The following is a 57671-nucleotide window of genomic DNA, read 5'->3' as shown; positions in this document are numbered from 1 at the left end:
ACCGCTGCCCCACCCCGCTGGGCCGTCGTCGTGACGGAGGTCCTCGCGCCGGGCTACACGGTCGTGGCTCTCGTCCTGGCCGCGGCCCTGTACGCGTCGCCCGGTCTGGCCGGCGCGCGCTACGTGGTGCTCGCGGTCCTGCTCTGCGGCGGGCTGCCCTACCTGTTCGTCCACGGGCTCGCGCGGGCCGAGGTCCTGGAGTCCCGTCACGTGCGCCCCCGGGCCCAGCGCCTAGTGGTCTTCGCGGGGCTCCTCGTCATCGAGGTCACGGCGATCCTCGTCCTGCACCTCGCGGGAGCACCTCCCCTGCTCCCCCGGCTCCTCGCGGCCTACCTCGCGGGGATCGTCGCGATCGCCCTGGTCACCCCGTTCGTGCGCGCCTCGGTGCACACCGCCGTGTTCTCGGTCGCCGCGGGCGTCTCCACGGCCCTGTCCTGGTGGCTGGCGGCCGCGCTCCTGGCCGTCGCGGTCGTCGTCGGGCTCTCCCGCCTCGCGGTGAACGACCACTCCCGCCGCGAGGTCGTGACGGGACTCGTGCTCGGCGCCTCGGTGGGTGCCGCGGCCGCCGCGGCTCTCCTCGGCTGACGTCCGGCGCGGCACCGGCGACAGACACGCCTGAGCATGCCCGTCCGGACAGGTACCGGACCTCACGCGGCGAGCCGATATCCCTTGACCTTCCCCGTACTGCGCGCGATCCTCGATCCATGCCGACGACGCCCCTCCTCGTGCCGCTGCCCGCTGCGACCACGCGACCAGCGGGCAGGCAGCAGGAGCTCCGGCCCCGGCGACCTCGCCCGGTGCCATGACGAGCGCACTGCTCGCCGGGCTCGTCGCGGGCTACGCGATCGCCATCCCGGTGGGCGCGATCGCCGTCTACCTCGTGACGCTCACCGCCCGCACACGTTTCGCGGTCGGGGCGGCCGCGGGCCTCGGCACCGCGACGGCCGACGGCATCTACGCGACGGTCGCGGTCGTCGCGGGGGCCGTCGTCGCCCCGCTCGTCGCAGCCGTCCGCACGCCGCTGACCTGGGCGTCGGTCGCAGTCCTCGCCTTCCTCGCGTGGCGCACGTTCCGCCCCGCGCTCCAGCGCGTCCTGCCCGACGGCGCCACGCCCCGTCCGGCGACCGCCGACACCACTCCCGTGCGGGCCTACGCGACGCTGCTCGGCCTCACCCTGGTCAACCCTGCGACCGTGATCTACTTCGCCGTCCTCGTGGCCGGTGGCGCGCTGAGCCCCGACGCGACGGGCGCGGAGCGAGCGGTCTTCGTGCTCGCGGCGTTCGTCGCATCCGCGAGCTGGCAGATGCTCGTCGCCGGTGGTGGCGCGGTGCTCGGGCGCGCCCTCACGAACGACACCGGCCAGCGCGTCACCGCTGCCGTGGGTGGCCTGGTGATCCTCGCGCTCGCGGTGCACCTGGCGCTCGGGGCCTGACGCGAGGGCGTCGGGCCCCGACAAGGTCCGCCGGAGCGAACGTCCGGACCGCAGCCCGGAAGTACTGCTCTGCGCGCTCGCGCGCCTCGCCCCGCGAGCACTGCGCTTCTTCGAGACCTCGCGTCCCGCCGTGCGCGAGCTCGAGCTCCTCGGTCACGAACCGGCCGATCGCGGCACCGGCCGGTCCCGTCCCCATCTCGCGGGTCACGGCCTTGAGCGCGACGAGCTCGCCGACGGCATCCTGCACGGTCGACGAGGCCTCCCCCTGCGCGAGCAGGGTGAGCAGGTCGAGGGGTGGGCTCGCGTCCGGGTGGACCCGCAGCCACCGCAGCACCGCGGCGGGCCGCAACGCGTAGAAGACCTTCTTGAGGGAGACGTCACCGCCCTCCCACCGGTCGCGCTGCCGACTGCCGAGGTACGCGTAGTGCCGGACCAGGGCTCCACGGTCGACGACGTCGGAGGCGAGCGCCCGCAGACCGTCGCGGAAGTCCTCGTCGCCGCGATACACGATCCCCGACTCCAACCACTCGACGATCGTCGCGTTCCCCTTCACCAGGAGCTGCACCGCCTTGACGAGGTCCCAGCCGTTGACGTCGAGGACCGCGTCGAGCGGGGTCTCCAGGACGTCGCGGCGCGGCCACGGCCCGAGGTAGTCCTCGGGAGCGCGGACGTACACGAACCGGCAGTCGTAGTCGCTGTCGGGCGACGGGAAGCCCCACGCCCTGCTCCCGCTCTCGACCGCCCACGGGATCGCGACGCGCTCGGTCACGGTGAGGGTCTCGAGGCGGTCGTCGATCGAGGCGACCACCGAGGGGTCGAGAGACGAGGGGAGGAAGCGCATCCCGGGAGACTAGCCGCTGCGCGCGCCGGCTCCCCAGGCAATTCTCGGGGGCCTTGTCGGTCGGTCCTGCCGGTGGAGCATCGCCCGAGCATGCCCTCCTTCCGCAACGACGAGGCCCCGGTGGCCGGTCGCGCGAGGAGCGCAGCCGGCCACCGGGGCCGTCGTCGAACTGTCAGCGCGGATCAGACGTCCGTGCTGTCACCGATCCGGTGCACGAGGATCGAGTTCGTCGTGCCGGGCTGGCCCACCGGGGCGCCCGAGACGACGACCACGAGGTCGCCGACCTCGGCGAGGCCGTTGGCCTGCAGGGTCGTGTCGACCTGGCCGACCATCGCGTCGGTGTTCGCCACCTCGGGCACCTGGTACGACTGGGTGCCCCACGTGAGCGACAGGACGTTGCGCACGTGCTCGCGCGGCGTGAACGCGAGCAGCGGGATCGACGAGCGCAGACGCGACATGCGTCGCGCCGAGTCGCCCGACTGCGTGAAGGTCGCGAGGTACTTCGCACCCAGGACCTCACCGATCTCGGCAGCGGCACGCGTGATGGCGCCACCGCGCGTGTGCGGGGTCGAGCCGAGCGGCGCCATGCGCTCACGGCCGGCTTCCTCGGTCGCCTCGATGATGCGGGCCATGGTCTCGACCGTCAGGATCGGGAAGTCGCCCACGCTCGTCTCGCCCGAGAGCATGACGGCGTCGGCCCCGTCGAGGACCGCGTTGGCGCAGTCCGACGCCTCGGCGCGCGTGGGGCGCGGCGAGTTCGTCATCGACTCGAGCACCTGCGTCGCCACGATGACCGGCTTGGCGTTGCGACGAGCCAGCTCGACGATGCGCTTCTGCACGAGCGGGACCTGCTCGAGCGGGAGCTCGACCGCGAGGTCACCACGGGCGACCATGACGCCGTCGAACGCGTCGATGATCTCCGCGAGGTTCTCGACGGCCTGCGGCTTCTCGATCTTGGCGATGACGGGGACCGAGCGGCCCTCCTCGTCCATGATCGTCTTGACGTCGTCGAAGTCGGCCGCAGAACGGACGAACGACAGCGCGATGATGTCCGCACCGAGGCGGAGCGCCCAGCGCAGGTCGTCGCGGTCCTTCTCGGACAGCGCCGGCACGGAGACCGCGACACCCGGCAGGTTCAGACCCTTGTTGTTGGAGACCGGTCCGGCCACCTCGACACGGGTGACGACCTGGGGGCCCTCGACCGCGGTGACGCGGACGAGCACCTTGCCGTCGTCGATCAGGATCGGGTCGCCGACGCGCGCGTCCCCGGGCAGACCCTTGTGGGTCGTGGAGACGAGCTCCTTGGTGCCCACGACGTCCTCGGTCGTGATCGTGAAGGTGTCGCCCTCGTTGAGCCAGTGCTTCTCGTCGCCGCCGAAGCGACCCAGGCGGATCTTGGGCCCCTGGAGGTCGACGAGCACAGCCACGGAACGGCCCGATGCCGTCGCGGCCTCGCGCACGCCGTGGTAGACGGCCTCGTGCTCCTCGGCACTGCCGTGGCTGCGGTTGATCCGCGCCACGTCCATCCCGGCGTCGACGAGCGCCCGGAGCTGTTCCTTCGACTCGGTCGCGGGTCCGATGGTGCAAACGATCTTTGCTCTGCGCATTTCTCCAGCCTCGTTGTTCCTTCGTGTCCGGCGGAACCGGACCGCCTCGGGCCCCTGCCTGGGCCCCGTCTCCACCCCGGACGTCCTCGCGGACGCCGGGGCGCGTCTCACACTCTTGTCATGCTCTCAGCGACACGGTCGATGCGCGCACCGGGGCAGGGAGCTCGGTGCGTCCCTGCAGGTACGCGTCGGCCGACGCGGCCGCGGCACGACCCTCGGCGATGGCCCACACGATGAGCGACTGCCCGCGTCCCGCGTCACCGGCGACGAACACGCCGGGAACGGTGGTCGCGAAGTCGTCGCCGCGTGCGACCAGGCCACGAGCCGTGAGCCCGATCTCCGACTGCGCCGAGAGCGTCTGGGTCTCCGGTCCCGTGAAGCCCATGGCCACGAGCACGAGATCGGCAGGGATCTCCTTCTCGGTGCCGGCCTTCGGGACGCGACGCCCGTCCGGGAGGTACTCGGTCTCGGCGACGCGCAGGGCGCGTACCCGACCGTCCTCGCCCGCCAGGAAGTCGACCGTCGACGCCAGGTAGGCCCGCTCGCCGCCCTCCTCGTGCGAGGAGGAGACCTCGAAGAGGATCGGGTCGGTCGGCCAGGGCTGCGTCGCCGAACGCTCGAGCGGCGGCCTCTTGCCGATCGCGAGCGTCGTGACGCTCGCCGCCCCCTGCCGGAGCGAGGTGCCCAGGCAGTCGGAGCCGGTGTCGCCGCCACCGATGACGATCACGTTCTTGCCCGTCGCGAGGATCTGGTCCTCGACCACGCCGCCCGCGACCACCGTGTTGGCCTGGTGCAGGAACTCCATGGCGAAGTGCACGCCGGGGAGGTCGTTGCCCGGGACCTGCAGGGCACGCGGGACCGTCGCGCCGGTCGCGAGGACCACGGCGTCGAAGCGACGTCGCAGCTCGTCCCAGGTGATGTCCACGCCGATCTCGACGCCCGGGCGGAATCGGGTGCCCTCGGCCTCCATCTGCGCCAGGCGACGGTCGATGTGCAGCTTCTCGAGCTTGAAGTCCGGGATGCCGAACCGCAGCAGACCGCCGATCGCCGCGTCACGCTCGTAGACGACGACCGTGTGACCGGCACGGGTGAGCTGCTGGGCCGCGGCCAGACCCGCGGGCCCCGAACCGACGACCGCGACCGTCGACCCCGTCAGACGCTGCGGCACCTGCGGCGTGACCAGCCCGCGGGCGAACGCCTCGTCGATGATCGAGACCTCGACGTTCTTGATGGTCACGGCCGGCTGGTTGATGCCGAGCACGCAGCTCGACTCGCACGGCGCCGGGCACACACGTCCCGTGAACTCCGGGAAGTTGTTGGTCTCGTGCAGCCGTTCGCTGGCCTCGGCCCACTGGTCGCGCCAGACCAGGTCGTTCCACTCGGGGATGAGGTTCCCGAGGGGGCAGCCCTGGTGGCAGAACGGGATGCCGCAGTCCATGCAGCGGCCCGCCTGCTCCTTGAGGAACGGCTGCCCCTCGACCAGGTGCTCGTGCACGTCGCGCCAGTCGCGCAGCCGGACCTCGACCGGACGGTTGGGCGGGAGCTCGCGCTCCCGCACCTTCAGGAATCCACGGGGATCAGCCACGAGCCACCTCCAAGATCTGGTCCCACACGCCGGGAGCGGCGGGGTCGAGCCCGTCGAGCTCGGCCTGCGCGAGCGCCTTGCGCACACGGGCGAACTCGGCGGGCAGGATGCGCGTGAAGCGAGCACGCGCAGCGTCGAAGTCCTCGAGCAGCTCGGCCGCGACCGTCGAGCCCGTCTCCTCCAGGTGCGTGCGGACCAGGCCCTCGACGAGAGCCGCGTCCGCGTCGTCGAGCGGGTCGAGCAGGAGCTCGCCCGTCGCGACCGCAGCGGTGTTCATGGCCGCGGGCCGCAGGTCCAGCACGTAGGCCGTCCCTCCAGACATGCCCGCGCCGAGGTTGCGTCCGGTCGGGCCGAGGATCAGCACCGCACCACCGGTCATGTACTCGAGCCCGTGGTCGCCCACCCCCTCGACGACGAGCGTCGCCCCGGAGTTGCGGACCGCGAAGCGCTCGCCCACGAGCCCGCGCAGGAGGATCTGCCCGGACGTCGCGCCGTAGCCGATGACGTTGCCCGCCACGACGTTGCTCGACCCCGTGAGGACTGCCGAGCGGTCCGGACGGACGATGATGCGTCCACCCGAGAGGCCCTTGCCCACGTAGTCGTTCGCGTCGCCGAAGAGACGCAGCGTGATGCCGCGGGGCAGGAACGCCCCCATGGACTGACCGGCGGACCCCGTGAGGGAGACGTCGATCGTGTCGTCGGCCAGCCCCTCGCCGCGGTACCGCTTGGTCACCTCGTGACCGAGCATGGTGCCCACGGTGCGGTTGACGTTGCGGATCGGCAGGGCGATCCGGACCGGCTCGCGGTTCTCCAGGGCGTCGGCGGCCAGCGTGATGAGCTGGTTGTCGAGCGCCTTGTCGAGGCCGTGGTCCTGGGTCGTCGTGTTGCGCAGCGACGAGCCCTCGAGCGGCTGAGGCTTCTCGAGCACGGGCGCGAGGTCGAGACCCTGCGCCTTCCAGTGCTCGATCGCCTGCCGGGTGTCGAGCGCCTCGACGTGGCCCACGGCCTCCTCGATCGACCGGAACCCCAGGCGTGCCAGGTGCTCGCGCACCTCCTCGGCGATGAACTCGAAGAAGTTCACGACGAACTCGGGCTTGCCCGTGAAGCGTGCCCGCAGCTCGGGGTTCTGGGTGGCGACGCCCACCGGACAGGTGTCCAGGTGGCACACGCGCATCATGACGCAGCCGGAGACGACCATGGGAGCGGTCGCGAAGCCGAACTCCTCGGCACCGAGCAGCGCACCGACGACCACGTCGCGGCCCGTCTTCATCTGCCCGTCGACCTGCACCACGATGCGGTCGCGCAGGTTGTTCAGCACGAGCGTCTGCTGGGTCTCGGCCAGGCCGAGCTCCCACGGGGTGCCCGCGTGCTTGAGCGAGGTCAACGGGCTCGCGCCCGTGCCGCCGTCGTGCCCCGAGATGAGGACGACGTCCGCGTGCGCCTTGGACACACCGGTCGCGACCGTCCCCACGCCGAACTCGCTCACGAGCTTGACGTGCACACGAGCCGACGGGTTCGCGTTCTTGGCGTCGTGGATGAGCTGCGCCAGGTCCTCGATCGAGTAGATGTCGTGGTGCGGCGGCGGCGAGATGAGCCCGACGCCCGGCGTCGAGTGCCGGGTCCGGGCGATCCACGGGTAGACCTTGTGCCCGGGCAGCTGACCGCCCTCGCCGGGCTTGGCACCCTGGGCGAGCTTGATCTGGATGTCGTCCGCCGCGGTGAGGTACTCCGACGTGACGCCGAACCGGCCCGAGGCGATCTGCTTGACCTTCGAGCGACGCTCCGGGTCGTACAGACGCTCCGGCTCCTCGCCGCCCTCGCCCGTGTTCGAGCGACCACCCAGGCGGTTCATGGCGATGGCCAGGGTCTCGTGCGTCTCGGCCGAGATCGAGCCGTACGACATGGCGCCCGTGTTGAAGCGCTTGACGATCTCGCTGACCGGCTCGACCTCGTCGATCGAGATCTCCGGGCGCTGACCGTCCTTGAACTCCAGGAGCCCGCGCAGCGTCATGAGACGCGTCGACTGGTCGTCGACGCGCTGCGTGTACTGGCGGAAGATGTCGTACCGGCGCTCACGCGTCGCGTGCTGCAGCCGGAAGACCGTCTCCGGGTCGAACAGGTGCTCCTCGCCGTCACGGCGCCACTGGTACTCGCCGCCCGTGGTGAGACGGACGTGCGCCTGATGGTTGCCCGAGGCCGGGTAGGCCTCGGCGTGACGGGCCGCGACCTCGGCCGCGAGCACGTCGAGACCGATGCCTCCCAGACGGCTCGTGGTGCCTGCGAAGTAGTCCGCGACGAGCTCGTGCGACAGACCGAGCGCCTCGAAGACCTGTGCCCCGCGGTACGAGGAGATGGTCGAGATGCCCATCTTGCTCATGACCTTCAGGACGCCCTTGCCGAGCGCCTTGATGAGGTTCTTGACCGCCTTCTCCGGCTCGACCGTGACGAACCCGGACTTGGCGAGGTCCTCGACGGACTCCATCGCGAGGTACGGGTTGACCGCCGCGGCGCCGTAGCCGATGAGGAGCGCCACGTGGTGCACCTCCCGGACGTCCCCGGCCTCCACGACGAGCGAGACCTGGGTACGGGTGTGCCTGCGCAGCAGGTGGTGGTGCACCGCGCTCGACAGGAGCAGCGACGGGATGGGCGCGAGCTCCTGGTTGGAGTCGCGGTCGGAGAGCACGATGAAGCTCGCGCCGTCGGCGACGTGGGCGTCGACCTCGGCGAAGATCTCCTCGAGCCGCGCGTGCAGAGCCTCTCCCCCGCCGCTGACGGGGTAGAGCCCCTTGACCGTGACAGCCCGGAAGATGCCCTCGAGGCCCGGGTCGCGGTCGACGCGCAGGATCTTCGCGAGCTCGTCGTTGTCCAGCACCGGGAAGGGCAGGATCAGCTTGCGCGCGTGCAGCGGGCTGTCGTCCAGGAGGTTCGGCTCAGGACCGATCGCACCGCCGATCGACGTGACCAGCTCCTCGCGGATCGCGTCGAGCGGCGGGTTGGTCACCTGCGCGAACATCTGCGTGAAGTAGTCGAACAAGAGGCGAGGACGGCTGGACAGCACCGCGATGGGCGTGTCCGTCCCCATCGCGCCGAGCGGCTCGGCACCCGTGCTCGCCATGGGGGTCAGCAGGATCCGCAGCTCTTCCTCGGTGTACCCGAAGGCGCGCTGACGACGCTGGACCGAGGCGGGGCTGTGCGCCACGTGCTCGCGCTCGGGCAGGTTCTCGAGGTAGACCGAGTTCTCGGCGACCCACTGCGCGTAGGGGCGCTGGGCGGCGAGCTGGCCCTTGACCTCCTCGTCCTCGATGATCCGGCCCTGGCCGGTGTCGACGAGGAACATGCGCCCCGGCTCGAGGCGCCCCTTGCGGACGATCGTGGCCGGGTCGAGGTCCAGGACGCCGGCCTCGGAGGCCAGGACGACGAGGCCGTCCTCGGTCACCCAGTAGCGCCCCGGGCGCAGCCCGTTGCGGTCCAGCACGGCACCGATGAGGGTCCCGTCGGTGAAGTTGAGGCAGGCGGGCCCGTCCCACGGCTCCATGAGCGTGGAGTGGTACTCGTAGAAGGCCCGGCGGTCCGGGTCCATCTCGGCGTGGTTCTCCCAGGCCTCGGGCGCCATCATGAGGACGGCGTGAGGCAGGGAACGGCCCGAGAGGTGCAGGAGCTCGAGCACCTCGTCGAAGCTCGCCGAGTCGCTCGACCCCTCGGAGCACACGGGCAGCAGCGGGGCGAGGTCGCCCAGCTTGTCGCTCGCGAGCATGCCCTGACGCGCGGCCATCCAGTTGCGGTTGCCGCGCACCGTGTTGATCTCGCCGTTGTGCGCGATCATGCGGAACGGCTGCGCGAGCGGCCAGGACGGGAACGTGTTGGTCGAGAAGCGCGAGTGGACGAGCGCGAGCTCGCTCGCGTAGCGCGGGTCCGAGAGGTCCGGGAAGAACGGCTCGAGCTGCGCGACGGTCAGCATGCCCTTGTAGGTGAGCGTGCGGGACGACAACGAGGCGAAGAACAGACCGAGCTCGTGCTCGGCGCGCTTGCGCAGGCGATAGGTGCGCCGGTCCAGGTCGAGCCCGGACAGCTCCCGCGTCAGGTCCGCCACGACGAGCTGGCGGAACGTCGGCATGGAGGCCCGCGCGCTCGGCCCCACGAGGTCGGCGGTCACGGGGACGTCGCGCCACGCGAGGACGACGAGTCGTTCCTCGGCCGCGATGGCCTCGACCTGTCGCACGACCTCGGCGGCGGCCTCCGCGTCCTGGGGAAGGAAGGCCATGCCGATCGCGTAGTGCCCGGCCGGCGGGAGGTCCACGTCGACCACGTCCCGCACGAAGGCGTCGGGGATCTGGGTCAGGATGCCTGCCCCGTCTCCGCTGTTCTCCTCGGCGCCGACGGCGCCGCGGTGGTCCAGGTTGAGCAGGGCCGTGAGCCCCGCGTCAACGATGTCGCGTCCGGGTGTGCCGCGGAGCGTCGCCACGAAGGCGACGCCGCACGCGTCGTGCTCGGCCACAGGGTCATACAGGCCCTGTGCCGAAGGCGCAGCAGCCCGGTGCAGCGGCGTGGTCATCAACACCGTCCTCACAGGCGCCCGGCCATGGGCCGGGCTTTGATCCAACTTGGGGGATTGTGGGACTTCATCGGCCCAACGGACATGACTGAACCATCTGGACGGTTGTCCAGCGGGTTCGCCTATGAAAAGACGGGTGCCTCAGTGACCTGGGTCGGGTCGGCCAGCACCTGCCTGCTCGGGCTCCGCAGCATCGAGCGATACTGTCTCTTCGCGCCCTGGGTGTCGGCGCCCGATAACGATAAACGCTATCAACGCACCGACTCCGACCAGGATGGAGGTCCAGACGTTCAGTCGGAGGCCGAGCACCAGCTCGGCCGTGTCGATGCGAAGCATCTCGATCCACACGCGGCCAAGCGTGTAGAAGAGAACGTACAGCCAGAATACCCGACCATGACCCAACCTGAAGCGACGGTCGAGGTAGATGAGCAGGAACGCCGCAGCGACGTTCCACAGGAGCTCGTAGAGGAACGTCGGGTGGAACAGCGTCCCGGACTCGTAGCCTGCCGGGAGGTACTGGTCGGAGATCTGCAGACCCCACGGGAGCGTGGTCGCGCTGCCGAACAGCTCCTGGTTGAACCAGTTGCCGAGCCGGCCGATCGCCTGGGCGAGCAGCAGCCCTGGTGCGAGCGCGTCGGCGAACGCCGCGAAGCTCACCTTCTGGCGCCGGCAGCCGATGTAGGCACCGACCGCGCCGAGCGCGATGGCCCCCCAGATCCCGAGGCCGCCGTCCCAGATCCGCAGCGCCTTGAGCGGGTCGCCGTCCGGTCCCCAGTACGGGTCCGGCGTCGAGATGACGTGGTAGAGGCGCCCGCCGACGATCCCGAACGGCACGGCCCAGAAGGCGATCTCCAGGACGTCGTCGGGGTCGCCGCCGCGCTCGGCCCACCGCTTGCGGGTGAGCCACACCGCGACGGCGATACCGGCGAGGATCGCGAGCGCGTAGGCGCGCAGCGGGAAGGGCCCCAGGTACCAGGTGTGCTGGGACGGGCTGGGGATCGAGGCGACCAGCGGCCCGACGGCGGACACGAGCCCGTTCATGACGTCACCTTCCCGGAGGTCTCGTCGCTCGACCGAGCGGAGCGGACACCGCGCGCGAGGTCGCGAGCGACCTCGCGCACCTTCTCGAGCCGCTCCTCCCAGGGCTCGTCGCCCAGGAGCGGGCGGACGAACGCGGAACCGACGATCACGCCGTCGGCGTAGCGACCGACCTGCGCGGCCTGCGCACCGGTCGAGACGCCGAGACCGACGCACACGTGCTCGCCGCCCGCTGCCCGCGTCGCCGCGACCAGCTCCTCGGCCTTGCTGCCGACCTCGGACCGGACCCCGGTCACGCCCATGGTCGAGGCCGCGTAGACGAAGCCGCGCGAGGCGGCAGCCGTGAGGCGCAGGCGCTCGGGGGTCGAGCTCGGGGCGACGAGGAAGACCTTGTCGAGACCGTGCGCGTCCGCGGCTGCGATCCACTCCCCCGCCTCGTCCGGGATGAGGTCTGCCGTGATGAGCCCGGCGCCACCGGCCGCGGCCAGGTCGCGTGCGAAGCTCTCCACGCCGTAGCGCAGCACCGGGTTCCAGTAGGTCATGACCAGGACCGGCACGCCCAGCGCAGCCACGGCCTGGACGGCCGTGAAGACGTCGCGGACGCGCGTGCCGGCCTCGAGCGAGTGCTCGACCGCCCGCTGGATGACGGGACCGTCCATGACGGGGTCCGTGTAGGGCAGGCCGAGCTCGATGATGTCGACGCCGGACTCGACGAGCGCCTTCGCGACCTCCACCGTCCCCTCGACGCTCGGGTAGCCCACGGGCAGGTAGCCGATGAGGGCAGCGCGCCCCTGGGCGGACAGCTCCTCGATCAGCGCCGCGGTGCGATGGGGCGCCTGGACGCCTCCGACGGTCGCGCTCACAAGCTGCTCCCTTCGCCGTCGACCACGGTGTCCGCGTCGATCAGGTCGAACCACCGTGCCGCCGTCGCGACGTCCTTGTCCCCGCGCCCGGAGAGGTTCACCAGGATCACGGTGTCCTCCTTGCCCGCGGCCCGTGCCTCACGGCCGATCCGCAGCGCACCGGCGAGCGCGTGCGCCGACTCGATGGCCGGGATGATCCCCTCGGTACGGCACAGGAGCCGGAAGGCCTCCATGGCCTCGACGTCCGAGACGGGCTCGTAGGTCGCTCGGCCCAGGTCGTGCAGCCACGAGTGGGCCGGGCCCACGCTCGGGTAGTCCAGCCCGGCCGAGATCGAGTGGCTGGGCAGGGTCTGCCCGTCCTCGTCCTGGAGCAGGTAGGACCGGGCACCGTGGAGCACCCCGGGGGCGCCCCCGCTGAACCGGGCCGCGTGCTTGCCCGTCGAGACGCCCTCTCCTCCGGCCTCGAAGCCGTAGAGCGCCACGTCCTTGTCGTCGAGGAACGCGTTGAACAGGCCGAGCGCGTTCGACCCGCCGCCCACGCACGCCGCGAGGGCGTCGGGAAGCCGCCCGATCCGGTCGAGGATCTGAGCGCGCGCCTCCTCGCCGATGATCCGGTGGAAGTCGCGGACCATCTCCGGGAACGGGTGAGGGCCGGTCACGGTCCCCAGCAGGTAGTGCGTCGAGTCGACGTTCGCGACCCAGTCGCGCAGCGCCTCGTTGATCGCGTCCTTGAGCGTGCGCGAACCGATGGTCACCGGGACCACCGTCGCGCCGAGGAGCCGCATGCGCGCGACGTTGAGCGCCTGGCGCTCGGTGTCCTCCTCGCCCATGTAGACCACGCACTCGAGGTCCATGAGTGCGGCGGCCGTGGCCGTGGCGACACCGTGCTGCCCGGCCCCCGTCTCGGCGATCACGCGCTTCTTGCCCATGCGCTTGACCAGCAGGGCCTGCCCGAGCACGTTGTTGATCTTGTGCGAGCCGGTGTGGTTGAGGTCCTCACGCTTGAGGAACACCCGCGCTCCCCCGGCGTGCTCCGCGAAGCGGGGCACCTCCGTCAGGGGGTTGGGGCGGCCCGTGTACTCGCGGTGGAGCCGGGCGAGCTCGTCCTGGAACGTCGGGTCGACGACCGCCTTGCGGTACTCGGCCTCGAGCTCGTCGAGCGCGGCGATCAGCGCTTCCGGGACGAACCGTCCGCCGAAGTCCCCGAAGTACGGGCCCTGCTGGTTCTGCAGGGAAGGTGTTGCGTCGGGCACGCGGCCTGACCTCCTCGGTGCGGGATCTACGTTGTCTGGGGTGGGATCAAGGCCGGACGGACCACAGGGACGGGTGCGAGCCCGCCGCCACGAGGTCGGCGACCGAGGCGCGCGGAGCGTCGTCCGTGACCAGGGCCTCGCCGACGAGGACGGCGTGCGCCCCCGACCGTGCGTAGTCCATCACGTCGTGCGGTCCGCGGACACCCGACTCGGCGATCCGGACCAGCTCGTCCGGGATGGCCGGGGCCAGTCGTGCGAACGTGGTCCGGTCGACCTCGAGCGTCTTGAGGTCGCGCGCGTTGACCCCGATCACCCGGGCACCCGCGTCGATCGCGCGCGTGACCTCGTCGAGCGTGTGCACCTCGACGAGAGCCGTCATGCCGAGCGAGTGGACCCGCTCGACGAGCGACGTCAGCACCGTCTGCTCGAGGGCCGCGACGATCAGCAGGACGAGGTCCGCGCCGTGGGCCCGAGCCTCCCAGACCTGGTACGGGGTCACGACGAAGTCCTTGCGCAGGACGGGGATGTCCACCTTCGCACGGACCGCGTCGAGGTCCGCGAGGCTGCCGTTGAAGCGGCGCTGCTCGGTCAGCACCGAGATGACGGCCGCGCCGCCCTTCTCGTACTCCGAGGCGAGCGAGGCCGGGTCCGCGATGGCCGCCAGGTTCCCCTTGCTGGGGCTCGACCGCTTGACCTCGGCGATGACAGCGACAGCGTCCTCGGCCTTGAGGCGGCTGACGCAGTCGAGGGCGCCGGGCGCGCGGGCGGCGCGCTCCTTCAGCTCGTCCAGGGTGGTCTTCGCCTGGCGCTCCGCAAGATCCTCGCGGACTCCCGCGACGATGTCCTCCAGAACCGTCATGTGATATCTCCCCGTGCTCGTCGTCGACTCCGTGCCAGCTCAGGTACGCGGGTCCGCTGCCGCGACCGTGACGAGTCGTCTGCAGCGTCTCTCCGCGAACCATTGACAGGGAGATACCTGCCATCGTAGGGCCGCCCGAGAGTGACCAGGGACACGTGTCACCCCGCGAGATGCGCGCCAGACCCTTGACGACCTGTCAGGACGGCCCGAGGAACGGCACCATCGCGGGGATGTTCCGCGCGACGCCGAAGCCCACCAGGACCACCAGGGCGACCACGCCCGCCCACGCGGGCACCGCTCGGGCACGGGTACCGGTCCAGGCTCGACGCAGCCACAGGACCCAGGCCACGACGAGGAACGGCACGACGACCACCCACAGGGGGTTCATGGCCCAGGCCCCGGCGATGTCGCCCGTCGCGAGGTCGTGGGTGGCCCGCAGCCCCCCGCACGCGGGGCAGGCCCAGCCCGTGAGCGCCAGGAGGGGGCACAGCGGATAGCCGCCCTCGTGCGGGTCCACGAGCGCGAGGACGAGGGTCGCCCCCGCGACGACGCCGCCGGCGACGAGCGGCGCTACGCCGGCTCGCCACCGGCCGACGGGCACGGCAGACGTCCCCGCGGGCTCACCGCCCACGGGGCCCGCCGCTCGCGGCTCAGCCGTAGTACCCCTCCTGGAAGCCGGCCTGGAAGTCGGGCGAGGCGACGATCGCGATCACGAGGATCAGGCCGAGGACCGAGAGCACGATCCCGACCCAGCCGAGGATCACTCCGGCGAGCGCGAGACCACCGTTGTTGGCCTCGCCCGCCGCCACGGCCCGCTTGGCCTTGCTCCCGACGATGACCGCAGGGATCCCGGTGAAGAATCCGCAGGACAGGACGATCGACGCGATGCCCAGCACGAAAGCCCAGATCCCCAGGTCGTTGCGGGGGAAGTACCCGTAGGCACCGCCGGGTACCGGCGCGGCGCCGTACGGCGTGGCGCCGTAGGGCGGCTGACCAGGTGCACCGTACGGCTGCTGCGGGGCAGCGTAGGGCGGCTGCTGCGCGGGCGCACCGTACTGCGGGTACCCGCTGTCCGGCGTGCCGGGCGCCGGGGCGCCGTAGGGAGACGGGCTCTGCTGCGGGTAGCCCGGGTACGCGGGAGGTACCGGGCCCTGCTGGCCCGTTCCCTCAGGCTCCTCGCCGGCGGGACGGTACGGGTCCGTCGGAGGGGTGGGGGGATAGCTCATGGGACGTCTGCTCTCTGCTGGGAAGGCCGGGTCACGCCCGGGTCTACCGGTGGTACGGCACGCGCCCCGCACCCCGGGGGGGTGCGCGGCGCGCGGCGACGGTCCGGGCTCTCGCCCGGGCGACGTCAGCTCTGAGCGGCCTTCGGCTGGCCGTAGCCCATGTTGCGCAGGACCAGGCCGCCGACGAGCGCGAGCGCGACGACACCCATACCGACCCAGAACATCCACACGGCGGCGATCGCCACGGCGACCCCGGCGACGACCGCACCGACGATGATGCCGATCATGGTGAACCACGCCGCCACGGTGTGACCGTGGTTCGTGGGAGGTGCCGACGGCGGCAGGTAGGAGATCTCGGTGGTCTGCGGCGTCTTCTCGGCCATGGGGGTGTGCCTTTCGTCAAGATGTGCGTCCAGCCTATCGGACGCCGGTCGGTCTGTTCGTGCGGACGGGAGGTGATGCTCAGCGGTCTGTGGGGTCCTCGCCGCGGGTCAACGAGTCCCACGTCTCCTGCTCGTCGGGCTCGTCGGCCGGTGCCACCTCGGTGCGCCCTGCCGCCTGGGCCGCCGAGGCCGTCGTCGCGGGGCTCGAGGGGGTGCCCGTCCCGGCCGCGACGGCGGACGCCGCGGGTCCGTCGACGGGCGTCCCGGCGTCGGGCCGGACGATCTCGTGGCGCGCGGACACGCGCCCCCACGTGGGCGAGGAGACCGCGGCCCACACGGCCGCGAGGACCACGAGGACGCCGACCGCCAGTGCCACCGCGGGCCAGGGCGTGAGCGTCACGGCGCTCGTCATCTCGGTGACGCCGGTCGCCTCGGCGACCGCCGACGTCGCTGCGGGCACGGGGTCGCGCAGGATCGCGGCGGCCGACGCGCTCACGACGACGCCGCTCGCTGCGGCCACGACCAGGACGACCCAGCGCCCGACCCGGCCCACGAGTCCCAGCGCCAGGGCGGCGGCCACGACGACCAGGGCCCCCGCGCCCACTCCCGGCGCCGCCGTGGTCCCGGTGACGTGCACCTGGACGTCGGCGTCGAGGGCCGTCGCCCCCGAGGTGCGCAGCCACGTCGGGGCGGCCGCCGCGAGGGCGCCGGCACCGAGCACGAGCAGCAGCAGGATCGCGCTACGGCGGGCGAGCCGCCACGAGCGGGGCGTCCGAGCCGCCCCTGCGGCCGGCTGGGCGGCGGGCACGGTCGCTCCGGGGCCGCTCACGCCAGGCTCCGCAGCCGGGCCGCGAGCTGGACCGCTCGGACCGCCGCGGCGGCCTTGTTGCGCGACTCCTCGTACTCGAGGGCCGGCACCGAGTCGGCCACGATCCCGCCCCCGGCCTGGACGCTCGCACGCCCGTCACGGATCAGGGCGGTGCGGATCGCGATGGCCATGTCCATGTTGCCGTCGAAGTCGAAGTAGCCGACGGTCCCGCCGTAGATCCCGCGCGAGGCCGGCTCGAGCTCGTCGATCAGGGCGATCGCCCGCGGCTTGGGCGCGCCCGAGAGCGTGCCCGCGGGGAACGTCGCGCGCAGCACGTCGAGCGCCCTGGCCCCCTGGCGCAGCGTCCCGACCACGGTCGAGCACAGGTGCATGATGTGGCTGAAGCGCTTGGTCACCATGAACTCGACGACCTCGACCGAGGCCGGCTCGCACACCTTCACCAGGTCGTTGCGCGAGAGGTCCACGAGCATGAGGTGCTCGGCACGCTCCTTGGGGTCCGCGAGGAGCTCCTCGCCCAGCGCGACGTCCTGCTCGGGCGTCGCGCCGCGCGGGCGCGACCCCGCGATCGGGAACGTGACCACGTGCCCGTCGTCGACCTTGACGAGCGTCTCGGGGCTCGAGCCGACCACCGCGAAGTCCGAGCCGTCGGCGTCCGTGAGCTGGAAGTAGTACATGTACGGGCTCGGGTTGATGGTCCGCAGGGCCCGGTAGACGTCGAGCGGCGAGGCCGGACAGTCCAGGTCGAGCCGCTGCGAGATCACGATCTGGAAGACCTCGCCGTCACGGATCGCGTCCTTGCCCGCGAGCACCGCGGTCTCGAACTCCTCGCGCGTCGAGCGGAACTCGAGCTCCGGCTCGGCGACGTCCGCGACCACCGCGGCCGACGATCCTCCCCCGGTCCCCGCCACGAGCTCGCGCTGCATGCGGTCGAGGCGCGAGACCGCGTCGGCGTACGCCTCGTCGACACGCTCGTCGGTGTCGTCGAAGTTGATCGCGTTGGCCACGAGCCACACGCTGCCCTCGCGGTGGTCCACGACCGCGAGGTCGGTCGCGAGGCACAGCGTGACCTCGGGCACGCCCAGCTCGTCGGGTGCGTTCGCGGGCAGCGTGGGCTCCCAGTGACGCACGACGTCCCACCCCAGCGCACCGGCGAGTCCGCCGGTCAGGGGCGGCAGCCCGTCGATCGCGGGGGTGCGCAGCGCGTCGAGCGTCCGCTCGAGCACGTCCACGACGTCGCCCGTGGTCGGGACGCCCGCGGGCACGTCTCCGGTCCAGACGGCCTGGCCGTCGCGCGCCGTGAGCGTCGCACGCGACGCGACCCCCACGAACGAGTAGCGCGCCCAGCTGCCGTCGACCTCGGCGGACTCCAGCACGAACGTCCCGGGCCGCCCCTGCGCGAGGGTGCGGTACAGGCCCACGGGCGTGACGTCGTCGGCCAGGAGGCGGCGCACCACCGGGACCACGCGACGCGAGGTCGCGAGCGCACGGAAGCCCTCGACCGCGGGCCAGGTCTCGCCCCAGGGCAGGCCGGCCGCAGGGACCGCGGGGGCGGTCGGGTCGATCGGGGGCGTCGAGCCGGTCACAGCGTCTTCTCCTCGGAGGTCTCGTTCTCGGGGCGGTGGCCCACCGCAGCGCCCAGGTCGCCGCCGGCCTCGAAGCACGTGCGGGCGCCCGTGTGGCAGGCCGCGCCCACCTGGTCGGCACGGACCAGGAGCGCGTCACCGTCGCAGTCGATCGCGACGGACTTGACCCACTGCGCGTGGCCCGACGTGTCGCCCTTGCGCCAGTACTCCTGCCGGGAGCGCGACCAGAAGGTCACGCGTCCCGTCGTCAGCGTCCGGCGCAGCGCCTCGTCGTCCATCCAGCCGAGCATGAGCACCTCGCCCGTGTCGTGCTGCTGGACGATCGCGGCGACCAGCCCGTCCGCGTCCCGCTTGAGACGGGCGGCGAGCGGTGCGGGCAGCGTGTCGGCGACGTCGCGGGAGTCCTCGGCGGCGAGGGGCTGGTCTGCGGGGACGGGCTGGGCGGTGTTCTGGGGCACCCGAGAATCCTGCCAGATCCCCAGGGTCCCCGGGTCCCCGTCCCGCTCAGCGGTCCGGGCGGCCCGGGAGGCCGTCCGTCCGTCCCCGTCGGGGGCCCGCTCGCCCCGCTGCTCGGTCATCGGGTCTGCGCGACCCAGGACGCGTGCATCGAGGCGTAGACGCCGCCCGCGGCCGCGAGCTCGGCGTGCGGCCCGACCTCGACCACGTGGCCCGCGTCGACGACCACGACGAGGTCCGCGGCCTCGGCGGTCGAGAGCCGGTGCGCGATCGTGATGGTGCTGCGTCCTGCGGTCAACGAGTCGAGGGCCCGGGCGATACGCACCTCGGTCGCGGGGTCGACCGCGGACGTCGCCTCGTCGAGGACCAGCAGGTCGGCCTCGGCGAGGTACGCACGGGCGATCGCGACGAGCTGTCGCTCGCCCGCGGACAGGGCCTCGCCACGCTGCCCGACGGCGGAGCCCAGCCCGTCCGGCAGGTCCGCGACCCAGTCGGTCAGGCCGAGCTCGGCGACCGCGGCGTCGATGCGGTCCGCGTGCGGGGCCGCGGTCTGCGCCGGGGTCTCGCCCGTGCCCGCCTCGTCCGCGGTGCCCGGCGCGTCGCTCACGGTGTCCCGCACGCCGTAGGCGATGTTCTCGGCGAGCGTCCCGTCGAACAGGAACCCCTCCTGCGGGACGAGGACCACGCGCTCGCGCAGGCTCGCTGCCGACAGGTCGCGCAGGTCCACCCCGTCGAGCCGGACCGCGCCGGACGTGGGGTCCATGAGCCGGGTGACGAGCTTGGCGATCGTCGTCTTGCCCGAGCCCGTCGCGCCCACGACCGCGACCGAGGTACGGGCCGGGAAGTCGAGGTCCACGCCGTGCAGCACCTCGGGGCCGTCGGGGTAGGCGAACCGGACGTCCTCGAGCCGCACGTGCGCGGGGCCCCGGGGAGAGCGCACGCCCTGGGCGCCCTTGTCGACGACCTGGACCGGCGTCTCGACGACGGCCAGCACACGGCGCCAGCCCGCGACGGCGTTCTGCAGCTCGTTGAGGATCTCGGTGGCCATCTGCACCGGCCCCGTGAAGAGCTGGACCAGGAAGAGGAACGCGAGCAGCTGACCCGCGGTGATGGACCCGTCGATGCCGAGCAGCGTGCCGACGACCACCACGACGGCCAGCACGAGGTTCGCGACGAGCACACCGCTCGAGAAGACCGTCGAGACGAGCACCTGCGCGCGGACCATGCCCTTGCGCGTGCTCTCGACCGCGGCGTCCACGCGGCGCGCGGTGCGCTCCCCGACGCCGTAGGCGCGGATCGTCTCGGCGCCCACGACCGACTCGGAGATGGCCCCGAGCATCGCGCCGACGCGCTCGCGCAGCGCCGTGTAGGCGCCGTTGACGCGGCCCTGGGCGGGGCGAAGGATCAGGAAGAGCGGCACGAAGCAGGCCCACACGAGCAGCGTGAGCTGCCACGAGTAGAAGGCCATGAGGAGCGTCGCGGCACCGATCTGCAGCACCGAGACGAGCAGCATGATGCCGCCCCACTGGACGAACAGAGAGATGGTGTCGACGTCGCTCGTGACGCGCGAGACCAGGGCCCCGCGACGCTCGGTGCTCTGCGTGAGGACCGAGAGGTCGTGCACGTGCCGGAAGGCCCGCACGCGCAGGCTCGCGAGCCCCGCCTCGGTCGAGCGGAAGAGCCGGACGTTGACGAGCGCCGAGCACAGCCCCGCGACCACCAGGACGAGCGCGGCGGCACCGACCAGCAGCGCCACCCGGCTCGTGTCGGGACCACCCGGGGCCATGATGCCGCTGTCGACCGTCTGCTGGACGGTGATGGGGACGACGATCCGCCCGAGGGCCGCGACGACGGCCAGGAGCAGCGTTCCCCAGATGCCCACGAGGATCTCTGGCGACATCTGGACGCCCTTGCGCAGGGTCGCGAAGACACCCAGCGAGCTCGCCGAGGCGATCCGGGCGCCGGTCGCGTCCTCGACGACGACCTCGGGCTTGGCCTTGGCCCCGCGGCGGCGGCCGCGAGCCGACGTGGGTGTGGTGGTGGTGCTCACTCGGTCACGGTCCCTTCCTCGGCGTGGCGCACGATCTCGTCGGTCTCTTCCTGCTCGCGGCGTTCGACGTCCTCCCGGTCGCCGCGGCTCGCCGTCCCGTCGAGCCCGTCCGGCCCGTCGAGCTCCTCCGCCTCGGCCTCGGCCCGGCGCTCGGCCTCGCGCTGGTAGGCCGTGGCGAGCTCGCGGTAGCCCGCGTCGCGGGCGAGCAGCTCGGTGTGCGTCCCGACGTCGACCACGCGCCCCGACTCGACGTGGACGACCTGGTCCGCGAGCGCGACGCTGGACATGCGGTAGGCGACCATGACGACCGTGGGGTGCTCCGCCGTCGGGCCCTGAGCCGTAGGACCCTCCCCGCGCAGGCCCGCGAGGATCTGCTGCTCCACGCGCGGGTCGACGGCGGAGGTCGCGTCGTCGAGCACCAGCAGGCGCGGGGAGCGCACCAGGGCGCGCGCGATCGCGAGCCGCTGACGCTGCCCGCCCGACAGGTTCGAGCCGCGCTCGCCCAGGGGCGAGTCGAGGCCACCGGGCAGGCGGGAGACGACGTCGTCGACCTTGGCCAGGCGCAGCGCGTCCCACACCTGCTCGTCGGTGGGGCCCTCGCCCTGGTCCGCGAGCGTCACGTTGGAACGCACCGTGTCCTCGAAGATGAAGGTCGACTGCGCGACGAGCGCGACCTGACCGGTCAGGTCGGACGCGAGCGCCTCGCGCACGTCCACGCCGTCGATGAGCACCCGGCCGCGCGTGGGGTCGGACAGGCGCGCCAGGAGCGAGACGAGCGTGGTCTTGCCCGCGCCCGTGGGCCCGACGACCGCGACCGTGCGGCCCGGGGCCAGGTCGAGCTCGATGTCGTCGAGCAGCGTGACGTCGCGGCCCCCCGCTCGCACGTCGACGCCCACGCCCTCGAACCGCACCGCGGCACCGCCCGTCGCGGCGGGCAGCCGCTGCTCGCCCGCGACCGGGATGCCCGGCGCGTCGAGCACGCTCGCGATGCGCTCGTAGCCGACGAGCGCGCGCGGCAGCTCGCCCAGGACCCAGCCGAACGCACGGACCGGGACGGCCATGATGGTCAGCAGGTAGGCGGCCGTCACGACCTCGCCCGTGTCGACCGCACCGGCCGCGACGCGCGCGGCCCCCACACCCAGCACCAGGAGCGTGCCGAGCGAGGGCAGGAGCTCGATGACCGGGTCGAAGAACGCCCGCACGACGCCCACCCGGACGTTGGCGGCCCGCAGCTCGTCGGTCCGCGCGGCGAAGCGCTGCTCCTCGCGGGCCTCGGTGCCGAGCGACTTGACGAGCAGCGCTGCCTCGAAGCTCTCGTGCGCGACGTCCGAGACCTCGGCCCGCAGCTGCTGCGCGTGCGTGATCGCGGGCGACATGTACTTCTGGAACACGACGTTGACCACGATCGCGAGCGGGATCACGACCAGAGCGGCGCACGCGAGCCACACGTCGATGCGGAAGAGCATGACCGCCGACACGCCGATCATCACGACCACGCCGAGCGCGAAGGGCAGCGGGTTGAAGACGCCCGTGGCCGCCTCGACGTCGGAGTTCGCGTTCGACAGCAGCTGGCCCGCCGGGTGCGCCCGGTGCCACGACATGGGCAGGCGCAGGTACTGGTGCGTGACCGCGGTGCGGTGCCCGGCCTGGATGTTCGCGTAGCCGTAGCCCGCGAAGATGCGGCGGCCGGCGACCGTGAGCGCGAGCGTGAGCGCGATCGCGACCAGGACGAGGCCCGCGACCCACAGGTCGTCGCGCGCGTCCGCGTCGCCTGCGAGCGCCGGGACGACGACCTCGTCCGTCACGCGGCCGACCGCGAGGCTGATGAGGACCGTCGTCGCGCCGAACAGCGCGGAGGCCGTGATCGCCAGGACGTAGACACGCCACTCGGACCGCATGCCGCGCCCCATGAGCTGGAGCGAGCGGCGGGTCCGCGAGCCGGTCAGGGCGTGCCGTTCGCGCGCTGCGGGCCCGGGGGACGTCCCTGGTCCGTCGGCTGCGCCACGTCCCGCGGACGGCGCACGGCCGGGACGGGAGGCTCCGCCGGTGGAGGAGGGCTGGTGCGGGCTGGCGCCGTCCGGACGGCCGGGCGCTGCGCCGGTGGGCGCGTCCTGGGTCCGAGGCGTGGTGTTCGTGGGGGTGCTCCGTCGCGCGGACACGGACGATCCTCGTCTTTCGTGGGGGTTGGCACGATCTTCTCACACGGGACACTCAGTCCCGCGTGCGAGCATGGCCTGATGCAGCCCACCGCCTGGCACGCCCACGAGCGCGCCTCCCTCGTCCACGCACTCACCCAGGCCGGCCCCGACGCCCCGACCCTGTGCGACGGGTGGCAGACACGTCACCTCGCCGCACACATGATCCTGCGCGAGCACCAGCCCTGGACCCAGGCGGGCGCGAACGGCGGCCCGCTGCACGACTGGTCCGACTCCAGGCTCCAGGACCTCGCGGCGACCGCGCTCGCACCGGGTGGGTACGCCGCGCTGCTCGCGCGCATCGAGCAGGCGCCCGCCTCGTGGAGCCCGTGGTCGTGGGCCGGGAACCTCGTGAACCTCGTCGAGTACTTCGTGCACACCGAGGACGTGCGGCGGGGCACCTGGGCCGGAGGCCCAGGAGGCGCCGGCGCTGCTGCCGACCAGCCGCGCGACCTCTCCCCCGGGCTCGAGGACGCCCTGTGGGCGCAGCTGCGGCGCGGCGCGCGCCTGTTCTACCGGCGGTCCCCCGTGGGTGTCGTGCTCGTGGTGCCCGGCGGACCGCGCCTCGCGGTCAAGGCCCCGCCGACACGGCCGACCGACGACGGCCGTCTGCCCGGCACGATGGTCGTCACGGGAGCGGTGGGCGAGCTCGTGCTCCACGCGTTCGGCCGGGGCCTCCACGCGGGTCTGACCCTCCAGGGCGACGTCGCCGACCGTGCGGCGCTCGCCGCCGTGGTGCCGGGTCCGCGCTCGGGCGAGTGACGCCGTCGGGCGCTCTGCTCGTTCTGCCTCCCCGGGTGCGCGGGGGGCGCGTGGGGCGCGCCGGTGCCTCCCGGTGCGCCCCACGACCGGACCTCAGCGGACCAGGACGCCCGCTTCGCGCATGTGCGCCTTGACGTCGCCGATCGTCAGCGTCCGGAAGTGGAAGACGCTCGCCGCGAGGACCGCGTCGGCCCCTGCCTGAGCCGCCTGCGCGAAGTGCTCCGGGGTGCCCGCTCCTCCGCTCGCGATGAGCGGGACGCTCACCTCGGGGCGCACGGCCGCGAACATCTCCAGGTCGAACCCGCTCGTCATGCCGTCGGCGTCCATCGAGTTCAGCAGGATCTCCCCCGCCCCCAGCCGCGCCGCGCGCGCGGCCCACTCGACGGCGTCGATGCCCGTGCCGCGGCGGCCGCCGTGCGTGGTCACCTCGTAGCCCGACTCGGTGCGGGTCTCGCCGGTCACGCGACGGGCGTCGACCGAGAGCACGAGCACCTGGCTGCCGAACCGGTCCGCGATCTCCGCGATGAGCTCGGGACGGGCGATCGCGGCCGTGTTGACGCCCACCTTGTCCGCGCCCGCGCGCAGCAGCTTGTCCACGTCGTCCGTGGTGCGCACACCGCCCCCGACCGTGAGCGGCACGAAGACCTGCTCGGCCGTGCGCCGCACCACGTCGTACGTGGTCTCGCGGTTGCCCGACGACGCCGAGACGTCGAGGAACGTCAGCTCGTCGGCCCCCTCGGCGTCGTAGCGGGCCGCGAGCTCGACCGGGTCGCCCGCGTCCCGCAGGTTCTCGAAGTTGACCCCCTTGACGACGCGACCGGCGTCGACGTCCAGGCAGGGGATGACACGGACCGTGACCGACATGAACTATTGACCTTCCGTCTGACCTTCGGAGCCCGGGGTCTCGTCGACCACCGGGAAGTGTGCGTCCAGGACGTCCACGACGTAGACCAGGGTCTCGTCCGCGTACGGCTTGGCGGTCCCCGCGTAGGCGAGCGACGGGGGGACGACCAGCAGCACCTGGCTGCCGACGCTCTGCTCGAGCAGGCCCTGCTCCCACCCCTCGATGATCTGGCCGATGCCGACCATGGTCGAGGCGGGCAGGGCCCCGGGAGTCCAGTTCGAGTCGACGACCTCGCCCGTGGACCACGCGACCCCCGTGAAGCGGACCGTGATGACCTGGCCCGCCTCGATCTGCACGCCGCCGCCCCGCACGAGAGGCTGGACGATCAGGTCGCCCGGCGGGGCCGTGCCCGCAGGCACCTCGACCGTCGGGGCGCCCTCGGCGTCGAGCGTCACGACCGGGAGCCCCTCGACCGGCGCGACCGCCTCCCCGCTCGCCCGGGAGGGCAGCACGTCGATCACGAGCACGACCGGGACGTCGTCCGTCTCCTCGAGGTACAGGACGCGGGCACCGACGCGCTGGCCCGCCAGCGCGTCGACGACCGCCGACCCGAGGTCCTCGTCGGTGAGCTCGTGCGGCGCGGGAGCGTCGATGAACGTGCTCTGGATCACCGACCCGTCGCGCCCGTCGACCGCGTACATGTTCAGGAGCACCGGCTGTCCCTCGACGAGGGCCTCGCCCGTCCCGGGCACGAGGACCTCGGACCGCGTCTCGGGGATCGTCAGCGGCTGGTCGAACGCGACCACGGGGGGCTCGCCGAGCAGACCCGAGACCGTGACCTCGGTGTGGGCGGGAGCCGCGTTCCCCGTCGGTTCGGCGCAACCGGCGGCGGACACCGCGACCAGCAGGCCCAGGACGACGGCCGCAGACCGGCGGGACACACGACGCACGACGCTCCTCGGGCGGACGGGACAGGGAGCCACCACCTTAACGGTGGAGGCTCCCCGGCCGGTGCTCGGTCCGTCCCGCGGGCGGACCGCTCGTCACATCGACTCGATGAGCCGCTCGACCCTCTCGTCGACGTTCTGGAACGGGTCCTTGCACAGCACCGTGCGCTGCGCCTGGTCGTTGAGCTTGAGGTGCACCCAGTCGACCGTGTAGTCGCGGCGGGCCTCCTGCGCCTTGCGGACGAAGTCGCCCCGCAGCTTGGCGCGCGTCGTCTGGGGCGGGACGGCCGTGGACTCGAAGACCTCGAGGTCGGTCGTGATCCGCTCGACCATGCCGCGCGCCGCGAGCATGTTGTACAGGCCCTCGGTGCGCGAGATGTCGTGGTAGGCGAGGTCGAGCCGCGCGATGCGCGGGTCGTCGAGCTCCAGTCCGTGCTTCTCCTGGTAGCGCCGCAGGATCTTGAGCTTGATGACCCAGTCGAGCTCGCGGTCGACGAGCGAGAGGTCGTCGGTCTCCAGCGCCCGCAGCCCGCGCTCCCACAGGTCCAGGACCTGCTTGACGACGGGCGTGGGCGTCTCGTTCGCGTCGACGTACTCCTTGACCCGCTGGAGGTACTCACCCTGCAGGTCCACCGCGGTCACGGTGCGCCCGTTCGCCATCTGCACGGGGTGACGGCCCGTCATGTCGTGGCTGATCTCGCGGATCGACCGGATGGGGTTCTCGAGCGCCATGTCCCGCATGGGCACCCCGGCCTCGATCATGCGCAGGATCAGGTCGGTCGCCCCGACCTTGAGCATGGTCGTGGTCTCGGCCATGGACGAGTCCCCGACGATCACGTGCAGGCGCCGGTACTGCTCGGCGTCGGCGTGGGGCTCGTCGCGCGTGTTGATGATGGGGCGCGAGCGCGTGGTCGCGCTCGAGACCGACTCCCAGATGTGGTCCGCGCGCTGCGACAGCGCGAAGATCGCCCCGCGCGGCGTCGCGAGGATCTTGCCCGCCCCCGTGAGCACCTGGCGCGTGATGAGGAACGGCACCAGCACGTCGGAGAGCCGGGAGAAGTCCCCCTGGCGGCGCACGAGGTAGTTCTCGTGGCAGCCGTAGGAGTTGCCCGCCGAGTCGGTGTTGTTCTTGAACAGGTGGATCCGGCCGGGCAGGCCCTCGTGCTCGAGCCTCTCCTGGGCGTCCGCGACGAGCCCCTCGAGGATGCGTTCGCCGCCCCGGTCGTAGGCCACGAGCTGGCGTACGTCGTCGCACTCGGCCGTCGCGTACTCGGGGTGGGACCCGACGTCGAGGTACAGACGAGACCCGTTGCGCAGGAACACGTTCGACGACCGGCCCCACGCGACGACCTTGCGGAACAGGTAGCGCGCGACCTCGTCCGCGGAGAGCCCGCGCCCGTCGTCGGACGCGCACGTCACGCCGTACTCGGTCTCGAGACCGAAGATCCTACGGTCCATGCGGAGCCTCCTCTGGCTTCTGCTCGAGCAGTCCGGACAGCACCGTGCCGGTCAACCGGCGGAACGCCCGCCGGGGGCGCGTGCGGTCGAGCACCGCGACCTCGAGCTGGCTCGCGGGGATGGCCTGCTCGCCCTCCGGGGCGTCACGCGCGTCCGCACCCCCGAGCGTCGACACCGCGAGGCGCAGGACCTCGGGCAGCGTCATCCCGGGGTGCCACGCCTCGCCCAGGTCGCGGCCGAGCTGCTCGGCCTGGCCGCCCATCACGACGAACCCGGTCTCGTCCGCGACCGACCCGTCGTAGGACAGGCGGTAGATCTGGTCCTGCGCGGGGCTCGGGCCCACCTCGGCCACGACCAGCTCGACCTCGAGGGGCTTGGACTCGGTCGTGAAGACCGTGCCGAGCGTCTGCGCGTAGGCGTTCGCGAGCCCCCGCGCGTTGACGTCGGCCCGGTCGTAGGAGTAGCCGCGCAGGTCGGCGTAGCGCACGCCCGCGACCCGCAGGTTCTCGAACTCGTTGTACTTGCCCACGGCCGCGAACGCGATGCGGTCGTAGATCTCCGAGATCTTGTGCAGCGACCTCGACGGGTTGTGCGTCGCGAACGCGATGCCCTGGTCGTAGGCGAGCACGACGACCGAGCGGCCGCGGGCGATGCCCTTGCGCGCGAAGTCCGCCCGGTCCTTCATGAGCTGCTCGGGCGAGACGTAGAACGGCATGCTCACTGTGCGTCACCTCCCTGTCCTGCGGTCCGTGGCACCCGGGGGCGCGCGGCGCGGTTCCCGTCGGCCTGCTCGGTGCGCTCGGCGACGATCTGCGCGGCGACCGCGGCGAGCTCGTCGTCGGGCACGCGCCGGTACCCGTCGGCCGTCACGGTGACGACCACGGGCCAGATCTGCCGGACGGCGTCGGGGCCGCCCGTCGCCGAGTCGTCGTCGGCCGCGTCGTAGAGCGCCTCGACCGCGACGTGCACCGCTCCCTGGGCGTCGAGCCCCGGGTGCCAGCGCTTCTTGAGCGAGCCGCGGGCGAAGACCGAGCCCGAGCCCACGCTGTGGTGGTCCCGTTCCTCGTAGCGCCCGCCCGTGACGTCGTACGAGAAGATGCGGCCCGTCCCGCGGTCCAGGTCGTAGCCCGCGAACAACGGCACCACGGCCAGCCCCTGCATCGCGAGACCGAGGTTCTGGCGGATCATGGTCGAGAGCCGGTTCGCCTTGCCGTCGAGCGAGAGCAGCGCGCCCTCGATCTTCTCGTAGTGCTCGAGCTCGAGCTGGAAGAGCCGCACGAGCTCGACGGCGATCCCGGCGGTGCCCGCGATGCCCACCGCGGAGAACTCGTCGGCCGGGAAGACCTTCTCGATCTCGCGGTTCGCGATCATCGAGCCCATCGTGGCGCGGCGGTCGCCCGCCATGACCACGCCGACCTCACCTCCCGAGCCCGCAGGCCCGGCGTCCCCGAAGGTCAGGGCGACGATCGTGGTCGCGTGGGGCGCGAGCTGGGCCCCCGACCCGGCCGCGGCGTGCCCCGTGGCACCGGCCGCGCCGGCCCGGTGGGAGGGCAGGAGGTCGGGGGCGTGGTTCGCGAGGAACTCCACGAACGACGAGGAGCCCGGGGTGGTGAAGGCGTGCGGCAGACGCCCGGAGAAGTCCATGGTCATCAGCTCCCGGCCCCTCTCGGCTACTCGCCGCCCTTCTGGACGAAGCCCCTGACGAAGGACTCGGCGTTGGACTCGAGGACCTCGTCGATCTCCTCCAGGAGCGAGTCGACCTCCGCGTCCCGGCTCTGCGCCTGCGGGGCGACGGGCGCGGGCGTCGCGTCGTCGTCGGGACGGCGGTCCTCGTGCGATGCGCTGGTGCGTTCCTGGGCCATCTTCGCCTCCTGGGTGTGTCGATCCTGCTGACGTGCGGTGCTGACGTGCCTTCACGCGGCGGACCCGCCGTGCACGGGGACCGCGTCTTCTCGAAGCCTAGGCTCTCCGGCCGGGTCCGCGCCGGACCGCGCCGCGGGCGCGAGTCATCGGGACGTCCCGGACAGGCCCGTGAGCAGCGCCCCGGCGTCCTTGCTCGCCTCGAGCAGCGCGCCGATGTGCGCCCGGGTCCCGCGCAGCGGGTCGAGCATGGGGACGCGCTGGAGCGAGGGGGCGCCCGCGACGTCGAAGATCACCGAGTCCCAGCTCGCGGCCGAGACCTCGTCGCCGAACCGCGCCATGACCTCTCCCCGGAAGTACGCCCGGGTGTCCTCGGGCGCGTGGTGGACGGCCTGGGAGACCGCGCGCTCGTCGACGAGCCGCTCGGCGGCCCCCGCCCCGAGCAGCCGGTGGTAGATGCTGCGCTCGGGGCGCACGTCGGACCACTGGAGGTCCATCGCGGCGAGCCGCGGGTGGTCCCAGTCAAGGTGGTCGCGCCGACGCAGGCGGTCGAGCAGACGGAGCTTGGCGACCCACTCGACCTCCCGGGCGCACGACGCCGGGTCCGTCCCGAGGCGGGACAGGACCGACTCCCAGCGGTCCAGGACGGCGCGGGTCTCGTCGTCGAGCGTCCCCAGGTGCTCCGCGGCCCGGCGGGCCACGTCGGCATAGACGCGCTGGACCTCGAGCGCCGTCAGGCGCCGCCCGTCCGCGAGCAGGAGCGGCGCCCTGAGGTCGAGGTCGCGGCTGACCTTCTGCACGTCGGACACCGGGTCGTGCAGGCGCAGGGCCGCGAGCTCGGCACGCAACGAGGCGCCGGAGGCCCCCTCGACCGCGGAGAGCGCGTCGAGCTGCTCGACCACGAACAGCACGAGCGACGTGGTGCCGAGCTTGAGGTAGGTCGCGACCTCGAACAGGTTCGCGTCCCCGATGATCAGGTGCAGGCGGCGCCAGCGCTGGCGGTCGGCGTGCGGCTCGTCGCGCGTGTTGACGATGGGACGGCGCAGGGTCGTCTCGAGGCCGACCTCGGCCTCCATGTAGTCGGCACGCTGCGAGAGCTGGAAGCCCGGCTCCTGGCCCACAGCGCCCAGGCCGACGCGACCCGAGCCCGTGAACACCTGACGTGTCACGAGGAAGGGCGTGAGCAGCTCGACGAGCGTCGCGAACGGCACGGCCCGGTCCACGAGGTAGTTCTCGTGCGTGCCGTAGGACGCGCCCTTGCCGTCGACGTTGTTCTTGTAGAGCGCGACCTCCGACCCCGGGACGGCGCCCAGCTCGCGCGAGGCCGCGAGCATGATGCGCTCGCCCGCGACGTCCCAGCAGACCGCGTCGGTCGGGTTCGTCACCTCGGGCGAGGAGTACTCGGGGTGCGCGTGGTCCACGTACAGGCGCGCACCGTTGGTCAGGATGACGTTCGCGGCGCTCGGGTCGTCGTAGTCCTCGTGCGTGGGCCGGGCGACCTCCTGGAACGACGCGGCGCCCGCCGGGTCCCGGGGCACGGGGCCCGACGGCGCGGGCCGGGTCGGGTCGTCCGTCAGCAGCGAGGGGTGGGCCGCGGCGCGCTGGAGGTGGAAGCCCCGGGCGTCCTGGAGCGGGTCCTCGTCGTCGTAGTCCCAGCGGGCCTTGCCGCGGGCTCCGTCCGCGCGGGCCGCGAGCGCCCGGTAGGTGGTCACGACCTGGCTCGACAGGAGCATCGGGTTCGCCTGCGGACGCCCCGGTTGCAGCACGCCGTACTCGGTCTCGATCCCCATCACGCGTCGCACGGTCACGAGCACCACCCTATGCCGGTGTCCCTACGGCGGGGCGGGCTGTCCAGCGAGCGAAACGCCTACGTGGGTAGATGACCAACCATCCTCCCCACAAAAACGGCTCCATTCTCGATAGAAAAGTGGATGCGGTTACGGTTCGGCTCCAACTTCGTGTGCCATTCACACAAAACTTCACGGTCACCAAAGAACACGCGCCTCTGATCCATCTTTCCAGATTGCGATCGCGTTCCGGAACTCTCCGGCGAACAGGTCACGCCCCGACTCCCCATGGCGGCGATTCTCTCATGCGCTTGCGTCCACTGAGCCCAGATCAGCGTGCCATAGTCTGACAGAACTTCCAGGTGGGCAAACACCTTGAGCCTGTTCTCGCGGCGATCTCCTTGAAGTCGACCAAATTGACCAAAGAAACCTTCTGAAAAGACCAAATTAGGAAACGCGCGCTTTGCAGCAAATTCAAGGTCCAGACGGCTCCCGCCTTCGATCTTTAGAACATTCCTCCAATGATGAGCCACGTCGCTCGCCTCTCGGACACAACTGATTGAACGCGCTATGCCCTGCTCGTCGACAATAGTTGAACTACGCCCACCCTCTACCGCACCGCTAACGATTGCGGCAAGCCGCTGCCCGTCATGCACCTTCGTCATGACGCCAAGCGTTGGAGCAAACTCCCTAAGAGCACCGTCAAACAGTATGGTCCAACCATGTGGCAAATCGAACTCGAAATCCCAGTCCACACACTTCACCAATGCAGCTATCACAAGTCGTCGGGCGTCAGAGTCCTCCCATTGCCGCGCAAACAGGACATCATAAACAGTGGAACTTCCCCACTCATACTCCCATATGCAACTCCATTTGTAGGCAGCGCCGGATTCGACAATCGAAAGCGCCAGAGCACTCATGAGCGACTCCAAGCGCCCCGACTCCAGAGGAGTTAGCACAAGACTCGACTCGTCGACAAAGAAGTTCAACCAGCACCACCAGGGCGACCACGCACGATCTGCGCCAAATCAAGTTCAATCTGATCAAAGAACCCGGGCGGCATTGGACGCATTGCAGCCCGAGAATTCACCTCGACCCGCGTCACTGCCTCCTTGGAGAAAAATAGTACTTCAACATCTCCAACGTTCAACGCCTCACGCCTGATCAGCGATCTACGAATGCCATTCAAGACATGGTCGCTGTGAGTCTCGACAAATACCTGGACGCCATCCGACGCCACGTTGGCGAGAAACTCACCCATAGCCGACTGTGCGGCCGGATGCAAGTGAGCCTCCGGACTATCAACGATCAGGATGCCCCCTTCTGGAACAACCAGTCCAGCAACAATGACCGGAAGGCAGTAGCTGAAACCAAACCCAGTATTAACGGGAAGAGTCCATTCATCGCCAACATCGGGCCCCTTAAATTCAAGCGTGGCCAAAGGCAGGCGTGGCAGGAGTGACGTACGAATTCGGGTTGCCCCAACCATTTGTGACAGCCAAGCCTCGGCCTGCGCGCCCAGAGTCGTGACCGTGGTTTGACTGCCATGACGGCGCTTCTCTGGGACTACGGCTCGCCCCTGATTGGCGAGGACATTCGCAGTAAGACTGCCATCCCCGCCAACTGCGATCTCGCTTATCCCATCGACGGCCACCGGATAGAAGAGCTTCGGCCCAAGCCTCTCGGCTCCCAGGTACTGGAACAACCCGGATCTACCTAACGGGCTCGGAAAGTCGCCAATGATCCCAGATATTGGAATGGATGTTCGCATCCCCGATGAATCCCCTGGGCCACACTCCAACGTTACTTCGGCCCGATGGTCCCCATTCCATACAGTGATCGCTATCTGATCGGTGCTAGAAAAGGTGTTCAGTACGTCTGACGCCCCCCCGAGCCCCACACCATCGGACGGGTTAAGCCCGATCGCCTGTATACCAACGCCCCGAGCCGCCGAATGTGAAAGTAGAATCGCTTGAAGGACCGTGCTCTTGCCTGAACCATTTAGGCCAGTTAGCACGTTCAATCGTGAAAAACTGAACTCCTGGTCCAAGAAGCGCTTAAAGCCCTTGATCCGCAATCCTTCGATCACTTAATCGTCCTTTCCAGGATTTCCCTCGGGACGGCGAAGCGCTCGCGTACCCTCCTCCAGTCAGACGTGGAGGAACTAATAGACTCAATGTACCGACGGTTCAACGTCATTTTCGATCGGGCAAGTTTCGCTATAGTCTCAGCATGCGAGCCCACGGAAGCAAGCGGATATTCTGACAATGCGAATGCCCAGCTCTCGAAAAGTGCCCGGTTAATCGGGTACAGCCGATCGTCCCCTTCGGGCCATTTTCTGAATGCGTGTGCACCAAACACGAGATGTGCGTTGTCCATCGCCGCTGCAAACTCACGAAGAATCTCGTCTAGTTCGCGGTCACTAACTTGCTTTGGGTCATCCAACACTCCGGCGGCCCAGTCAAGTAGACGCTCGAGGCTCCCGAATTCCTCGTACTGGTCTGTGGTGTCCAGCAGGCGAAAAGCGACGAAACGGAGAGCCGCCTCGCGATCATGCATTCGAATATGGTTCTCAAGGGCGCCGTTGGTTGCCCTATAAAACTCGTCACGGCCAACACATCGTTTGAGAAACGCGCGCCCACGGGTTTTGCTCATGCAGTGGCGAACCTCCATACCATTCAGAGGCTCGCCTCCCGTATTGATCCGTTTAAAGATGTCATACTTGACTTCATCCGGGGTCGTCGGGTCGATTACGTGAGCAACGATCTGGGTGTTGTGCAGGCGTCGCTGAAGGGAGGGGTCGAGCGCACTAAAGGTCATCCCTTCGCGGTCTTTGAGGTACTCCAGGTCTGACAGCATGAACGCAGATTCTCTTGCGAAGGAGTGGATAGTCGAAAGACGCTGGAGCCCATCGACAACTCGGAGCATCCCATCGGCGTCTTCCGCGAAATAGAATGCAGGCAGGGGGATTTGCAGCAAGAGGCTCTCGATTAGACGAGACTTTTGACGAGATTTCCAGACTCGGTTCCGTTGGAAGTCCGGCGCAAGTTCCAGATCCTCGCTATCAATCATGTCTAGGATATTTCGGAGCGAGAAATTCTTGGTGGTTACTCGGATCCGCTCGGGATCCCACGGCTTTGGGCCAGCTGTGTCGGAATCCGTAACCTCCGCCTCGACCCCTGTTCCAGTTCCTCCGAACTGCTCTTCGACGACGTCCGTTGACACCTGTCTTGTACCCTCCTTTGCGTTCTGCCCAAGCTCCTACCGGCGCCAATCTACAGGTACTGCCCCGTGCTCGTGACCGTGTCGATCGTGCGCGCCACGGTCCCCGCCCCGTCGCCCTTCTTCTGGACGATCGTGCGGATGAAGACGATGCGCTCGCCCTTCTTGCCCGAGATGCGCGCCCAGTCGTCCGGGTTGGTGGTGTTCGGCAGGTCCTCGTTCTCCTTGAACTCGTCGACGCACGCCGCGAGCAGGTGCTCGACCCGGATGCCGCGCTGACCGGTCGCCAGGAGGTCCTTGATCGCGGACTTCTTGGCGCGATCCACGACGTTCTGGATCATGGCCCCCGAGTTGAAGTCCTTGAAGTACAGGACCTCCTTGTCGCCGCTCGCGTACGTGACCTCGAGGAACTGGTTCTCGTCCTCCTGGGAGTACATGCGCTCGACCACGCTCGTGATCATGGCGTCGATCGCCCCCTGGGCGCTGCCCCCGTGCTCGGCGAGGTCCTCGGGGTGGATCGGCAGGTCGGTCGTCAGGTACTTCGCGAAGATCTCCTTGGCACCCTCCGCATCCGGTCGCTCGATCTTGATCTTCACGTCGAGACGACCGGGCCGCAGGATCGCGGGGTCGATCATGTCCTCGCGGTTGGACGCGCCGATGACGATCACGTTGTCGAGGCGCTCGACGCCGTCGATCTCGCTCAGGAGCTGGGGCACGATCGTGGTCTCGACGTCCGAGGACAGCCCGGTGCCGCGCGTGCGGAACAGCGACTCCATCTCGTCGAAGAAGACCACGACGGGCGTGCCCTGCGAGGCCTTCTCCCGGGCACGGGCGAAGATCAGCCGGATGTGGCGCTCGGTCTCCCCCACGTACTTGTTGAGCAGCTCGGGGCCCTTGACGTTGAGGAAGTAGCTCTTGGCGCCGTCCGGGTCCGAGACGACCTCCTCGCCCGCGAGCTCGCCCGCCGCGGCCCGCGCCTTGGCGACCGTGTGCGCGAGCGAGTTGGCCACGGCCTTGGCGATGAGCGTCTTGCCGCACCCGGGAGGCCCGTACAGCAGGACGCCCTTGGGCGGGCGCAGCCCGTGCTCGCGGAACAGGTCCGGGTGGCTGAACGGCAGCTCGACCGCGTCGCGGATCTGCTCGATCTGCGGGCCCAGGCCGCCGATGTCCGAGTAGTCGATGTCCGGGACCTCCTCGAGGACCAGCTCCTCGACCTCGGACTTGGGCACGATCTCGAACACGAAGCCGCTGCGCGTGTCGATCGTGAGCGAGTCGCCGATGCGCAGGGGCGCGTCGGCGAGCGAGCCCGCGAGACGGACCACGCGCTCCTCGTCCGAGCGCCCGACGACGAGCGCACGGTCCGAGCCCAGGAGCTCCTTGACGGTCACGAGCTCCCCGACCTGCTCGTAGCCGCCCGCCGAGACCACGGTCATGGCCTCGTTGAGCTTGACCTCCTGGCCGGGGTGCAGCGTCGACAGGTCGAGGCTGGGGCTCGCGCCCACGTGCATCTTGCGGCCCGCGGCGGAGACGTCGACCGTCCCGTCCGGGTGGGCACCGAGGAAGACCGCGTACGTCCCGGGCGGCTTGGCGAGCTCGTCGATCTGACGCTTGAGGTCGATGATCTGGTCCCGCGCCGCACGCAGCGCCTCCGCGAGCCGCTCGTTCTTGGCCGACAGGATCGCCTGCTGGCGTTCGCCGTCACGGTTCGGGGTCTGTCCAGGTGTCAGTCCAGGTGTCTCGGTCATCCGGCTTCTCCCTCTCGCCTGGCGCCGTCAGGAGGTCGTGCGGTCGACCCCGTCACCGGCGCGTCACCGACCTCCGGCAGCCCGGTGATCGAGGCTCGACCTTACGCACAAGACCTGGGCGGCCGCTGCAGGGACACCCCTGCTGAGACCGTCGTTCCTCAATCGTTGTCGACGGCGTCCGAAACGTCCAGGGTGTCCACGGGGGCGTCGTCCTCGACGAGGGCCGCGGCATCCGCGGCCTCGTCCTCGGGGGCCGGCACGAGCGGCTGGCCCGTGCGCGGGTCGAGCTGGGGGCCCTGGCCCACGTCGCGGCGCACGCGGCGCACGCGCTTGTCGGAGACCGACCGCTCACCCAGGTCCTCGGGCGTCCACTCCTCGGCGACCGGGTACGAGCCCTTGGCGGGGCGACGCTTGCGCAGCGGCGCGACCGTGCCGTCGGCCAGGCGGCGCGCCGTGAGCAGGAAGCCCGTGTGCCCGACCATGCGGTGCTGCGGGCGCACCGCGAGGCCCTCGAGGTGCCAGCCGCGGACCAGGGACTCCCAGGCCGACGGCTCGGCGTAGCGCCCGTCGGCACGCAGGTCCTCGGCGAGGCGCGAGAGCTGGGTCGCGGTCGCGACGTAGCAGATCAGCACGCCGCCGGGCGCGAGCGCGTCGGCGACCGCGTCGAGGTTCTCCCAGGGCGCGAGCATGTCGAGCACGACCCGGTCGATCGAGCCGTTCTCCGCGACCTGGGGCAGCACGTCGGACAGGTCGCCGACCGAGAGCTCCCAGGCAGGGTGCTCACCGCCGAAGAACAGCTCGACGTTGCCGCGCGCGATCGCGGCGAAGTCCTCGCGGCGCTCGATCGAGTGCACCGAGCCCTGGTCGCCGACCGCGCGCAGGAGCGACATGGTCAGCGCGCCCGAGCCGACGCCGGCCTCGATGACGCGCGCGCCGGGGTAGATGTCGGCCATCGCGACGATCTGGCCCGCGTCCTTGGGGTAGACCACGGCCGCGCCGCGCGGCATCGACAGGACGTAGTCGGCCAGCAGCGGGCGCAGCGCGAGGTACTCGATGCCCGCGGTGTTGCGCACGACCGAGCCCTCGGGCAGGCCGACCAGGTCCTCGTGGTTGAGGTAGCCGCGGTGCGTGTGGAACGTGGCGCCCGTCGCGAGCGTGATGGTGTGCAGGCGCCCGCGCGGGTCGGTCAGCTGGACCTTGTCGCCCAGCCGCAGGGGGCCGCGGCGCACGTCGGCACCGGTCGCCGTGGGGGCCGGCGAGGCGGGGACGTCGCTCGGGGCGGACGGGGCGGGCGCGTCGTGCGTGGGCTCTTGGGTCACGGGCGACCATCCTAGTCGGGCCGCCCGGGGCGGGAGTCCCGTGGGCGGGCCGCGGTCCTCTCAGCGCCCGCGCGCGGCCTGGAGCGCCGCGACGACGTGGCTCACGTCGAGCAGCCCGACGACGCGCCCGGCGTCCGTCACCACGAGCAGGGGCGCGTCCCGCGTCGCCGAGGCCACGGCGTCGAGCATGGCCTGGCCCGCGAGGTGCACGTCCACCTGTGCGGTGGGCGGCAGCCCGACGGCGACCGCCCCGACCGGGGTGAGCGGCGCCTGGGCGGGGGGCACGGCCGCGACGGCCGCGGGGTCGGCGTAGGCCACGGGCCGCCCGAGCGTGTCGGTGAGCACGACGTGTCCCGCGCCCGCCCGCTGGGCGGCCGCGACGGCGTCGGACACCGTGGTGGCCACGGGCACCGCGACGGCCGGGTACGCGAGCGAGGCGACCGTGAGACCCGCGACCGCCTCGCGCGTGCGGCCGTTGGTGATCGCGGCCCCTGCCCCGGACCACAGGAACGCACCGATCAGCGCGGACCACGCGACCGTGAAGAAGTCCACCTGGTACCCGTTGAGCAGGGGCCAGCCCAGGGCCCACACCACCACGCCCACGGCCATGACGCGCCCGACCCAGCCCGCGACGATCGTGCCCCGGGTCCGGGACCCCGTGACGGCCCAGACCGCCGACTCGAGGATCTGTCCGCCGTCGAGCGGCAGGCCCGGCAGCAGGTTGAAGACGCCCACGAACGCGTTGGAGAACGCCGCCGCGTACAGCAGCAGGGCGGGGACGGTCATGGTCGGCTGCGCCTGGAACGCAAACCAGCACACGACCGCGAGGAGCAGGTTCGTCAGCGGGCCCACGACCGAGATGAGGATCCCGTCCAGGGGACGTCGCGAGGTCCCCGAGTAGGCGGTGTGCCCACCCCAGATCGTCACCGCGAGCTCGGTGACCTCGTGGCCCCGCGACTTGGCGACCACGGCGTGGGCGACCTCGTGCAGGAAGACCGAGACGAACAGCAGCAGGACGAACACGAACGAGACCAGGTAGATCCCCACGCCCAGGCCCGGCGCGAAGCTGCGCACGGTCGGGGCGAACAGGAGCGTCAGGACGGCCGCGGCGAGGAACCACGAGGGCGTGAGGATGACGGGCGCGCCCGACACCCGGCCGATGACCCAGCCCTTCGTCAGGCGCGGGTCTCGGGGGGCGCGACGGGCCGGTGCCGGGGTGGTCTCCACGTCGACACCCTATGTCGGTCACCTGTGCCGAACCCGTGCTGTGGGCCGTGGCGGCCGTGTGGGCGTCGACACGTAGGCTCGACGCATGACGTCCCTCGCCCCCGACCTCGTCGGCACCGACTCCCCCGACGCGACGGTCGAGCCCGTCGGCGACTCCCCCCGTGAGCGTCGGCGCCCGGCGCTGTCGCCGTCGCGGGCGAACGACTTCATGCAGTGCCCTCTGCTGTTCCGGTTCCGCGTCGTGGACCGGCTCCCCGAGCCGCCCAGCGCTGCGGCCGCGCGCGGCACCCTGGTCCACTCGGTGCTCGAGCGGCTGTACGACGCCCCGGTGGGCGAGCGCACGCTCGCGGCCGCCCAGGCCATGGTCCCGGGCGAGTGGGACCGCCTCCAGGAGGCCGAGCCCCGGTACGCCGAGCTCTTCGCGGGCGCCGGCGAGGCGGGCAGCGCGCCGGAGGGCCCGGTCCAGGAGTGGCTCGAGGGCGCCGGGAACCTCCTGGGCACCTACTTCACGCTCGAGGACCCCAACCGCCTCGAACCGGCCGAGCGCGAGATGTTCGTCGAGACCCAGCTCGAGGACGGCCCGCTCCTGCGCGGCATCGTGGACCGGCTCGACGTCGCCCCGAACGGCGCGATGCGGGTCGTGGACTACAAGACGGGCAAGACTCCCCGGCCCCAGTACCAAGGGTCGGCACTGTTCCAGATGCGGTTCTACGGCCTGGTGCTGTGGCGCGAGCGGGGCGAGATCCCCAAGATGCTCCAGCTCGTCTACCTGGGCGACGGCCAGGTGCTGCGCGCAGAGCCGCAGGAGGCGGACCTCCTGGCGGTCGAGGAGCAGGTGCGGACGCTGTGGTCCTCGATCACGCAGGCTGCCCGCAGCGGGCAGTGGGCCCCGCGGAAGACCCCGCTGTGCGGGTGGTGCGCGCACCAGGCCCTGTGCCCGCAGTTCGGCGGCACGCCTCCGGAGGTCCCCGAGGGTGCGATCGAGCTGACGCTCGGGATCGCCCCGGAGGCGGCCGCTTCCTAGCCCGTCAGTCCTCGATGAGGTCGACCACGTCGCCCGCGAGGATGCGCGAGAGCATGTCGACGTCGACGAGCGCGAGCGACGGCGTGCGGCTCAGCCCGGGCAGGACCGGCACGGGGACAACGGCCTCGACACCGAGCGTCGCCGCGCCGGCGGCCTGCGCCGACCCGATGCCCGTGGGCGAGTCCTCGATCGCCACGCAGCGGGTCACGTCGACGCCCAGCCTCTCGGCCGCCACGAGGTACGGCTCGGGGTGCGGCTTGCCGCGCGTGACCTCGTCGCCGCACACCAGGGTCTCGAACGACCCGGGCGGGGTCATGCCCACGACGGGCTCGGCGAGCGAGCGGTAGGACATGGTCACCAGGGCGCACGGCACGCCGCGCTCGCGGAGCTCGGCGAGCAGCTCGCGCGCACCGGGCTGCCACGGGACCTCGACCTCGACCTGCCCGATCACCCGCGAGATGAGGAAGTCGATGATCTGCTCGGAGGGCAGGTCGACGCCCGCTGCCTGGAGGATCGTGGCCGACTCGGTCAGGGGGTTGCCGACCATCTGCAGGGCCTGCTCGTGCGACCAGGTGCCGCCGTGCGCCTCGACCAGCTCCTGTTCCGCGGCGATCCAGTAGGGCTCGGTGTCGACGAGCGTGCCGTCCATGTCCCACAGGACGGCTTGTGGCAGTGCGAGCGCCTCGCGAGGGGCGCTGTCGGTGCGGGTGAGATCGGGTGCTTCCAGGGGGTTCAACGCATTCTCCATGCTCGGGGGGACGGTTCGTGGCCGTCCCTGCCACCATAGCCCGCCTGCTCATGTGGCCTCCCTGCCGGGCCCGCTACCCTCCGCTTCCCGCCCGGCACGCACCCCGTTGACGCGACGCCGCCTCCGGGCAGGGCCCCGAGACTCACGCAGCGTCGTCGTCGAACTCCTCGTCGTCCTGCGTTCCTCGGGGCGCTTCAGCTGGCGGCACAGCAGGCTTGGACGGCTTCTCGACGCCGAGCCCGATCGATGCGAGTGCTTCGTGCAGGGAGCCTGAGATTGCGCTCTGCGCATCACGCATCGCCTGCCCGTACGCGAGCTGGGCAGCAGCGCCACCGGCGGCGCCGGCAACCTGATACCCGCCCCAGACCTCTTCCCAGGCGTACCCCGCGCTCGCCGGGTTGATTCTCACGACCCAATAGACCTTCCCGACCTTTCGGACCGTCCAGTACGTTCCGTCAGCGGAGTAGTTTCGGTAGCCCTTAGGGCGGGAAGTCGTCATGAGGGGATACTCTCAGGCCCTCGACCCATGCGGAAGGGTGAAGTCCATCCCCTCCTTGACGCAAGGCGAATTCAGGGTGCCCACGTGCCTCATCGGCAATGGAGTCGTTTCGTCGCTCACGCGGCCTAGGCTGGGACGATGAACGAGACCCCGGAACCGATCGACCCGGCCGACCTGCCCGAGCCGACCACCCCGGCCCTGCCTCCGTCGTCCGCCGACGAGCCTCGACAGGCCGTGATGCTGGCGGCGTTCGAGGGGTGGAACGACGCAGGGGGCGCAGCGACCGCCGCGCTCCTGCACCTGCACGACGTCTGGGGCGCGGAGGAGATCGCTGCGATCGACCCCGAGGAGTACCACGACTTCCAGGTCAACCGCCCGGTCGTGACCACCTCGGACGACGGCCGACGGGAGATCACGTGGCCCACCACGACCGTGACCGCGGTGACCGTGCCCGCCAGCGGGCGACGCGTGGTCCTGGTGCACGGGATCGAGCCGTCGATGCGCTGGCGCACGTTCTGCCGCGAGCTGCTCGACATCGCCGAGCGCGAGGGGGTCACGACCGTCGTGACGATCGGCGCGCTGCTCGCCGACGTGCCGCACACGCGCCCCATCCCCATGACGGCCACGTCGGAGAGCGTCGGCCTGCGCGCGGTCCTCGACGTCGAGCAGAGCTCGTACGAGGGCCCCACGGGGATCGTCGGCGTGCTCCAGCACGCGGCCGCCGAGCGCGGCATGCAGTCGGTGTCGTTGTGGGCGGCCGTGCCGCACTACGTCGCGAACTCGCCGTCCCCCAAGGCCACGCTCGCGATCCTGGCGCGGGTCGAGGAGCTCCTGTCGGACCCCGTCCCGCTGGGCGACCTGCCCGAGGAGGCCGTGGCCTGGCAGCACGGCGTCGACGAGCTCGCGGCCGAGGACGCCGAGATCGCCGAGTACGTGCAGCAGCTCGAGGAGGCCAAGGACACGGCCGAGCTGCCCGAGGCGAGCGGCGAGGCGATCGCGCGCGAGTTCGAGCGCTACCTGCGCCGCCGCGACAACGGGTCGGGCGGGCCGCTGCCCTAGCGAAGGCCCCGGGCAGCGCGGCCCAGGACGACTGCGGCCCGCGGCACCTCCCTCAGGGGAGGCGCCGCGGGCCGCAGCGTTCACCGGCCGGCTGCACCGGCCGTCCGGCAGGCTCTAGAGACGCACCCCGAGCAGGGCGTTGACCATCCGCGAGATCACGCCGGGGGCGCCCTCGGTGTCTTCCGAGGTGTCCCGGCCCTCCGCGAGCGAGACGTCGGCCCACGCGTCGACGGCCGCGAGCGCCGTGGGCGCGTCGAGGTCGTTCGCGAGGGCCTCGCGCACGGCGGCGAGGGTCGCGTCGGCGTCGGGTCCACCGTTGCCGGACACGGCCGAGCGCCACCGCTCGAGGCGTTCGACGGCGGCCGGGAGGTCGGCGTCGGTCCACTCCCACTCGGAGCGGTAGTGGTGCGCGAGGAGCGCGAGGCGGATGGCCATGGGGTCGACGCCCGTGGCGCGCAGGGCCGAGACGAACACGAGGTTCCCGCGGGACTTGCTCATCTTCTCGCCCTGGTAGGCGACCAGACCGGCGTGCACGTGGTTGCGCGCACCGAACCCGTGGTCGAGCAGGCGGTCGTGCGAGGTCGACATCTCGTGGTGCGGGAAGAGCAGGTCGGCGCCGCCGCCCTGGATGTCGAAGGGCAGGCCCAGTCCGTCGCGGGCGATGACCGCGCACTCGATGTGCCAGCCGGGGCGTCCGGTGCCGAGGCTCGCGCCGTCCCACGAGGGCTCGCCCACGCGCTCGCGCCGCCACAGCAGCGGGTCGAGGGGGTCCTTCTTGCCGTCGCGCTCGGGGTCTCCCCCGCGCTCGCCGAAGAGCCGCACCATGTCGTCGCGGCTGAGCCGCGAGACGGCGCCGAAGCGCGCGTCGGCGCTCAGGTCCGCGTACACGTCGCCGAGCTCGGGGGCGTCACCGCCCGCGCCGGGCTCGACCGGGACGCGGTAGGCGAAGCCGTCCTCGATGAGCGCCTCGACGGCCTGGACCACGTCCGGGATGGCCTCGACCGCGCCGCGGTACACGTCGGGGGGTACGACGCCGAGTGCCGTCATGTCCTCGGCCAGCAGGGCTGTCTGCTCGACCGCGAGGTCCCACCAGTCCACGCCCGTCGCGGTCGCGCGCTCGAGCAGCGGGTCGTCGACGTCGGTCACGTTGGACGCGTGCGTCACGGTGTGACCCGCGTCGCGCCATGCACGGTTGAGGAGGTCGAAACCGACGTAGGTCGCGGCGTGCCCGATGTGGGTCGCGTCGTACGGGGTGATCCCGCAGACGTACATGGTCGCGGTGTCCCCTTCCGCGGCGACGACGAGCTCCCCGGTGGTGCTGTCGTGCACCTGGATCGGGAGGCCGCGGCCGGGCAGGGACGGGATCTGAGGCATGGGCCAGGAGTGCACGCGACAACCTTAACCGCGAACGGTCACCCGGGTTTCGCGGTGCCCGCGGGTCGAGGTGCCCGACGACGAGGGCGCACCCGCCCCGGTGGCGCGCCCGCGCCGTCGGGCCAGAATGCAGGGGTGAGCCAACCCACACGACCCGACGCCCCCCGACCCACCGGAGAACAGCCCGAGGAACCGGGCTCCCCGCACTCGGAGCCCACCCGGTACAAGGAGCTGTGGGTCGAGGGGCCCGACGGGCGCGTGACGCCCGTGACGCGACCCGGGGACGGGTCGGGCCGGTGGCCGGACGCCGAGGACTCGCCGGGCAGCAGCGGGAGCCCGGAGAGCGGCGGCGAGACCTCGGGCACCGGCACCCGCTGGTACGAGGTGCGCACGCTCGAGGACTTCGTGAGCGCCGCGGACGCGCTCGGCGTCGGGCTCGCGAGCCAGGTGGGCCGCGGGCACCTGCCCGTCCACGTTCGCCACGTCAAGCACCCCCTGGCGCACGTCGAGCACATCGGGATGGACTGGCTCCTGGTCGTCACGCCCACCGTGTCGTTCTCCGAGGAGGACCGTCAGGTCAGCACGGGCAGCTTCTGCCTCCTCGTGGGCCCCGACGTGGTCGTCACGGTCGAGAAGGGCACCGCGGGCGTCCACGACCGCATGCGTGAGCACCTGACGGGCCCGTCGCACGGACGCAGCACGGGGTTCCGCCACGTCGCGGAGGAGGCCCTGTTCGCGCTCGTGTCCACGTCCTCGGACGTCGAGCTCGCGCTCGGCGACGCGGTCGCCGAGGTCGAGAAGATCGTGTTCGAGACCAGGCGGCGCACCGACCCGGTCCTGCCCATCTACGACCTCAAGCGCGAGATCACCGAGGCCCGTCGCGCGCTGCTGCCCATCACGGCCGAGCTCCCCGAGCTGGTCTCGGGCAGCGCCCGCTCCCGCATCACGTTCGACAAGCGGCTCATGGAGCGCCTCGTGTCGACCGTCGAGCGGATCGACCGCCACCTCGACGCGCACGACGACCTGCTGTCCGACATGCTCTCGGTGCACCTGTCCCAGGTGTCGGTGCGCCAGAACGAGGACATGCGCACGATCAGCGCCTGGGCCGCGATCCTCGTGTTCCCCACGATCGTGGGCGGGATCTACGGCATGAACTTCGACCACATGCCCGAGCTGCACTGGACCCTGGGCTATCCCCTGGCCATCGCGATCATGGTGCTCGGCTGCTTCGGGCTCTACGGCGCGTTCAAGAAGGTCGGCTGGATGTAGCGGGTCAGGCGAGCGGCTGGAGCACACCGACCGTGAGCAGGACCACGACGACCGCCGCGAGCACGAGCCGGTAGATCACGAACGGCTTGTAGCTGAACGTCGAGACGATCTTGAGGAACGCGATGATCACGAGGTAGCCCACGACGAACGCGACCAGGGTCGCGATGAGCGTCGCGCCGAACCCGGGAGAGCCCGGGACGGGCTCGCCCGTGACCGACTTGGCGAGCTGGTAGAACCCCGAGCCCAGGACCGCGGGGATCGCGAGCAGGAACGAGTAGCGGGCCGCGGCCTCTCGCGTGAAGCCCATGAGCAGGCCCGCCGTGATGGTGCCGCCCGACCGGGACACGCCGGGGACCAGGGCGAGCGCCTGCGCCAGCCCGAACCCGACGGCCTGGCGCGGGGTCAGCTCGTCGAGCGTGCGCGTCTTGGCGCCGACCCGGTCCGCGAACCCGAGGAGCAGGGCGAAGACCGTCAGGGTGAGGGCCGTGATGTACAGGTTGCGCAGCGACGCCTCGATCGCGTCCTGGAACGCCAGGCCCAGGACCACGATGGGAATCGAGCCGAGCGCGATGAACCACGCCATGGCCGCGTGGTGGTCGTGCTTGCCCATGCGCGAGCGCCAGTCGCTGCCGTGGGCGCCGCGCAGCGACCGCCACCAGGCCGAGCAGATCGTGGCGATGTCGCGCCGGAAGTAGATGATCACGGCGGTCTCGGTACCGATCTGGGTGATCGCCGTGAAGGCCGCCCCCGGGTCGGCCGAGCCGATGAGCTCACCGACGATGCGCAGGTGCGCGCTCGAGGACACCGGCAAGAACTCGGTCAGGCCCTGGACGAGGCCGAGGAGGATCGCTTCCCACGCATTCACGAGCGGTCACGATACCCGCCGTACCGCCGCTCCCCAGGACCGACAGGCCCCGCGGGGACGACCGTCGCCCAGCCGTCACGCGCCTGTCGTCTCCAGGACACCGCCCGGACACGTCCGCGCAGAGCGACGGACCTCACCCCGGCGACGCGCGCCACGTCCGGGCGGGGCGCGCCCCTGGCCGGTAATCTGCCGCGCATGGAACTTCGTCAGCTCGGTCGTACCGGCCTGCGCGTCTCACCCCTGGGCCTCGGGACCATGACGTGGGGCCGCGACACCGACGAGATCGACGCCGCGGAGCAGCTCCGCGACTTCGTCGACGCCGGGGGGAACCTCGTCGACACCGCCGCCTCCTACGGGGGCGGCGACAGCGAGTCGATGATCGGTTCGATCCTCTCGGCCAAGGTCGACCGGCGCGACGTGCTGCTGTGCACCAAGGCAGGCATCCGGACAACGGCCGACGGCAACGCGGTCGACGCCTCGCGCGGCGCGCTGCTCGACTCGCTCGACGCCTCGCTCGAACGCCTGGGCACCGACCACGTCGACCTCTTCCTGGTCCACACGCCCGACCCGCGCACGCCGTTCGCCGAGACGCTCTCCGCGCTGCGGCTCGCGGTCACCACCGGACGTGCGCGCTACGTGGGCCTGTCCAACCACCCGGGGTGGGCCGCCGCACGGGCCGCCGCGTCGCTCGACGCGCACGGCGACGTCGGGCTCGCCGCGGTCGAGCTCGAGTACTCGCTGCTCCAGCGCGGGATCGAACGCGACGTCGTGCCTGCTGCGACCGAGATGGGGTTCGGGGTGCTCGCGTGGTCACCCCTGGGGCGCGGGGTCCTCACGGGCAAGTACCGCAGCTCGCTGCCCGCGGACTCGCGCGGTGCGTCCTCGCACCTCGCCGGGTTCGTGCAACCCTACCTGGACGGCGAGTCGTCGGGGATCGTGGAGGCCGTGGCCACGGCCGCGAACGGCCTGGGCCGCGCGCCCCTGGACGTCGCCCTGGCCTGGCTGCTCGAGCGGCCGGCCGTGTCGAGCGCGATCGTCGGTGCGCGCACCCCCGCGCAGCTGCGCGCGTCGCTCGCGGCCTGCGACCTCGAGCTGCCCGACGCGGTGCACTACGCGCTCGACGACGTCAGCGCCCTGCCGCTCGGGTACCCCGAGCGCTGGTGAGGGTCAGCGGCTGACCCCGTCGGTCAGGTCGACCTGGTCGAGCTCCTCGTCCTGGTCGTCGAAGTCCTGCTCGCCGTCCTCGTCACCCTCGTCGTCCTCGTCGTCTCCGTCGTCTTCACCATCGTCCTCGTCGTCGTCCTCGGCGAGGTAGAACGGGGTGGCCTCGCCGTGCACCTGGGCGAGTGCCTCGTCGTACACCTCGTAGGCGTCGGCGAGCACGTAGTAGGCGTCGTCGACCGCCGGGTCGTCCTCGCCACGGCGAGCGGCGACCGCGGTGTAGTGGGCCTCGAGGGCCGCGATGAATCGATCGAGAGCGGCGCGCGGGTCAGCGGTCATACCCTGACGGTAGACCTGAGCGAGGCACAATGGCACTCGGAATCCCTCGGCGGGAGGGTGAGGTACGGCTCACCGCTCCCCCGGCTCGGAACGAACGCGTGGACGGTGACGGATGACGAGCACGACCCCTCGGCAGCGGACCGGCTGGGCCGAGAACGGCGGCCAGTACGAGTACCGGGTGCTCACGATCGACCGGTCGGTGAGCCGCCACGACGCGGTCCGCCTCCTGACCGACGAGGCCGAGCACGGGCACTGGGAGCTCGAGCGCACGCGCCTGTACGTGGGCGGTGAGCGGCGCGTGTGGCTGCGCCGCAAGATCATCCGGGTGCGCTCGACCCTCTGAGACTCCCGACCGGCCGCCCCTGCCCGCCGGGCTCGCCGACGGGCAGGGATCGTCGCCTCAGCAGGTCCGCAGCAGGCGGTCCAGGACGCGCACGCCGAACTTCAGGGACGCGACGGGCACGCGCTCGTCGACCCCGTGGAACATGCCCGAGAAGTCCAGGTCCGCGGGGAGCTGGAGCGGGGCGAACCCGTAGCCCGTGATGCCGAGCCGCGCGAGCGACTTGTTGTCCGTCCCGCCCGAGAGCGTGTACGGCAGGACCGTGGCACCCGGGTCCTCGGCGTGCAGCGACGCGATCATGGCGTCGACCAGGTCGCCCTCGAAGGGCACCTCGAGCGAGATGTCGCGGTGGATGGGCTCGATCCGCACGTGCTCGCCCACGAGCCCCTCGATGACCGCGAAGCCCTCGTCCTCGTGGCCCGGCAGCAGGCGCGCGTCGATCGCGGCCTCGGCGCGCCCGGGGATGACGTTGGCCTTGTAGCCGGCACCGAGCTGAGTGGGGTTGGACGTGTGGCGGACGGTCGCGCCGACGAACCGCGCGGCCGGGCCGAGGGCCGCGACGAGCGCGTCGATGCTCGCCTCGTCGCGGGGGTCGTAGGGCAGGTCGGTCAGCTCGGCCACACCGCGCAGCAGCGCGTCGACCGTGGGCGTGATGGTGTACGGCCACTGGTAGGCGCCGATCCGCGCGACCGCGGCCGCGAGGTGCGTCACGGCGTTGTCGGCGTTGACCTGCGAGCCGTGCCCGGCGCGTCCCTCGGCGACGAGCCGGAGCCAGGCGATGCCCTTCTCGGCGGTCTGGAGCAGGTAGGCGCGCTTGCCGTCGATGTCGACCGAGAAGCCGCCGACCTCGCTGATGGCCTCGGTCGCGCCCTCGAAGATCTCGGGGCGGTGGTCCACGGCCCAGCTCGCGCCGTACGTGCCGCCGGCCTCCTCGTCGGCGAAGAACGCCACGACGACGTCGCGCGCGGGCTTGCGTCCCTCACGGACCATCTGGCGCACGACCGCGAGGATCATCGCGTCCATGTCCTTCATGTCGACCGCACCCCGCCCCCACAGCAGCCCGTCCTTCTCCTCGCCCGCGAACGGGTCGACCGACCAGTCGGAGGCCTGGGCGGGCACGACGTCGAGGTGCCCGTGCAGGACGAGCGCGGGTCGCGTGGGGTCCTGACCCGGCAGGCGCACGACGACGCTCGCACGCCCCGGCGCGGACTCGAACAGCTCGGGGCTCAGCCCGACCTCGTGGAGCGAGGCCATGACGTACTCGGCCGCGGCCCGCTCGCCCGGGCCGGACCCGTCCCCGAAGTTCGACGTGTCGATGCGCAGCAGGTCCTGGCAGATGCGCGCGACCTCCTCCTCGGCGGTCGGGTGGGCCGGGGGGTTCGCGGAGTGGGCGTGGCTCGTCATGGCCACACCGTACCCGGTGGGTTCGCCGCCCTCGAAGCGTTCTCGAGGTGTCTCGCCCCGCGAACGCACGAGCGCCCGGGATGTGGTCAGACCTCAGCCGTGGTGTCCCTCACCGGTGAGCGGCGAGCGCCGCGGACCGGTCCCGCCGCGCGGCGCATCGTCGGACGCGGACGCGTGACCGCCCTCGTGCCCGACGTCGTCGCTCACCCCGGGCAGCACGTCGCCCGGGGCGGGACGCCCCGCCGTACCGGGGGCTGCCGCCGGGTCGACGACCACGAACTGCCCCATCATCCCCTGGTCCTCGTGGCGGAGCAGGTGGCAGTGGAACATGTAGGGGTGCTCGGCGTCGGGCGTGGTGCCGAACGTGACCAGGAGCCGGGTGATCCTGCCGGGACGGACGTAGACGGTGTCCTGCCACCCGTCGAGCTCGAGGGGCGGCGCCTCGCCCGAGACGTCGAGCACCTGGAACTGGGCGTCGTGGACGTGGAAGTTGTGCGGCGAGTCGTCGAGGCTCGTGACCTCCCAGACCTCGGTCGCGCCGGCGTCGACGACCTCGTCGATCCGGCGCAGGTCCATGTCCTGGCCGTTGATCGAGGTGCCCGATAGCTCGAAGCGGCGCGTGACGCTCGCGCTCGCCGCATCGGCGGCAGGAAGGCTCGCGAGGCGCGCGGGCACGGGCTCCGAGGGCGTGAGCCGGTCGGCCGCGCGCAGCTCGAGCACGTCGAGGGTGTCGTCGCCGCCCGCGAAGCGCGCGGTGAAGGCGTTCGCGCCGAGCTCCTGCGGGAAGCTGCGCAGCACGGGCCGTTCACCGGGGGCCAGACCGACGACGATCTCGGCCCGGTCGCCCGGCGAGAGCTGGAGGCGGTCGGTCGTGACGGGCGCGTCGAGCAGGCCGCCGTCCGAGCCGACCACCTGGAACGCGCGGCCGTCGTCGAACCCGAAGTCGTAGACGCGCGCGTTGGACCCGTTGAGCAGGCGCAGCCGGACCTGCTCGGTCGTGACGTCGAGGTAGGGGTTCGCCGTCCCGTTGACCAGGACCACCGCGCCGCGCACGCCCGTGCTCGACAGGAAGGGGTCGGCGTCGTCGAGCCTGCCGTCGGGGTGGAACTTCTTGTCCTGGACCACGAGGGGCACGTCGTCGACCCCGTACTCGTGCGGCAGGGCGTCCTGGACCGCGGCCTCGGGCGAACCCGCGGGCTCGTCGAGCAGGAACAGGCCGGCCAGGCCACGGTAGACGTGGTCGGCCGTGCGTCCGTGCAGGTGCGGGTGGTACCAGAGCGTCGCCGCGGGCTGGGCGATCGTCCACGTCGGGGACCACGTCTGCCCGGGGTCGACCTGCTGGTGCGGCCCGCCGTCCATGACCGCGGGCAGCTTCATGCCGTGCCAGTGCAGCGTGCTCGTCTCGGACATCGAGTTCGTCACGTCGATGCGGACCTGCTCGCCGCGGGTCGCGCGCAGCGTCGGCCCCAGGAACGTCCCGTCGACACCGAGCGTCGGGGTGAGCCCGCCCTGCCCCAGGTCGGTCTCGCCCTCCTGCAGGTCGAGCGAGAACACGCGGACCCCGTCCTCGAGGCTCGACCCGGCGAGCGGCGGGATCGCGAGCGGGCGCGTGAACTCGACCTCGCCCGCGGTCGAGGTCGCACCCCGGGAGAACGCGAGCGCGACGCCCGCGGCGATCCCGCCGACGACGAGGGCGACGAGCGCCACCACGACGACGACCCAGCGGCGCCGACGGCGAGGCACGGGCCGGGTGGGCCCGGCGCCCTCCGCGGGGGTCGCGGGGGTGGCGGCGTCGTCGTCGGGCAGGACGGGCATGTCGGTCGCAGGGCTCCCAGTCAGGTCGGTGCGGACGGCGCCGCTGCCGGCGGGCCGCCGGGGCGGATCGCTTCCAGGCTAGGGAGGGCACGCCGTCGGGCACATCGGGGGTCTCCCCCACCCCTGCCCTGAACCGACCCTGGCTCGCTCCGGGCGCCCGGGCGCCGAGGTGGACCCGTGCGTGGGTCCACCTCGGCGCAGCGAGGACGACTACGCGTCGAGCCCGCGACGCGTCAGGAGCGGGGCGATCTCCGGGTCGCGGCCGCGCAGGTCCGCGAACGCGACCATGGGGTCGACCGAGCCGCCGCGCGCGAGCAGCTTCTTGCGGAACGCGTCGCCGTTGGCCCGGTTCAGGCCGCCGTTCTCCTCGAACCAGGTCACGGTGTCGGCGTCGAGCACCTCGGACCAGATGTAGGAGTAGTAGCCGGCCGAGTAGCCGCCGCCGAACACGTGGTTGAAGTACGTCGTGCGGTAGCGGGGCGGCACGGGCGCGAACCCGACGCCGGCCGCGTCGAGCGCCGCGGCCTCGAAGGGCAGGACCTCGTCGACGCTCGTGGGGACCTGCTCGGGGGCGAGCTGGTGCCAGGCCTGGTCCAGCAGCGCGGCCGCGAGGTACTCGGTCGTCCCGAAGCCCTCGTTGAACAGGCGCGACGCCAGCATGGTCTCCACCCACGCGGCAGGCATGGGCTCGCCCGTGACGTGGTGGACCGCGTAGGACGTGAGGATCGTGGGCTCCCAGGCCCACATCTCGTTGACCTGCGAGGGGTACTCGACGAAGTCGCGCGGCACCTCGGTGCCCGACTGCGACGGGTAGCGCACGTCCGAGAACAGCCCGTGCAGCGCGTGGCCGAACTCGTGGAAGAGCGTGATGACCTCGTCCCACACGAGCAGCGTGGGCTCGCCCGCCGGGGGCTTGACGATGTTGAGGTTGTTCACGACGACGGGCGGCTGGTCGAGCAGGTGGTTCTGGTCGACCAGGTTGTTCATCCACGCGCCGCCACGCTTGGACTCGCGCGTGTAGAAGTCCGCCAGGAACAGCCCGAGCCCCTGGTCCTGCTCGCCGACCGGGCCGTCGAAGACCTCGAACACGCGGACGTCGGGGTGGTAGCCCACCAGGTCGGAGCGCTCGGCGAACGAGATGCCGTAGAGCAGGTTCGCGGCCTTGAACACGCCGTCGGTCACGACGCGGTCGAGCTCGAGGTAGGGACGCAGCGCGGCGTCGTCGAGCGAGTAGCGCTCCTTGCGGACCTGCTCGGCGAGGTAGGCCCAGTCGGACGCGCGCAGCTCGGCGTCGTCCCCCGCCTCGCGGGCGAGCGCGACCTCGAGGTCGCCGGCCTCGCGGCGCGCGTTGGCGACCGCGGCCGGGGCCAGTCGCGAGAGCATCGCGTTGACGGCGCCGGTCGTCTTGGCCGTGGCGTCCTCGGCGATGTACGCCGCGTGGTGGTCGTAACCGAGGAGGCGGGCGTGCTCGGCGCGCAGGCGTGCGAGGTCGATCACGATCTGGCGGGTGTCGTTGTCGTCGCCCGTCGCGCCGCGCGTCATGGACGCCTGCTGGACGCGCTCCCGGGTCTCGCGGCGCGCGAGCGACGCGATGACGCCCTGCTGCGTGGGCAGCTGCATCTCGAGGAGGTACTTGCCCTCGTGCCCGCGGGTCGCGGCCGCTGCGGCCGCCGCGGCGATCGCGTCCTCGGGCAGGCCCTCGAGCTCGGCTGCGTCGTCGACCAGGACGCTCGCGGCGTTGGCGCCCGCGAGCAGCTTGCGGCCGAACGCGGCCTCGAGCGAGGTCAGCTTCCCGTTGAGGTCGCGCAGGCGGTCCTGGTCCGCGGCGTCGAGCTCGATGCCCGAGCGGCGGAAGTCGACGAGCAGCGTGTGCAGGAGCCAGGCCGTGTCGGCCTCGAGCGTGAGGTCGCCCGCGTCGACGGCGTCCTGGAGCGCACGGACGCGTGCGTACAGGCGGGCGTCCATGTAGATCGCGTCGTGGTGCGCCGAGAGCTCGGGAGCGATGGTCTCCTCGATGTCCTCGAGTCCCGGCGTCGAGTCGGAGCTCGCGACGTTGTAGAAGACCGTGACCGCACGGGTCAGGAGCCGGCCCGCGGACTCGAGGGCCTCGAGCGTGTTGGCGACCGTGGGCGCCTCGGGGTTGGTGACGATCTCCTCGATCTCCGCGCGCTCGGCGTCCATGCCGGCGCGCAGAGCGGGGAGGTAGTGCTCCTCGCGGATCGTCGTGAAGTCGGGGAGCTGGTACGGGAGGGTGGACGCCGCGGCGAAGGGGTTGGCCGGGTCGAGGGTGCTCGTCATGCGTCCTATCTTCGCCCGACGCGCGCCGTGGTCACGACACCCTTCCCGGCGTGGTCGCCCTCGACCGTGCGCCGACCGTCCGCCCGGACCCGCTCGTCACGCCCGTGGCGCCGGCTCCCCCGCACCCGCGTCCGCCCCCACGCGGTCCCCTGCCTCGGCGGACGGCCACGGCTCGACCGGCTCGCGCGGGTCGCCGGCGAGGAGGGTGCCGATCCACGCGTCGCGGCGCACGCCCCGCTGGACGCCGAAGCCCCGCACGGTCCCCTCGACGCGGAACCCGAGCCGCCACGCGACGCGACGCGAGGCCCAGTTGCCCGTGAACGCGGTCCAGACCAAGCGCGCGAGCCCGAGCCCCTCGTCGTCGAACGCCCAGGCGGTCACGATCCGCCCGGCCTCCGTCATGAGTCCCTCGCCGCGCGCCTCAGGTGCGAGCCAGTACCCGATCTCGGCCGACCTCTCGGGGGTGGGCGAGGTGTCCATCGCGAGCCCCACCATGCCGAGGACCGGCCCCTCGGGGGCATCTGGTCGGCGGACCGCCCACGTGTTCCCACGGCCGGTGCGCCACGACTCGGGCACGACCTCCTCGATGAACGCCGCCGCGTCCGCCCGCGTGTACGGGCTGGGCACGGTGGTCCAGGCGGCGATCTCCGCGCCCTGGCAGAGCTCGGTGATGCGGTCCACGTCCGCGGCGGTGGGCATCGCGAGGTGGACGTGCTCGTTGGACAGGACGAAAGGCTCCATCCGGACAGCATGCCACTCGGCGTCCGGGGCCGACAGGGCCTTGTCCGCCCGGGCGACCGGGGCCCCGGCGGGCCACGCGGCACGGCTGGTCCTCGCGCCGCTCCGCTGCGCCCCTGACGCCCAGGTCACTCCCCCAGGACGTCCTCGGTGCGCGTCCAGGGCAGGCCGAGCGCCGCGCCCACCTGCTCGTTGACCAGGGTCCCGGTCACGGTCGACAGCCCGTTGCGCAGCAACGGGACCGTCCGCAGCGCTCGCGTCCCGCCGTCGGCGAGGAGCGCGAGGTAGGGCAGCGTCGCGCTCGTCAGGGCGTGCGTGCTGGTCACGGGGACCGCGCCCGGCATGTTCGCGACGCAGTAGAACGTCGAGCCGTGCACCTGGAACGTGGGGTCGTCGTGGGTCGTGGACCGGGTGTCCTCGAAGCAGCCGCCCTGGTCGACCGCGATGTCGACGAGGACCGACCCCGGCCGCATGCGCGCCACGAGGTCGTTCGTCACGAGCCGCGGCGCCCGGGCCCCCGCGACGAGGACCGCGCCGATCACGAGGTCGGCCCCGAGCACCTCCTGCTCGATCGCGTACGCGCTCGACGCCACGGTCCGCACGTGGCCCGCGAACTCCTGGTCGAGCGCTCGCAGGACGGGCAGCGACAGGTCGAGGATCGTGACCTCGGCGCGCATCCCGACCGCGATCTCGGCCGCGTGCCGGCCGGCGGTCCCGCCGCCGAGGATCACGACCCGCCCCGGCCTGCTCCCGGGCACGCCACCGAGCAGCACGCCCGAGCCGCCCGCGGGACGCATCAGGTGATAGGCCCCGACCTGCGTCGCCATGCGCCCGGCCACCTCACTCATGGGCGCGAGCAGCGGGAGCGTGCCGTCGGGCGCCTGGGCGGTCTCGTAGGCGACCGCGGTCGTCCCCGCGTCGAGCAGCGCAGCCGTGCCGAGGGGGTCGGCGGCCAGGTGCAGGTACGCGAAGAGCAGCAGGTCGTCGCGCAGGAGCGGGTACTCGCTGGGTACGGGCTCCTTGACCTTGCACACGAGCTCGGCGCGCCCCCAGACCTCCTCGGCCGTGCTCACCAGGCGCGCGCCGGCGCCCGCGAACTCCTCGTCGGAGATGGCCGACCCTCGCCCCGCCCCGGCCTGGACCAGGACCTCGTGCCCCGCGGCGACCAGGTGATGGGCGCCCGCAGGGGTGAGCGCGACGCGGAACTCGTTGTTCTTGACCTCGGCTGGAATCCCGATCCTCATGCCGTCAGCGTGTCGCGTGCCGGCCGATCACGCGCGCCGAGCGCCCGGGGGCGTGGCATCGCGTGGGGCACCGCGTCCCGCCGTCCCCTGCCGGCCCGACGGCGGAGCGCACCGTCGCGGGGAAGGTGCGCTCCGCCGTCGGGCCGGGCTGGGGACGGCCCCAGCCCGGCCCCTGGGCAAGGACGCCCCGGTGCGCGACGACCCGCGAGCCGGTCAGTCGCCCTTGACGTTGACGATCTGCCGCAGCGTGTGACGCACCTCGACGAGGTCCGCCGCGTCCTGCATGACACGGTCGATCGACTTGTACGCCGCCGGGATCTCGTCGATGAACGCGTCGGTGTCGCGGTACTCGATGCCCGCCATGGCCTCGCGCAGCTGCTCGTGCGTGAAGGTCTTGCGCGCCTTGCTCCGCGAGTACTCCCGTCCCGCGCCGTGCGGCGCGGAGTCGAGCGCGAGCGGGTTCCCCTTGCCCACGACGACGTACGACGCGGTGCCCATGGACCCCGGGATGAGCCCCGGGTCCCCCTCGCGGGCACGGATGGCCCCCTTGCGGGAGACCCACACGTCCTTGTTGAAGTGGTGCTCGCGCTCGGTGAAGTTGTGGTGGCAGTTGATGCGCTCGGCCTCCTCGACCGGGGCGAGCCCCGACCAGGCATCGAACGCGGCCACGACGCGGTCCATCATCTCCTCACGGTTGAGCAGCGCGAAGTGCTGGGCCCACCGCAGCTCGCGGACGTACGCCCAGAACTCGTCGGTGCCCTCGACGAGGTACGCGAGGTCCTTGTCCGGCAGGTCGATCCAGTACCGGGTCATGAGCTCGCGCGCGACCGCGATGTGGTGCTGCGCGATCTTGTTGCCGACCCCGCGCGACCCCGAGTGCAGGAAGAACCAGACCCGGTCCTCCTCGTCGAGGCTGACCTCGATGAAGTGGTTCCCGGAACCCAGCGACCCGAGCTGCAGGCGCCAGCTCCCCGCGTACCGTGCGGGATCGAAGCCCGCCTTGTCCGCGAGCGCCTCGAGCTCGGCCACGCGCGCCTCGGCCATCTCGGTCAGGCGCTGGTTGTAGGAGCCGGCGCTCGTGGGCACTGCCTTCTCGATCGCGAGCCGCAGGTCGCGCAGCGCGGGCCCGGCGACGTCGCCGGCCGTGTACTGGGTCCGGACCGCGACCATGCCGCACCCGATGTCGACGCCGACCGCGGCGGGGATGATCGAGCGCAGCGTGGGGATGACCGAGCCGACGGTCGCGCCCAGGCCCAGGTGGGCGTCGGGCATGAGGGCCAGGTGCGGGTAGACGAACGGCATGGTCGAGGTGCGCTCGGCCTGCTCGCGGGCGCCGTCGTCGAGGATCGAGGCCCAGCTCCAGAGGGTCGTGGTCAGGCGGGTCGCCGCGTTCTTCGCGGTCGCCCGGGTGTTCGTGCTCATGGCGAGAACAGTGGCAGGTCGCCGCGAACGGCGGCGACTGATTTGCGCGACGAGTCCGGGTGCCGTGGCCGCACGGCGGGGCTAGCGTCGGAGCGTGCCCACCTGGACGAACCCCGGCCTGCTCGAGTTCGACGCCGTCATCACCCGGTCCTCCGAGCGCGGCGCGGGGTCGTTCGTCGCGTTCCCGGGCGACGTCTCGGAGCTGTTCGGGACCAGGGGGCGTGTCCCGGTCGTGACGACGATCGACGGCGTCCCGTACCGCGGCTCGCTGGTCACGTACGGCGGACCGCACCTGCTGGGCGTCCTCAAGGCGGTCCAGGAGCAGATCGGCAAGGGGCCGGGCGACACCGTGCACGTGCGCCTCGAGCTCGACGACGCGCCCCGCGTGGTCGCCCTGGCCCCCGACGTCGAGGCCGCCCTCGCGGCCGGCGGCGTGCTCGACGCGTTCCGGGCGATGTCGTACTCGCACCAGCGCGAGTACGCGGCGTGGGTCGAGGACGCCAAGCGCCCCGCGACGCGGGTGTCGCGCATCGACCGGACGGTCGAGCGGGTGCGGGCGGGGCTCCGCCTCAAGTAGGCGGGCTGTCCGCACGGGGTGGGCTGCGTCGTCGGGCTGGGCTTCCTGGTCGCTGCCCGACGACGGCACGCACCTCAGGCGTCGGCCGTCGCCTCCTTGTCGTTGGCGCTCCCTCCGTTCGAGGAGCGCTCACGCCCGGACAGGGCGATCTCCTTGGCCGTGGGGATCTCGTCCTCCATGGGCGGGTCCTTGCGGCGCAGCTTGCTGAAGACCGCCCAGGCGACCGCGACGAGAGGGACCGAGACCACGGCGCCCAGGATGCCCGCGATGAACGTTCCCGACGTGACCGCGAGCGCGACCACGACAGGGTGCAGCGAGACCTGTTTGCCCATGACGAGCGGCTGGAGGATGTGGCCCTCGAACTGACCGATGAGCGCGATGAAGATACCCACGAGGGCCGCGTTCACGACCCCGTTCGCCGCCAGCGCGACGACCATGGCGATGACCATGGCCGCGGGCGCACCGATGAGCGGGATGAACGCGCCGATGAACACCAGGACCGCGAGCGGCGCCGCGAGGGGGACCCCCAGCACGACGAGCACTATCGCGGCGAGGATCCCGTCCGCGAGCGCGATGATGACCGTCCCGCGGGCGTATCCCGAGAACGTGTACCAGCCCGCCCCGCCGGCCACGGTCCACGTCTCGCGCGACCGCGCGGGGAGCTGGTTGAGGAACCAGGTCCACATGTCCTTGCCCCGGGCCAGGAAGAAGATGGTGCAGAAGATCGCGAGCGCGAGGACCGCGAAGGCCTCGAACACCGAGCCCGCACTCGCCGCGGCCTGGCTCGCGATGTCACCGCCGTGCTCGGTGATCCACTTGCGGCCGTTCTCGATCCAGGTGTCGACGTCGTCGGCCGTGATCGTCACGGGCAGCGGGCCGTGCTCCAGGAAGTCGAAGATCTTCTCGATGCCGGTGTTGAACTGGCCGGCCAGCTTGTCCCACTGTCCCGCGACCGAGGTGATGACGTAGGTCAGCAGGCCTCCCAGCACCAGGAACGCCGAGAGCAGCGCGAGAGCGGTGGCGAGCCCGCGCGGCATGATCTTCGCGTACCAGTCGGTCACCGGGCGCAGGACCGAGGTGATGACCAGGGCCAGGAAGACCGCGATGAACACGATCTGCACCTGGGCGGTCGCGTAGAAGATCACGCCGATGCCCGCGATCAGCAGCAGGAGCCGCCAGGACCACCCCGCGCTCGTGCGCAGCCAGGCCGGGACGGTGTCGTCGTAGCCGACGACCGACGGGTTCCGCCGTGCTCCCGCGACCTTGCGCGCCGCGGGACTGGCGCCGGCCAGGTGCTTGACCGAGGCCGAAGGACGATCACCCCCGCTCCCCACGCTCGACGACGAGGCGCCGTCCTGTCGTGCGTCCTTGTCCTCGGCCACGAGCACCCCATCCCACTGACGATCCGGTTGGTGAAACCAGCCCTGACCTGCACCGACCGGTGCGCGGGGACCAGGGCCGCTCCCCAGTCTGCCCCACGGACCCGATGCACGCTTGGTGCCCGAAACGTGTTATGTTTTTCCCCGCAAGGCCCCCGGCGGGAACGCCGGGACCTGACACCTGTCCGGGTGG

50 protein-coding genes (1 of these 50 only partly in view) are annotated in these 57671 nt (G+C 71.7%); 9 read left to right on the top strand and 41 right to left on the bottom strand.

Annotated features, from left to right (window positions below):
* A protein-coding gene (locus ACIPWA_RS19390; protein ID WP_400292231.1) for a hypothetical protein crosses the window boundary here: on the top strand, positions 1 to 585 show its 3' portion. Its footprint begins 27 nt before the window's first position; only the last 585 of its 612 coding nucleotides appear in the window; its start codon lies off the left edge, out of view; the stop codon is at positions 583 to 585.
* Between the two features lie 217 nt (positions 586 to 802).
* The gene (locus ACIPWA_RS19385; RefSeq protein WP_056764855.1) at positions 803 to 1432 is read left to right on the top strand and encodes a LysE/ArgO family amino acid transporter; all 630 of its coding nucleotides are present in this window, start codon (positions 803 to 805) and stop codon (positions 1430 to 1432) included.
* On the opposite strand, the gene ACIPWA_RS19380 is transcribed toward ACIPWA_RS19385, so the two are convergent.
* The 16 genes from ACIPWA_RS19380 to ACIPWA_RS19305 all read right to left on the bottom strand — a co-directional run bounded on the left by ACIPWA_RS19380 (position 1368) and on the right by ACIPWA_RS19305 (position 22467).
* Positions 1368 to 2273: a nucleotidyltransferase domain-containing protein gene (locus tag ACIPWA_RS19380; RefSeq protein ID WP_400292230.1), complete on the bottom strand. Its 906-nt coding sequence runs from the start codon at positions 2271 to 2273 to the stop codon at positions 1368 to 1370. The two genes, ACIPWA_RS19385 and ACIPWA_RS19380, sit on opposite strands and share 65 nt — an antisense overlap.
* A 182-nt stretch (positions 2274 to 2455) precedes the next feature.
* The gene (pyk, locus tag ACIPWA_RS19375) at positions 2456 to 3880 is read right to left on the bottom strand and encodes a pyruvate kinase (protein WP_056764859.1); all 1425 of its coding nucleotides are present in this window, start codon (positions 3878 to 3880) and stop codon (positions 2456 to 2458) included.
* A 118-nt stretch (positions 3881 to 3998) separates the two neighbouring features.
* Positions 3999 to 5465: a glutamate synthase subunit beta gene (locus ACIPWA_RS19370; RefSeq protein WP_056646882.1), complete on the bottom strand. Its 1467-nt coding sequence runs from the start codon at positions 5463 to 5465 to the stop codon at positions 3999 to 4001.
* On the bottom strand, positions 5458 to 10017 hold the full coding sequence (gltB, locus tag ACIPWA_RS19365; RefSeq protein ID WP_056646885.1) for a glutamate synthase large subunit: 4560 nt from the start codon (positions 10015 to 10017) through the stop codon (positions 5458 to 5460). Before gltB ends, ACIPWA_RS19370 begins: the two co-directional genes overlap by 8 nt.
* 141 nt (positions 10018 to 10158) lie before the next feature.
* Positions 10159 to 11058, bottom strand: a complete 900-nt coding sequence (gene lgt / locus ACIPWA_RS19360) for a prolipoprotein diacylglyceryl transferase (protein ID WP_056646889.1) — start codon at positions 11056 to 11058, stop codon at positions 10159 to 10161.
* Entirely contained in the window at positions 11055 to 11918 is an 864-nt protein-coding gene (gene trpA / locus ACIPWA_RS19355; protein WP_056646892.1) for a tryptophan synthase subunit alpha, read from the bottom strand. Before trpA ends, lgt begins: the two co-directional genes overlap by 4 nt.
* Complete coding sequence (gene trpB / locus ACIPWA_RS19350) at positions 11915 to 13171, bottom strand: tryptophan synthase subunit beta (RefSeq protein ID WP_056646895.1); 1257 nt, start codon at positions 13169 to 13171, stop codon at positions 11915 to 11917. Before trpB ends, trpA begins: the two co-directional genes overlap by 4 nt.
* A 46-nt stretch (positions 13172 to 13217) precedes the next feature.
* Positions 13218 to 14030 (bottom strand): indole-3-glycerol phosphate synthase TrpC, encoded by an 813-nt coding sequence (gene trpC, locus ACIPWA_RS19345; RefSeq protein ID WP_056646898.1) that lies wholly within the window; start codon positions 14028 to 14030, stop codon positions 13218 to 13220.
* 196 nt (positions 14031 to 14226) lie between these two features.
* The gene (locus ACIPWA_RS19340) at positions 14227 to 14661 is read right to left on the bottom strand and encodes a DUF2752 domain-containing protein (RefSeq protein WP_082608557.1); all 435 of its coding nucleotides are present in this window, start codon (positions 14659 to 14661) and stop codon (positions 14227 to 14229) included.
* A 19-nt stretch (positions 14662 to 14680) separates the two neighbouring features.
* Positions 14681 to 15256, bottom strand: coding sequence for a DUF4190 domain-containing protein (locus ACIPWA_RS19335; protein WP_056646901.1), 576 nt, complete (start codon positions 15254 to 15256; stop codon positions 14681 to 14683).
* Positions 15257 to 15381: 125 nt separating this feature from the next.
* Positions 15382 to 15639 carry an HGxxPAAW family protein gene (locus ACIPWA_RS19330; protein WP_056646903.1) on the bottom strand — a complete coding sequence of 86 codons (258 nt, stop codon included), beginning with the start codon at positions 15637 to 15639 and terminating at the stop codon, positions 15382 to 15384.
* 79 nt (positions 15640 to 15718) lie between these two features.
* The gene (locus ACIPWA_RS19325) at positions 15719 to 16468 is read right to left on the bottom strand and encodes a Trp biosynthesis-associated membrane protein (RefSeq protein WP_056764870.1); all 750 of its coding nucleotides are present in this window, start codon (positions 16466 to 16468) and stop codon (positions 15719 to 15721) included.
* Positions 16465 to 18051, bottom strand: a complete 1587-nt coding sequence (locus ACIPWA_RS19320) for an anthranilate synthase component I (protein WP_400292228.1) — start codon at positions 18049 to 18051, stop codon at positions 16465 to 16467. Before ACIPWA_RS19320 ends, ACIPWA_RS19325 begins: the two co-directional genes overlap by 4 nt.
* Positions 18048 to 18431 (bottom strand): phosphoribosyl-AMP cyclohydrolase, encoded by a 384-nt coding sequence (gene hisI / locus ACIPWA_RS19315; RefSeq protein ID WP_056647261.1) that lies wholly within the window; start codon positions 18429 to 18431, stop codon positions 18048 to 18050. Before hisI ends, ACIPWA_RS19320 begins: the two co-directional genes overlap by 4 nt.
* Before the next feature lie 194 nt (positions 18432 to 18625).
* Entirely contained in the window at positions 18626 to 20461 is a 1836-nt protein-coding gene (locus ACIPWA_RS19310) for an ABC transporter ATP-binding protein (protein WP_400292242.1), read from the bottom strand.
* A 92-nt stretch (positions 20462 to 20553) separates the two neighbouring features.
* Positions 20554 to 22467 carry an ABC transporter ATP-binding protein gene (locus ACIPWA_RS19305; RefSeq protein ID WP_082608559.1) on the bottom strand — a complete coding sequence of 638 codons (1914 nt, stop codon included), beginning with the start codon at positions 22465 to 22467 and terminating at the stop codon, positions 20554 to 20556.
* Between the two features lie 327 nt (positions 22468 to 22794).
* Between ACIPWA_RS19305 and ACIPWA_RS19300 the strand changes: the two genes are divergently transcribed.
* Positions 22795 to 23514 carry a TIGR03085 family metal-binding protein gene (locus tag ACIPWA_RS19300; protein ID WP_400292227.1) on the top strand — a complete coding sequence of 240 codons (720 nt, stop codon included), beginning with the start codon at positions 22795 to 22797 and terminating at the stop codon, positions 23512 to 23514.
* A 93-nt stretch (positions 23515 to 23607) separates the two neighbouring features.
* Here ACIPWA_RS19300 and hisF read toward each other — a convergent pair whose 3' ends face one another.
* From hisF to ACIPWA_RS19235, 13 genes are all read right to left on the bottom strand, one after another.
* Positions 23608 to 24378, bottom strand: a complete 771-nt coding sequence (gene hisF / locus ACIPWA_RS19295) for an imidazole glycerol phosphate synthase subunit HisF (RefSeq protein WP_056646912.1) — start codon at positions 24376 to 24378, stop codon at positions 23608 to 23610.
* A gap of 3 nt (positions 24379 to 24381) precedes the next feature.
* Positions 24382 to 25308, bottom strand: a complete 927-nt coding sequence (locus ACIPWA_RS19290) for an FKBP-type peptidyl-prolyl cis-trans isomerase (protein ID WP_235534543.1) — start codon at positions 25306 to 25308, stop codon at positions 24382 to 24384.
* A gap of 93 nt (positions 25309 to 25401) precedes the next feature.
* Positions 25402 to 26763 (bottom strand): Pup--protein ligase, encoded by a 1362-nt coding sequence (gene pafA, locus ACIPWA_RS19285; protein WP_056646915.1) that lies wholly within the window; start codon positions 26761 to 26763, stop codon positions 25402 to 25404.
* Positions 26753 to 27484: a proteasome subunit alpha gene (prcA, locus tag ACIPWA_RS19280; RefSeq protein ID WP_056646918.1), complete on the bottom strand. Its 732-nt coding sequence runs from the start codon at positions 27482 to 27484 to the stop codon at positions 26753 to 26755. The genes pafA and prcA overlap by 11 nt, the downstream gene beginning before the upstream one ends.
* The gene (gene prcB / locus ACIPWA_RS19275) at positions 27481 to 28413 is read right to left on the bottom strand and encodes a proteasome subunit beta (RefSeq protein ID WP_400292224.1); all 933 of its coding nucleotides are present in this window, start codon (positions 28411 to 28413) and stop codon (positions 27481 to 27483) included. The genes prcA and prcB overlap by 4 nt, the downstream gene beginning before the upstream one ends.
* A gap of 20 nt (positions 28414 to 28433) precedes the next feature.
* The gene (locus tag ACIPWA_RS19270) at positions 28434 to 28625 is read right to left on the bottom strand and encodes a ubiquitin-like protein Pup (protein ID WP_056646924.1); all 192 of its coding nucleotides are present in this window, start codon (positions 28623 to 28625) and stop codon (positions 28434 to 28436) included.
* Positions 28626 to 28769: 144 nt separating this feature from the next.
* On the bottom strand, positions 28770 to 30413 hold the full coding sequence (gene dop, locus ACIPWA_RS19265) for a depupylase/deamidase Dop (RefSeq protein WP_400292241.1): 1644 nt from the start codon (positions 30411 to 30413) through the stop codon (positions 28770 to 28772).
* Positions 30414 to 30490: 77 nt separating this feature from the next.
* Positions 30491 to 31330 carry a hypothetical protein gene (locus tag ACIPWA_RS19260; RefSeq protein ID WP_400292222.1) on the bottom strand — a complete coding sequence of 280 codons (840 nt, stop codon included), beginning with the start codon at positions 31328 to 31330 and terminating at the stop codon, positions 30491 to 30493.
* Between the two features lie 65 nt (positions 31331 to 31395).
* Entirely contained in the window at positions 31396 to 32499 is a 1104-nt protein-coding gene (locus tag ACIPWA_RS19255; RefSeq protein ID WP_400292221.1) for an AAA family ATPase, read from the bottom strand.
* On the bottom strand, positions 32496 to 33635 hold the full coding sequence (locus ACIPWA_RS19250; protein ID WP_400292220.1) for a DUF262 domain-containing protein: 1140 nt from the start codon (positions 33633 to 33635) through the stop codon (positions 32496 to 32498). Before ACIPWA_RS19250 ends, ACIPWA_RS19255 begins: the two co-directional genes overlap by 4 nt.
* Before the next feature lie 50 nt (positions 33636 to 33685).
* A complete protein-coding gene (arc, locus tag ACIPWA_RS19245) occupies positions 33686 to 35377 on the bottom strand; it encodes a proteasome ATPase (protein WP_400292218.1) in 1692 nt (563 codons plus the stop codon).
* A gap of 158 nt (positions 35378 to 35535) precedes the next feature.
* A complete protein-coding gene (locus tag ACIPWA_RS19240) occupies positions 35536 to 36696 on the bottom strand; it encodes a tRNA (adenine-N1)-methyltransferase (protein ID WP_082849145.1) in 1161 nt (386 codons plus the stop codon).
* A 60-nt stretch (positions 36697 to 36756) separates the two neighbouring features.
* Positions 36757 to 37923, bottom strand: a complete 1167-nt coding sequence (locus ACIPWA_RS19235; protein ID WP_231907828.1) for a site-2 protease family protein — start codon at positions 37921 to 37923, stop codon at positions 36757 to 36759.
* An 85-nt stretch (positions 37924 to 38008) separates the two neighbouring features.
* Here ACIPWA_RS19235 and ACIPWA_RS19230 point away from each other — a divergent pair, with 85 nt between their 5' ends.
* Positions 38009 to 38947 (top strand): RecB family exonuclease, encoded by a 939-nt coding sequence (locus ACIPWA_RS19230; protein WP_400292215.1) that lies wholly within the window; start codon positions 38009 to 38011, stop codon positions 38945 to 38947.
* Positions 38948 to 38951: 4 nt separating this feature from the next.
* On the opposite strand, the gene ACIPWA_RS19225 is transcribed toward ACIPWA_RS19230, so the two are convergent.
* Both ACIPWA_RS19225 and ACIPWA_RS19220 read right to left on the bottom strand, forming a co-directional pair.
* Complete coding sequence (locus tag ACIPWA_RS19225; RefSeq protein WP_400292214.1) at positions 38952 to 39683, bottom strand: HAD family hydrolase; 732 nt, start codon at positions 39681 to 39683, stop codon at positions 38952 to 38954.
* A gap of 154 nt (positions 39684 to 39837) precedes the next feature.
* A complete protein-coding gene (locus tag ACIPWA_RS19220; RefSeq protein ID WP_400292212.1) occupies positions 39838 to 40194 on the bottom strand; it encodes a hypothetical protein in 357 nt (118 codons plus the stop codon).
* A 138-nt stretch (positions 40195 to 40332) separates the two neighbouring features.
* On the opposite strand from ACIPWA_RS19220, the gene ACIPWA_RS19215 reads away from it, so the two are divergent.
* On the top strand, positions 40333 to 41253 hold the full coding sequence (locus ACIPWA_RS19215; RefSeq protein WP_082608563.1) for a PAC2 family protein: 921 nt from the start codon (positions 40333 to 40335) through the stop codon (positions 41251 to 41253).
* 114 nt (positions 41254 to 41367) lie between these two features.
* Here ACIPWA_RS19215 and mshC read toward each other — a convergent pair whose 3' ends face one another.
* Entirely contained in the window at positions 41368 to 42642 is a 1275-nt protein-coding gene (gene mshC / locus ACIPWA_RS19210) for a cysteine--1-D-myo-inosityl 2-amino-2-deoxy-alpha-D-glucopyranoside ligase (RefSeq protein ID WP_400292209.1), read from the bottom strand.
* A gap of 120 nt (positions 42643 to 42762) precedes the next feature.
* On the opposite strand from mshC, the gene ACIPWA_RS19205 reads away from it, so the two are divergent.
* The gene (locus ACIPWA_RS19205; protein ID WP_400292207.1) at positions 42763 to 43896 is read left to right on the top strand and encodes a CorA family divalent cation transporter; all 1134 of its coding nucleotides are present in this window, start codon (positions 42763 to 42765) and stop codon (positions 43894 to 43896) included.
* Between the two features lie 4 nt (positions 43897 to 43900).
* Here the strand turns inward: ACIPWA_RS19205 and ACIPWA_RS19200 are convergent, their stop codons facing one another.
* Positions 43901 to 44761, bottom strand: coding sequence for an undecaprenyl-diphosphate phosphatase (locus tag ACIPWA_RS19200; protein ID WP_056646941.1), 861 nt, complete (start codon positions 44759 to 44761; stop codon positions 43901 to 43903).
* A gap of 195 nt (positions 44762 to 44956) precedes the next feature.
* Here ACIPWA_RS19200 and ACIPWA_RS19195 point away from each other — a divergent pair, with 195 nt between their 5' ends.
* Positions 44957 to 45925, top strand: a complete 969-nt coding sequence (locus ACIPWA_RS19195; RefSeq protein WP_400292205.1) for an aldo/keto reductase — start codon at positions 44957 to 44959, stop codon at positions 45923 to 45925.
* 3 nt (positions 45926 to 45928) lie between these two features.
* Here ACIPWA_RS19195 and ACIPWA_RS19190 read toward each other — a convergent pair whose 3' ends face one another.
* On the bottom strand, positions 45929 to 46261 hold the full coding sequence (locus tag ACIPWA_RS19190; RefSeq protein ID WP_400292203.1) for a primosomal protein: 333 nt from the start codon (positions 46259 to 46261) through the stop codon (positions 45929 to 45931).
* A gap of 112 nt (positions 46262 to 46373) precedes the next feature.
* Here ACIPWA_RS19190 and ACIPWA_RS19185 point away from each other — a divergent pair, with 112 nt between their 5' ends.
* A complete protein-coding gene (locus tag ACIPWA_RS19185) occupies positions 46374 to 46604 on the top strand; it encodes a DUF5703 family protein (RefSeq protein WP_056646951.1) in 231 nt (76 codons plus the stop codon).
* Between the two features lie 57 nt (positions 46605 to 46661).
* On the opposite strand, the gene ACIPWA_RS19180 is transcribed toward ACIPWA_RS19185, so the two are convergent.
* From ACIPWA_RS19180 to ACIPWA_RS19155, 6 genes are all read right to left on the bottom strand, one after another.
* Complete coding sequence (locus tag ACIPWA_RS19180; protein WP_400292200.1) at positions 46662 to 48005, bottom strand: M20/M25/M40 family metallo-hydrolase; 1344 nt, start codon at positions 48003 to 48005, stop codon at positions 46662 to 46664.
* Between the two features lie 93 nt (positions 48006 to 48098).
* Positions 48099 to 49820: a multicopper oxidase family protein gene (locus ACIPWA_RS19175; RefSeq protein WP_400292199.1), complete on the bottom strand. Its 1722-nt coding sequence runs from the start codon at positions 49818 to 49820 to the stop codon at positions 48099 to 48101.
* A 210-nt stretch (positions 49821 to 50030) separates the two neighbouring features.
* Positions 50031 to 52118 (bottom strand): M3 family metallopeptidase, encoded by a 2088-nt coding sequence (locus tag ACIPWA_RS19170; RefSeq protein ID WP_056764891.1) that lies wholly within the window; start codon positions 52116 to 52118, stop codon positions 50031 to 50033.
* A 96-nt stretch (positions 52119 to 52214) separates the two neighbouring features.
* Positions 52215 to 52859 (bottom strand): GNAT family N-acetyltransferase, encoded by a 645-nt coding sequence (locus ACIPWA_RS19165; RefSeq protein WP_400292196.1) that lies wholly within the window; start codon positions 52857 to 52859, stop codon positions 52215 to 52217.
* Positions 52860 to 52984: 125 nt separating this feature from the next.
* Positions 52985 to 54100: an alanine dehydrogenase gene (gene ald / locus ACIPWA_RS19160; protein ID WP_400292194.1), complete on the bottom strand. Its 1116-nt coding sequence runs from the start codon at positions 54098 to 54100 to the stop codon at positions 52985 to 52987.
* A 213-nt stretch (positions 54101 to 54313) separates the two neighbouring features.
* Positions 54314 to 55522 carry an RtcB family protein gene (locus ACIPWA_RS19155; RefSeq protein ID WP_400292193.1) on the bottom strand — a complete coding sequence of 403 codons (1209 nt, stop codon included), beginning with the start codon at positions 55520 to 55522 and terminating at the stop codon, positions 54314 to 54316.
* Between the two features lie 94 nt (positions 55523 to 55616).
* On the opposite strand from ACIPWA_RS19155, the gene ACIPWA_RS19150 reads away from it, so the two are divergent.
* Positions 55617 to 56099 (top strand): YdeI/OmpD-associated family protein, encoded by a 483-nt coding sequence (locus tag ACIPWA_RS19150; RefSeq protein WP_400292191.1) that lies wholly within the window; start codon positions 55617 to 55619, stop codon positions 56097 to 56099.
* Between the two features lie 74 nt (positions 56100 to 56173).
* On the opposite strand, the gene ACIPWA_RS19145 is transcribed toward ACIPWA_RS19150, so the two are convergent.
* Positions 56174 to 57433 carry an AI-2E family transporter gene (locus ACIPWA_RS19145; protein ID WP_400292240.1) on the bottom strand — a complete coding sequence of 420 codons (1260 nt, stop codon included), beginning with the start codon at positions 57431 to 57433 and terminating at the stop codon, positions 56174 to 56176.
* Positions 57434 to 57671: the final 238 nt, after the last annotated feature.

It is taken from the genome of Oerskovia enterophila (genome assembly GCF_044748475.1).
Taxonomy (GTDB): domain Bacteria; phylum Actinomycetota; class Actinomycetes; order Actinomycetales; family Cellulomonadaceae; genus Oerskovia; species Oerskovia enterophila.
This window is presented reverse-complemented; position numbering and strand designations above follow the sequence as displayed.

Excerpts from the sequence above, each read along its gene's own strand:
- arc (WP_400292218.1), bottom strand. The coding sequence starts at position 35,377 with ATGACCGAGACACCTGGACTGACACCTGGACAGACCCCGAACCGTGAC.
- ACIPWA_RS19220 (WP_400292212.1), bottom strand. The coding sequence starts at position 40,194 with ATGACGACTTCCCGCCCTAAGGGCTACCGAAACTACTCCGCTGACGGA.
- lgt (WP_056646889.1), bottom strand. The coding sequence starts at position 11,058 with ATGAACGGGCTCGTGTCCGCCGTCGGGCCGCTGGTCGCCTCGATCCCC.
- ald (WP_400292194.1), bottom strand. The coding sequence starts at position 54,100 with ATGAGGATCGGGATTCCAGCCGAGGTCAAGAACAACGAGTTCCGCGTC.
- ACIPWA_RS19305 (WP_082608559.1), bottom strand. The coding sequence starts at position 22,467 with ATGGGGCGCGGCATGCGGTCCGAGTGGCGTGTCTACGTCCTGGCGATC.
- ACIPWA_RS19215 (WP_082608563.1), top strand. The coding sequence starts at position 40,333 with ATGAACGAGACCCCGGAACCGATCGACCCGGCCGACCTGCCCGAGCCG.
- pafA (WP_056646915.1), bottom strand. The coding sequence starts at position 26,763 with ATGGACCGTAGGATCTTCGGTCTCGAGACCGAGTACGGCGTGACGTGC.
- ACIPWA_RS19165 (WP_400292196.1), bottom strand. The coding sequence starts at position 52,859 with ATGGAGCCTTTCGTCCTGTCCAACGAGCACGTCCACCTCGCGATGCCC.
- ACIPWA_RS19155 (WP_400292193.1), bottom strand. The coding sequence starts at position 55,522 with ATGAGCACGAACACCCGGGCGACCGCGAAGAACGCGGCGACCCGCCTG.
- hisF (WP_056646912.1), bottom strand. The coding sequence starts at position 24,378 with ATGTCGGTCACGGTCCGTGTCATCCCCTGCCTGGACGTCGACGCCGGT.
- ACIPWA_RS19175 (WP_400292199.1), bottom strand. The coding sequence starts at position 49,820 with ATGCCCGTCCTGCCCGACGACGACGCCGCCACCCCCGCGACCCCCGCG.
- prcB (WP_400292224.1), bottom strand. The coding sequence starts at position 28,413 with ATGACCATGGACTTCTCCGGGCGTCTGCCGCACGCCTTCACCACCCCG.
- ACIPWA_RS19170 (WP_056764891.1), bottom strand. The coding sequence starts at position 52,118 with ATGACGAGCACCCTCGACCCGGCCAACCCCTTCGCCGCGGCGTCCACC.
- dop (WP_400292241.1), bottom strand. The coding sequence starts at position 30,413 with ATGGGGATCGAGACCGAGTACGGCGTGCTGCAACCGGGGCGTCCGCAG.
- ACIPWA_RS19230 (WP_400292215.1), top strand. The coding sequence starts at position 38,009 with ATGACGTCCCTCGCCCCCGACCTCGTCGGCACCGACTCCCCCGACGCG.
- ACIPWA_RS19190 (WP_400292203.1), bottom strand. The coding sequence starts at position 46,261 with ATGACCGCTGACCCGCGCGCCGCTCTCGATCGATTCATCGCGGCCCTC.
- ACIPWA_RS19335 (WP_056646901.1), bottom strand. The coding sequence starts at position 15,256 with ATGAGCTATCCCCCCACCCCTCCGACGGACCCGTACCGTCCCGCCGGC.
- pyk (WP_056764859.1), bottom strand. The coding sequence starts at position 3,880 with ATGCGCAGAGCAAAGATCGTTTGCACCATCGGACCCGCGACCGAGTCG.
- gltB (WP_056646885.1), bottom strand. The coding sequence starts at position 10,017 with ATGACCACGCCGCTGCACCGGGCTGCTGCGCCTTCGGCACAGGGCCTG.
- ACIPWA_RS19330 (WP_056646903.1), bottom strand. The coding sequence starts at position 15,639 with ATGGCCGAGAAGACGCCGCAGACCACCGAGATCTCCTACCTGCCGCCG.
- ACIPWA_RS19300 (WP_400292227.1), top strand. The coding sequence starts at position 22,795 with ATGCAGCCCACCGCCTGGCACGCCCACGAGCGCGCCTCCCTCGTCCAC.
- ACIPWA_RS19270 (WP_056646924.1), bottom strand. The coding sequence starts at position 28,625 with ATGGCCCAGGAACGCACCAGCGCATCGCACGAGGACCGCCGTCCCGAC.
- ACIPWA_RS19380 (WP_400292230.1), bottom strand. The coding sequence starts at position 2,273 with ATGCGCTTCCTCCCCTCGTCTCTCGACCCCTCGGTGGTCGCCTCGATC.
- ACIPWA_RS19385 (WP_056764855.1), top strand. The coding sequence starts at position 803 with ATGACGAGCGCACTGCTCGCCGGGCTCGTCGCGGGCTACGCGATCGCC.
- ACIPWA_RS19185 (WP_056646951.1), top strand. The coding sequence starts at position 46,374 with ATGACGAGCACGACCCCTCGGCAGCGGACCGGCTGGGCCGAGAACGGC.
- ACIPWA_RS19180 (WP_400292200.1), bottom strand. The coding sequence starts at position 48,005 with ATGACGAGCCACGCCCACTCCGCGAACCCCCCGGCCCACCCGACCGCC.
- ACIPWA_RS19260 (WP_400292222.1), bottom strand. The coding sequence starts at position 31,330 with ATGAGTGCTCTGGCGCTTTCGATTGTCGAATCCGGCGCTGCCTACAAA.
- trpC (WP_056646898.1), bottom strand. The coding sequence starts at position 14,030 with ATGACGGTTCTGGAGGACATCGTCGCGGGAGTCCGCGAGGATCTTGCG.
- ACIPWA_RS19195 (WP_400292205.1), top strand. The coding sequence starts at position 44,957 with ATGGAACTTCGTCAGCTCGGTCGTACCGGCCTGCGCGTCTCACCCCTG.